The 57671-nt window shown below is 69.9% G+C and carries 47 protein-coding genes and 4 pseudogenes; 34 read left to right on the top strand and 17 right to left on the bottom strand.

Annotated features, from left to right (window positions below; translation table 11 throughout):
* Positions 1-145: 145 nt before the first annotated feature.
* Positions 146-1180 carry a class II fructose-bisphosphatase gene (gene glpX / locus VXC91_RS03705; protein WP_329505045.1) on the bottom strand — a complete coding sequence of 345 codons (1035 nt, stop codon included), beginning with the start codon at positions 1178-1180 and terminating at the stop codon, positions 146-148.
* A gap of 127 nt (positions 1181-1307) precedes the next feature.
* On the opposite strand from glpX, the gene VXC91_RS03700 reads away from it, so the two are divergent.
* Positions 1308-1829, top strand: coding sequence for a DUF4245 domain-containing protein (locus tag VXC91_RS03700; RefSeq protein ID WP_329505044.1), 522 nt, complete (start codon positions 1308-1310; stop codon positions 1827-1829).
* A gap of 87 nt (positions 1830-1916) precedes the next feature.
* Here VXC91_RS03700 and VXC91_RS03695 read toward each other — a convergent pair whose 3' ends face one another.
* Both VXC91_RS03695 and xseA read right to left on the bottom strand, forming a co-directional pair.
* Entirely contained in the window at positions 1917-2159 is a 243-nt protein-coding gene (locus VXC91_RS03695) for an exodeoxyribonuclease VII small subunit (RefSeq protein ID WP_329505042.1), read from the bottom strand.
* Positions 2160-2168: 9 nt separating this feature from the next.
* Positions 2169-3377 carry an exodeoxyribonuclease VII large subunit gene (gene xseA, locus VXC91_RS03690; protein WP_329505040.1) on the bottom strand — a complete coding sequence of 403 codons (1209 nt, stop codon included), beginning with the start codon at positions 3375-3377 and terminating at the stop codon, positions 2169-2171.
* 89 nt (positions 3378-3466) lie between these two features.
* Here xseA and VXC91_RS03685 point away from each other — a divergent pair, with 89 nt between their 5' ends.
* Positions 3467-4471, top strand: a complete 1005-nt coding sequence (locus VXC91_RS03685) for a 4-hydroxy-3-methylbut-2-enyl diphosphate reductase (protein WP_329505039.1) — start codon at positions 3467-3469, stop codon at positions 4469-4471.
* A 53-nt stretch (positions 4472-4524) separates the two neighbouring features.
* Positions 4525-5271: a polyphosphate--glucose phosphotransferase gene (gene ppgK / locus VXC91_RS03680; RefSeq protein WP_329505038.1), complete on the top strand. Its 747-nt coding sequence runs from the start codon at positions 4525-4527 to the stop codon at positions 5269-5271.
* Between the two features lie 51 nt (positions 5272-5322).
* Here the strand turns inward: ppgK and VXC91_RS03675 are convergent, their stop codons facing one another.
* Complete coding sequence (locus VXC91_RS03675) at positions 5323-5811, bottom strand: DUF6542 domain-containing protein (protein ID WP_329505037.1); 489 nt, start codon at positions 5809-5811, stop codon at positions 5323-5325.
* A gap of 365 nt (positions 5812-6176) precedes the next feature.
* Between VXC91_RS03675 and ychF the strand changes: the two genes are divergently transcribed.
* The 9 genes and pseudogenes from ychF to VXC91_RS03630 all read left to right on the top strand — a co-directional run bounded on the left by ychF (position 6177) and on the right by VXC91_RS03630 (position 15731).
* Positions 6177-7265 carry a redox-regulated ATPase YchF gene (ychF, locus tag VXC91_RS03670; RefSeq protein ID WP_329505036.1) on the top strand — a complete coding sequence of 363 codons (1089 nt, stop codon included), beginning with the start codon at positions 6177-6179 and terminating at the stop codon, positions 7263-7265.
* Positions 7266-7592: 327 nt separating this feature from the next.
* A complete protein-coding gene (locus tag VXC91_RS03665; RefSeq protein WP_093721254.1) occupies positions 7593-7877 on the top strand; it encodes a hypothetical protein in 285 nt (94 codons plus the stop codon).
* Positions 7859-8272, top strand: a complete 414-nt coding sequence (locus VXC91_RS03660) for a DNA-binding protein (protein WP_329505033.1) — start codon at positions 7859-7861, stop codon at positions 8270-8272. Before VXC91_RS03665 ends, VXC91_RS03660 begins: the two co-directional genes overlap by 19 nt.
* Before the next feature lie 714 nt (positions 8273-8986).
* Positions 8987-9700 (top strand): VOC family protein, encoded by a 714-nt coding sequence (locus VXC91_RS03655; RefSeq protein WP_329505031.1) that lies wholly within the window; start codon positions 8987-8989, stop codon positions 9698-9700.
* 681 nt (positions 9701-10381) lie between these two features.
* Entirely contained in the window at positions 10382-12052 is a 1671-nt protein-coding gene (locus VXC91_RS03650) for an NAD-dependent malic enzyme (RefSeq protein ID WP_329505030.1), read from the top strand.
* Complete coding sequence (gene fumC / locus VXC91_RS03645) at positions 12052-13524, top strand: class II fumarate hydratase (RefSeq protein WP_329505028.1); 1473 nt, start codon at positions 12052-12054, stop codon at positions 13522-13524. Before VXC91_RS03650 ends, fumC begins: the two co-directional genes overlap by 1 nt.
* Before the next feature lie 296 nt (positions 13525-13820).
* A complete protein-coding gene (locus VXC91_RS03635; protein WP_329505027.1) occupies positions 13821-14765 on the top strand; it encodes a DMT family transporter in 945 nt (314 codons plus the stop codon).
* A 32-nt stretch (positions 14766-14797) separates the two neighbouring features.
* Positions 14798-15337 (top strand): annotated as a pseudogene (locus VXC91_RS46920) (threonine aldolase family protein); the annotation flags it as partial.
* Between the two features lie 13 nt (positions 15338-15350).
* On the top strand, positions 15351-15731 hold the full coding sequence (locus tag VXC91_RS03630) for a LysR substrate-binding domain-containing protein (RefSeq protein ID WP_329505025.1): 381 nt from the start codon (positions 15351-15353) through the stop codon (positions 15729-15731).
* Between the two features lie 124 nt (positions 15732-15855).
* On the opposite strand, the gene VXC91_RS03625 is transcribed toward VXC91_RS03630, so the two are convergent.
* On the bottom strand, positions 15856-18492 hold the full coding sequence (locus VXC91_RS03625; RefSeq protein WP_408057325.1) for an amino acid permease: 2637 nt from the start codon (positions 18490-18492) through the stop codon (positions 15856-15858).
* A gap of 414 nt (positions 18493-18906) precedes the next feature.
* Between VXC91_RS03625 and VXC91_RS03620 the strand changes: the two genes are divergently transcribed.
* From VXC91_RS03620 to VXC91_RS03600, 5 genes and pseudogenes are all read left to right on the top strand, one after another.
* Positions 18907-19203: a hypothetical protein gene (locus tag VXC91_RS03620; RefSeq protein WP_329505024.1), complete on the top strand. Its 297-nt coding sequence runs from the start codon at positions 18907-18909 to the stop codon at positions 19201-19203.
* A 43-nt stretch (positions 19204-19246) separates the two neighbouring features.
* Positions 19247-19663, top strand: coding sequence for an archease (locus tag VXC91_RS03615; RefSeq protein ID WP_329505023.1), 417 nt, complete (start codon positions 19247-19249; stop codon positions 19661-19663).
* Between the two features lie 285 nt (positions 19664-19948).
* On the top strand, positions 19949-20377 hold the full coding sequence (locus VXC91_RS03610) for a DUF2267 domain-containing protein (RefSeq protein WP_329505022.1): 429 nt from the start codon (positions 19949-19951) through the stop codon (positions 20375-20377).
* Positions 20378-20452: 75 nt separating this feature from the next.
* Positions 20453-21877 (top strand): RtcB family protein, encoded by a 1425-nt coding sequence (locus VXC91_RS03605; protein ID WP_329505021.1) that lies wholly within the window; start codon positions 20453-20455, stop codon positions 21875-21877.
* A gap of 658 nt (positions 21878-22535) precedes the next feature.
* Positions 22536-23417: pseudogene (locus VXC91_RS03600) on the top strand (helicase-related protein); the annotation flags it as partial.
* Positions 23418-23494: 77 nt separating this feature from the next.
* On the opposite strand, the gene VXC91_RS03595 reads toward VXC91_RS03600, so the two are convergent.
* Both VXC91_RS03595 and VXC91_RS03590 read right to left on the bottom strand, forming a co-directional pair.
* Positions 23495-24619, bottom strand: coding sequence for a threonine synthase (locus tag VXC91_RS03595; RefSeq protein WP_329505020.1), 1125 nt, complete (start codon positions 24617-24619; stop codon positions 23495-23497).
* Positions 24620-24656: 37 nt separating this feature from the next.
* Positions 24657-25913 carry a serpin family protein gene (locus VXC91_RS03590; RefSeq protein ID WP_329505018.1) on the bottom strand — a complete coding sequence of 419 codons (1257 nt, stop codon included), beginning with the start codon at positions 25911-25913 and terminating at the stop codon, positions 24657-24659.
* A gap of 76 nt (positions 25914-25989) precedes the next feature.
* Between VXC91_RS03590 and VXC91_RS03585 the strand changes: the two genes are divergently transcribed.
* The 4 genes and pseudogenes from VXC91_RS03585 to VXC91_RS03570 all read left to right on the top strand — a co-directional run.
* Entirely contained in the window at positions 25990-27177 is a 1188-nt protein-coding gene (locus VXC91_RS03585; protein ID WP_329505017.1) for a DUF4190 domain-containing protein, read from the top strand.
* A 146-nt stretch (positions 27178-27323) separates the two neighbouring features.
* Entirely contained in the window at positions 27324-28076 is a 753-nt protein-coding gene (locus tag VXC91_RS03580; RefSeq protein ID WP_329505015.1) for a GntR family transcriptional regulator, read from the top strand.
* 326 nt (positions 28077-28402) lie between these two features.
* The gene (locus tag VXC91_RS03575) at positions 28403-28585 is read left to right on the top strand and encodes an SPOR domain-containing protein (RefSeq protein WP_329505013.1); all 183 of its coding nucleotides are present in this window, start codon (positions 28403-28405) and stop codon (positions 28583-28585) included.
* A gap of 54 nt (positions 28586-28639) precedes the next feature.
* A pseudogene (locus tag VXC91_RS03570) lies at positions 28640-28750 on the top strand (DNA mismatch repair protein MutT); the annotation flags it as partial.
* Positions 28751-28755: 5 nt separating this feature from the next.
* On the opposite strand, the gene VXC91_RS03565 reads toward VXC91_RS03570, so the two are convergent.
* Positions 28756-30144, bottom strand: coding sequence for an MATE family efflux transporter (locus VXC91_RS03565; protein ID WP_329505012.1), 1389 nt, complete (start codon positions 30142-30144; stop codon positions 28756-28758).
* A 112-nt stretch (positions 30145-30256) separates the two neighbouring features.
* Here VXC91_RS03565 and VXC91_RS03560 point away from each other — a divergent pair, with 112 nt between their 5' ends.
* Positions 30257-30781, top strand: coding sequence for a PadR family transcriptional regulator (locus tag VXC91_RS03560; RefSeq protein WP_329505011.1), 525 nt, complete (start codon positions 30257-30259; stop codon positions 30779-30781).
* Between the two features lie 75 nt (positions 30782-30856).
* The gene (locus VXC91_RS03555; protein ID WP_329505010.1) at positions 30857-31258 is read left to right on the top strand and encodes an NUDIX hydrolase; all 402 of its coding nucleotides are present in this window, start codon (positions 30857-30859) and stop codon (positions 31256-31258) included.
* 71 nt (positions 31259-31329) lie between these two features.
* Here VXC91_RS03555 and VXC91_RS03550 read toward each other — a convergent pair whose 3' ends face one another.
* The 4 genes from VXC91_RS03550 to VXC91_RS03535 form a co-directional block, all read right to left on the bottom strand.
* The gene (locus VXC91_RS03550) at positions 31330-31761 is read right to left on the bottom strand and encodes a hypothetical protein (protein WP_329505009.1); all 432 of its coding nucleotides are present in this window, start codon (positions 31759-31761) and stop codon (positions 31330-31332) included.
* Positions 31758-33881 (bottom strand): integrase, encoded by a 2124-nt coding sequence (locus tag VXC91_RS03545; protein WP_329505008.1) that lies wholly within the window; start codon positions 33879-33881, stop codon positions 31758-31760. The genes VXC91_RS03550 and VXC91_RS03545 overlap by 4 nt, the downstream gene beginning before the upstream one ends.
* Positions 33878-35650, bottom strand: a complete 1773-nt coding sequence (locus tag VXC91_RS03540; protein WP_329505007.1) for a hypothetical protein — start codon at positions 35648-35650, stop codon at positions 33878-33880. The genes VXC91_RS03545 and VXC91_RS03540 overlap by 4 nt, the downstream gene beginning before the upstream one ends.
* A 77-nt stretch (positions 35651-35727) precedes the next feature.
* The gene (locus VXC91_RS03535; RefSeq protein ID WP_329505006.1) at positions 35728-37326 is read right to left on the bottom strand and encodes a site-specific integrase; all 1599 of its coding nucleotides are present in this window, start codon (positions 37324-37326) and stop codon (positions 35728-35730) included.
* 59 nt (positions 37327-37385) lie between these two features.
* Here VXC91_RS03535 and VXC91_RS03530 point away from each other — a divergent pair.
* The 3 genes and pseudogenes from VXC91_RS03530 to VXC91_RS03520 all read left to right on the top strand — a co-directional run.
* Positions 37386-37664: pseudogene (locus tag VXC91_RS03530) on the top strand (NUDIX domain-containing protein); the annotation flags it as partial.
* A 334-nt stretch (positions 37665-37998) separates the two neighbouring features.
* A complete protein-coding gene (locus tag VXC91_RS03525) occupies positions 37999-38406 on the top strand; it encodes an ATP-binding protein (RefSeq protein ID WP_329505004.1) in 408 nt (135 codons plus the stop codon).
* A 277-nt stretch (positions 38407-38683) separates the two neighbouring features.
* Positions 38684-41293: a SpoIIE family protein phosphatase gene (locus VXC91_RS03520; RefSeq protein ID WP_329505002.1), complete on the top strand. Its 2610-nt coding sequence runs from the start codon at positions 38684-38686 to the stop codon at positions 41291-41293.
* A gap of 166 nt (positions 41294-41459) precedes the next feature.
* Here the strand turns inward: VXC91_RS03520 and VXC91_RS03515 are convergent, their stop codons facing one another.
* A complete protein-coding gene (locus VXC91_RS03515) occupies positions 41460-43061 on the bottom strand; it encodes a TPM domain-containing protein (protein WP_329505000.1) in 1602 nt (533 codons plus the stop codon).
* A 161-nt stretch (positions 43062-43222) separates the two neighbouring features.
* Between VXC91_RS03515 and VXC91_RS03510 the strand changes: the two genes are divergently transcribed.
* Positions 43223-43399: a hypothetical protein gene (locus VXC91_RS03510; RefSeq protein WP_329504998.1), complete on the top strand. Its 177-nt coding sequence runs from the start codon at positions 43223-43225 to the stop codon at positions 43397-43399.
* Positions 43400-43407: 8 nt separating this feature from the next.
* On the opposite strand, the gene VXC91_RS03505 is transcribed toward VXC91_RS03510, so the two are convergent.
* From VXC91_RS03505 to VXC91_RS03490, 4 genes are all read right to left on the bottom strand, one after another.
* Positions 43408-44178, bottom strand: coding sequence for a succinate dehydrogenase/fumarate reductase iron-sulfur subunit (locus VXC91_RS03505; protein WP_329504996.1), 771 nt, complete (start codon positions 44176-44178; stop codon positions 43408-43410).
* Positions 44175-46124, bottom strand: coding sequence for a fumarate reductase/succinate dehydrogenase flavoprotein subunit (locus VXC91_RS03500; RefSeq protein ID WP_329504994.1), 1950 nt, complete (start codon positions 46122-46124; stop codon positions 44175-44177). The genes VXC91_RS03505 and VXC91_RS03500 overlap by 4 nt, the downstream gene beginning before the upstream one ends.
* A complete protein-coding gene (locus tag VXC91_RS03495; RefSeq protein ID WP_329504992.1) occupies positions 46124-46957 on the bottom strand; it encodes a hypothetical protein in 834 nt (277 codons plus the stop codon). The genes VXC91_RS03500 and VXC91_RS03495 overlap by 1 nt, the downstream gene beginning before the upstream one ends.
* A gap of 63 nt (positions 46958-47020) precedes the next feature.
* A complete protein-coding gene (locus VXC91_RS03490; protein WP_329504990.1) occupies positions 47021-47308 on the bottom strand; it encodes a hypothetical protein in 288 nt (95 codons plus the stop codon).
* A 375-nt stretch (positions 47309-47683) separates the two neighbouring features.
* On the opposite strand from VXC91_RS03490, the gene VXC91_RS03485 reads away from it, so the two are divergent.
* The 7 genes from VXC91_RS03485 to VXC91_RS03455 all read left to right on the top strand — a co-directional run.
* Complete coding sequence (locus VXC91_RS03485; RefSeq protein ID WP_329504988.1) at positions 47684-49726, top strand: ABC transporter family substrate-binding protein; 2043 nt, start codon at positions 47684-47686, stop codon at positions 49724-49726.
* 171 nt (positions 49727-49897) lie between these two features.
* On the top strand, positions 49898-51805 hold the full coding sequence (gene typA, locus VXC91_RS03480) for a translational GTPase TypA (RefSeq protein ID WP_329504986.1): 1908 nt from the start codon (positions 49898-49900) through the stop codon (positions 51803-51805).
* A 602-nt stretch (positions 51806-52407) separates the two neighbouring features.
* Entirely contained in the window at positions 52408-54033 is a 1626-nt protein-coding gene (locus VXC91_RS03475) for a peptide ABC transporter substrate-binding protein (RefSeq protein ID WP_329504984.1), read from the top strand.
* Positions 54034-54178: 145 nt separating this feature from the next.
* Positions 54179-55111 carry an ABC transporter permease gene (locus VXC91_RS03470; protein WP_329504982.1) on the top strand — a complete coding sequence of 311 codons (933 nt, stop codon included), beginning with the start codon at positions 54179-54181 and terminating at the stop codon, positions 55109-55111.
* Positions 55104-56054: an ABC transporter permease gene (locus VXC91_RS03465; protein ID WP_329504980.1), complete on the top strand. Its 951-nt coding sequence runs from the start codon at positions 55104-55106 to the stop codon at positions 56052-56054. Before VXC91_RS03470 ends, VXC91_RS03465 begins: the two co-directional genes overlap by 8 nt.
* 11 nt (positions 56055-56065) lie before the next feature.
* Entirely contained in the window at positions 56066-57124 is a 1059-nt protein-coding gene (locus tag VXC91_RS03460) for an ABC transporter ATP-binding protein (RefSeq protein WP_329504978.1), read from the top strand.
* The coding region (locus VXC91_RS03455; protein ID WP_329504977.1) for an ATP-binding cassette domain-containing protein at positions 57117-57671 on the top strand (555 nt) is incomplete at its 3' end. The genes VXC91_RS03460 and VXC91_RS03455, both read left to right, overlap by 8 nt.

The following is a 57671-nucleotide window of genomic DNA, read 5'->3' as shown; positions in this document are numbered from 1 at the left end:
CGGAGGCCGGACGACGGAGGGCCGAGGACGGGCGGGCACTCGCCACCTGCGTCTGCGCCTCGGAGGCGAATCGGGCCCCGATGAGGGAAGGGCGCCCTCTCCGCACAGAGGACGCCCCTGACCTGCCCGGTGATCCGGGCCCTGATCACTTCGCGCGGTCGAAGTCGATCGTGCTGTATGCACGCAGCTTGCTCAGCCGGTGCACGGAGTCGATCCGGCGGACGGTGCCGGACTTCGAGCGCATCACGATCGAATCGGTGGTGGCGGTCTCGGAGCGGTAACGCACTCCGCGCAGCAGTTCGCCGTCGGTGATGCCGGTGGCGACGAAGAAGACGTTCTCGCCGGAGACCAGGTCGTTCGTGGTCAGCACCCGGTCGAGGTCGTGCCCTGCGTCGATGGCCCGCTGCCGTTCCTCGTCGTCCTTGGGCCACAGCTTGCCCTGGATGGTGCCGCCCAGGCACTTCACCGCGCAGGCGGAGATGATGCCCTCGGGCGTGCCGCCGATGCCGAGCAGCAGATCGATGCCGGTGCCCTCGCGCAGCGCCAGGATCGAGCCGGCCACATCGCCGTCCGAGATCAGCTTGATGCGCGCGCCGGTCTCCCGGACCTCCTTGATGAGGCTCTCGTGCCGCGGCCGGTCGAGGATGACGACGGTGACGTCCTCGGGTGCCGACCGCTTGGCCTTGGCGACACGGCGGATGTTCACCGAGACAGGGGCGTCGATGTCGACGAAGTCGGCCGCCTCGGGGCCGGTGACCAGCTTGTCCATGTAGAAGACGGCGGACGGGTCGAACATCGTGCCGCGGTCGGCGGCGGCCAGAACCGCGATCGCGTTCGGCATGCCCTTCGCGGTGAGCGTGGTGCCGTCGATCGGGTCGACGGCGATATCGCACTCCGGGCCCGTTCCGTCACCGATCCGCTCTCCGTTGAAGAGCATCGGGGCCTCGTCCTTCTCCCCTTCGCCGATGACGACGACGCCGTTCATCGACACGGTGTGGACGAGGTTGCGCATGGCGCGCACCGCGGCGCCGTCGGCACCGTTCTTGTCCCCGCGGCCGACCCAGCGGCCCGCGGCCATTGCGGCGGCCTCGGTGACCCGGACGAGCTCGAGGGCAAGGTTGCGGTCGGGTGCCTCGGAGGGAACTTCGAGTTCAGACGGCAGATGATGATTCTCGGTCATCGGAGCGCACCTTTCTGATACGACGACGGCCGGATGAGGGTGATCCCCACGACTCTATCGTCGGACAGACAAAATGAGCAGGGGGGCCCACGGATGAGCGGACCGCTGTACCTGCGACGATAGGGGCGTGGCAGGTACGAACGGCAAGCAGAAGACGGTCCGGGACATGCTTCTTTCCCTGGGCCTGATCGGGCTGATGGCGGGTGTCATCTACCTCTTCATCCCGCACGACGACCGCGCTCCCGATCTCAAGCGGGTCGACTACCGAGTCGAGCTGCTCACGGCGCGTCGCTCGGCGGCCTACCCGGTGGCGGCGCCCGAAGGTCTGCCCGGCGGCTGGAAGGCCACTTCGGTGCGCTTCCAGGGCGACCGGTTCGACGCCTGGCACCTCGGCTTCCAGGACCCCACCGGTCAGTACGTGGCGATCGAGCAGTCCACTCAGAAGCCGTCCGCCTTCATCGGCGAGGCCAGCCAGGGCGCACACGGCACCGAGGTCACCCAGAGCATCGGCGGCCGGACCTGGCAGCGCTACACGGGTGACCGCTACGACGCGCTTGTGCTGAAGGACAAGGGCTCCACGACCGTGGTGGCCGGGACGGCGTCGTTCGCGCAGCTGACGAAGATGGCGCAAGCGCTCAGGACCGAGTGAGGCGGCGGAGCCGCACTCCGAGGAGGCCCCGTGCTGACCAGTCCATGAGGGCGGCGATCCGCCGGCGGTGCGGCCCCGCCGCCCGGATCACCCGGATTCCCCGGCGCCCCCCTCGTCCTCGCCCTCCCGCTCCTCGGCGAGCGCGGCGTCGAGCCGCTTCCGGGCGCCCTCCAGCCATGTCCGGCACACCTTGGCCAGCTCCTCGCCCCGCTCCCACAGCGCCAGGGACTCCTCGAGCGTCGTACCCCCGGCCTCCAGCCGCCGTACGACCTCGATCAGCTCGTCCCGCGCCTGCTCGTACCCGAGTGCCTCGTCCGTCTTGCCGGTCATGCGCCCACCCTAGATCTCTGCCCGTACCGTGAACTCGCCCTCGGCCACCCGCGCCCGCAGCGCCTCGCCCGCCGACACCTCGTCCGGTGCCCGGACTGCGTGCCCGTCCGCCCTTTGCAGCACCGCGTAGCCCCGCTGCAGCGTCGCGGCCGGTGACAGGGCCACCACGCGGGCGTGTGTGTGCGTGAGCTCCGACTCGGCCCGGTCGAGCAGATGCCTCAGCGTGCGCCGGCTGCGGTCGACCAGCGAGGCGACCTGGTCGGCCCGCTCGTCGACCATGCGGTGCGGATCCTCTATGCAGGGCCGTGCCAGCGCATGGGCGAGTCCGCGCTCCTCGCGCTCGACCAACGAAAGCACGCACCGCCGCGCCCGGTCCCGCAGCGCCTGCACACGCTGCAGCTCCTCGCCGACGTCCGGCACGACCTTCTTGGCGGCGTCCGTCGGCGTGGAGGCGCGCAGATCGGCGACATGGTCGAGCAGCGGATTGTCCGGCTCGTGCCCGATGGCCGACACGACGGGGGTACGACAGGCCGCCACCGCTCGCACGAGCTGTTCGTCGGAGAACGGCAGCAGGTCCTCCACGCTGCCGCCGCCGCGTGCAACGATGATCACGTCCACCTCTTCCAGCGCGTCCAGCTCCTTCACGGCCTGGACGACCTGGGGCACGGCGTGCACGCCCTGAACGGCGACGTTGCGCACCTCGAAGCGGACGGCGGGCCAGCGGTGCCGCGCGTTCTCCAGCACGTCCCGCTCGGCCGCCGAGGCCCGGCCGCATACGAGCCCGATGAGCTGCGGCAGAAAGGGCAGCGGCTTCTTGCGCTCGGCCGCGAACAGCCCCTCGGCGGCGAGCGACTTCTTCAGCTGCTCGAGCCGCGCCAGCAGCTCGCCGACCCCCACGGGCCGTATCTGCGCAGCACGCAGCGAGAGCTGTCCCCTCGGGGCGTACCACTCGGGCTTGGCGTGGACGACCACACGGGCGCCCTCGCTCACGACGTCGGCGACCTCGTCGAACACCTGGCGATAACAGGTGACACCGACGGAGATGTCGTACGACGGATCGCGCAACGTCAGAAAGACGACACCGGCGCCGGGGCGCCGCGACAGCTGTGTGATCTGCCCCTCGACCCATACGGCTCCGAGCCGGTCGATCCACCCGCCGATGAGCCGCGACACCTCACCGACCGGCAGCGGTGACTCCGCGGACGTGTTGACAGCCATGGGCCGAGCGTAACGGCCGGGACCGACAACGCAGGTCGGCGCAACCTCTCCTCAGCCAGGCGATCTACAGCCCCGGGTGCGGCCTTACGATGGTGCGCATGACCGCTTCGCCTGGCCGCCGTGTTCTGCTCGCCGCCCCCCGGGGCTACTGCGCGGGTGTCGACCGTGCCGTGATCGCCGTCGAGAAGGCCCTGGAGCAGTACGGGGCCCCCGTGTACGTCCGCCACGAGATCGTCCACAACAAGTACGTCGTGCAGACCCTGGAGAAGAAGGGCGCGATCTTCGTCGAACGGACGGAGGAGGTGCCGGCGGGCAACATCGTCATGTTCTCCGCGCACGGCGTCGCGCCCACGGTCCACGAAGAGGCCAAGCGCGGCCGGCTCGCCACCATCGACGCGACCTGCCCCCTGGTCACCAAGGTCCACAAGGAAGCAGTCCGCTTCGCCAAGGAGGACTTCGACATCCTCCTGATCGGCCACGAGGGCCACGAAGAGGTCATCGGCACCTCCGGCGAGGCCCCGGACCACATCCAGCTCGTCGACGGCCCCGAGGACGTCGCCCGCGTCGAGGTGCGCGACCCCTCGAAGATCGTCTGGCTCTCCCAGACCACCCTCTCCGTCGACGAGACCATGGAGACGGTCGACGCCCTCAAGGAGCGTTTCCCGCAGCTGATCTCCCCGCCCAGCGACGACATCTGCTACGCCACGCAGAACCGCCAGCTCGCCGTGAAGCAGATGGGCGCCGAGGCGGACCTGGTGATCGTGGTCGGCTCCCGGAACTCCTCGAACTCCAAGCGGCTGGTCGAGGTCGCCAAGCTCGCGGGCGCGCGGGAGGCGTACCTGGTGGACTTCGCCGACGAGATCGACGAGGCGTGGCTGGAGGGCGTGTCGACGGTCGGCGTGACCTCGGGCGCCTCGGTTCCGGAGATCCTGGTCGAGCAGGTCCTGGAGTGGCTGTCCCAGCGTGGCTTCGAGGACGTCGAGATCGTCAAGGCGGCCGAGGAGTCCATCACCTTCTCGCTGCCCAAGGAGCTCCGGCGCGATCTGCGCGCGGAGGCCGCGGAACTCGCCTCGGAGCCCGACGGCGACAACTGACGGCCGGGATGATCGGGAAGAGGGCGTAGCCCATACGCCGTACCGTGGTGCCCATGCAGATCTTCGGCGTGGACATCGGTGGATCCGGAATCAAGGGCGCTCCCGTGGACCTGGACCGGGGCGTCCTGGTGGACGAGCGCTTCAAGGTGCTCACCCCGCACCCGGCAACGCCCGACCTCGTGGCCGACGGAGTGAAAGAGGTCGTCAGCCACTTCGGCTGGACGGGGCCGGTCGGCGTCACCTTCCCCGGAGTCGTCGCCTTCGGCTCGACGATCCGTACGGCGGCGAATGTCGACAAGAGCTGGATCGGCGAGGACGCACGCGCATTGTTCAGCGAGCGACTGGGCGGGCTCAGGGTGACCCTGCTCAACGACGCGGACGCGGCGGGTGTGGCCGAGATGCAGTTCGGCGCCGGCCGCGACCGCCGGGGCACGGTCATCGTGCTGACGCTGGGCACGGGCATCGGCAGTGCCGTGTTCATCGACGGCGTGCTCCTCCCGAACACGGAGCTGGGCCATCTGGAACTGAACGGTCACGACGCCGAGAAGCGCGCGTCCTCGAAGGCCAAGGAGGACCACGAGCTGACGTGGGAGCAGTGGGCCCGCCGTGTGCAGAAGTACCTCGCGCACGTGGAGATGCTGTTCTCCCCGGAGCTGTTCGTCGTCGGCGGGGGCGTCAGCCGCAAGTCCGAGAAGTTCCTGCCGCTGATCGAGGGCATCAAGGCGGAGATCGTCCCGGCCCAGCTCCAGAACAACGCGGGGATCGTGGGCGCGGCGATGAGGGCGGCCACTCAGGAGTGAGCGACGCGGCGGCGTGACGCCGGGACCGTCCGACGGTGCGGGGCCGGGCGGTCACACCGTCCGCCGGCGCTGTGCCGTCCGGCGGCGCATCATCCGCACCCTGCGTACGGTCGCGATGACACCCGCGACGAGCGTGCCGCCGTACAGCCAGCCCGCCTGGGTGGCGAGCGCGGTGACCAGCCCCACCACGTGCCCGCCGAGCCCGCCGCCCCCGTCGGCCACGGTCAGCAGGCCGATGGCGAAGGCGATCGGCACCGCCACGGGCGCGGCCACCAGGTCTCCGGGCCGCACCCACAGCGCGGTCAGCGCGGCCACCGGCAGGAACAGCACGCCGTAGACCGTGAGGGACGAGTCGAACAGCAGCCGGTCGAGACAGCCGATCGCCGGCATCACGGCAGCGCAGAACAGCCCGCCGCCCAGTCCGGTGAGCCGGGGGCCCGGCACGCGGCGCACCGTCTGCACCAGCGGTGCGGCATTCCGTCGCGCGGGCACCGGCCGCCGCTGCATGTCGCCGTTGCCGTGGTTGGCCTGACGCGCCACGGAGGGTCCGGATCCCGGTTCGGGCCGGCCGGGGCCGCCGGGCCGGGCCGGCCGGGCAGCCGAACCGGACCGCACGGGCGCGGTCGCGTCCCGTCGGCCCTGCGGGGGAAGGGGCGCACCGCGTCGCGGTCCGTTGTGAGGGGGTCGCGTCCTGTGTTGCTCCACTGGACCAACTTAGGTCGGTTTATGTGCGAAATGACCGCTCAGACACGCCGATGGCGAGACCTTGGCCAAGCGTTCGATACGCCGCCGGGGTGGGGCCCGGCACGCCGTAGACTGGGTGATCGGCCCACACACGCTCCTGACGGACCCGGGCCCACACCGCCCCAGTCCAGCCCTCCACCTGACGTACGGGAAGTCGCAACGTGTCGCTCACGATCGGAATCGTCGGTCTGCCCAATGTCGGCAAGTCGACCCTGTTCAACGCCCTGACCAAGAACGACGTGCTGGCGGCCAACTACCCGTTCGCCACGATCGAGCCGAACGTCGGTGTCGTGGGCGTCCCCGACGCCCGTCTCACCGAGCTGGCCGCGATCTTCAAGTCGGAGCGGCTCCTCCCGGCGACGGTGGACTTCGTCGACATCGCGGGCATCGTGCGCGGTGCGAGCGAGGGCGAGGGCCTGGGCAACAAGTTCCTGGCGAACATCCGCGAGTCGGACGCCATCTGCCAGGTCATCCGCGCCTTCAAGGACGAGAACGTCGTGCACGTGGACGGCAAGGTCTCGCCCAAGGGCGACATCGAGACGATCAACACCGAGCTGATCCTCGCGGACCTGCAGACGATCGAGAAGGTCCTCCCGAGGCTGCAGAAGGAATCGCGGATCAAGAAGGACGTCGCCCCGAAGGCCAAGGCCGTCGAGGAGGCCAAGGAGATCCTGGAGAAGGGCGACACGCTGTTCGCCCACGGCATCGTCCAGGGCGGCGAGCGCGCCGAGCTGCTCCACGATCTGCACCTGCTCACCGCCAAGCCCTTCCTCTACGTCTTCAACGTCGACGAGGACGAGCTGATGGACGACGCCTTCAAGGACGAGCAGCGCGCACTGGTCGCCCCCGCCGAGGCGATCTTCCTCAACGCCAAGTTGGAGGCGGACCTCGCCGAGCTCGACGAGGAGGACGCCCTCGAACTCCTCGAGTCGGTCGGCCAGCACGAACCTGGTCTCGCGACCCTGGCACGGGTCGGCTTCGACACCCTGGGCCTGCAGACCTACCTCACGGCCGGCCCCAAGGAGGCCCGCGCCTGGACGATCAAGAAGGGCGCCACCGCCCCCGAGGCGGCCGGCGTCATCCACACCGACTTCCAGAAGGGCTTCATCAAGGCGGAGGTCATCTCCTTCCACGACCTGGTGGCCACCGGTTCGGTCGCGGACGCCCGCGCCGCCGGCAAGGCCCGCATGGAGGGCAAGGACTATGTGATGCATGACGGCGACGTGGTGGAGTTCCGCTTCAACGTGTAGCGGCTGACATATCACCACGTCGCTGATCTGGCAAACATGCAGGTCAGAGAGGGTCCGACTCTTCGGGGTCGGGCCCTTGGTTTTTCCCGTGCTGGGATGGTGCTGGGATGGCTGACCCCTCGTCACCTGTCGTCATCCCTGGTCATCCGTACCGTGCTGGGATCGCGCCGGGATGGGATGAGAAGCCCGTGCTGGGTTTCGGGCAGTGATCTGCTCGATACGAGGGTGGGCGGGAGGGGCTTCATCCACACGTCTTCTTCACGCCCCTGGAGAGCCGTGCGGATTCGGGCCGTAGCGCTTTTCCTACTCGTTTGACACACTCGGGGTATGGGTGAGACGACGTACAGCATCGGGGAAGGGCCGGCGACGCGCGTGAGCCTGTCGCTGCCGGAGGGGACCGCGGAGGCGATCCGGGCGCGGGTGGGCAAGCGGGAGTTCTCCGCGTTCATCGCCGAGGCGGTCGAGCGTGAGCTGCGCGGGCAGGTCCTGGACGAGTACCTGGCGGACTACGAGAGCCGCAAGGGGCCGGTCTCCGAGCCGGCTCGTCAGCGGGCGCGGCAGGTCTTCGACGAGGTGTTCGCCGAGGAGGCCGAGTGGCCCGCCGCAGGTTGAGTCACGAGGGGACGCTGGTCCTCGACAGCGAGGGACTCTCGAAGCTGCTCGCCGACGACGAGCAGGTCGTGGCTCTGATCGCTGAGGCGCGCTCGCGCGGCATGGAGGTCGTGATCAGTGCGCTCACCATCATCGAAGCCGTCCACGCTCGTACGAACAAGCCCCGCCTGAACTGGGTGCTTTCCGGGCTGCGGGTCGTCCCGGTCGGTGACGAGGAGGCGAGGGCGGCCTCGACGTTGCTGATGAATGCCGGGTTGCACGGACACAAGTACGCGATCGATGCGGCCGTCGCCGAGGCCGCGCTGCGACAGCACCGCCCCGTGGCCATGCTGACTTCCGATATTGACGACATGGCCAAGCTGTGCGGCGAGCGGGTCCGGCTCGTGGCGGTGTGATTTCCCCTGGTCCGCTTTCTGCTCGGCGGCACCTACTTCACCCAACGCGACCCCGAACGCGCCGCCCGCCGGGCCATCAACCAGCTCAACCAGCTCGGCTACACCGTCACCCTCAATCCGAGAGAGGCCGCCGCCTGACCGACAGCCCAGACACCCGGCGGCCCACCGCGACCACCGGGCGCCCAGCCCTGCCCACACCCACTCTGACCAGGCTCTATTTACGCGTCAGAGCCTTGTGGTGGAGTTCCGCTTCAACGTCTAGGCGCAATTCCACCACGTCGCTTCTGCCGAATGTGCTGTTCAGAGTGGGCTCGACTCGTCGGAGTCGAGCCCTGGCCCCTTCCCGTGCCGGGATGGTGCCGGCATGTCCGACGCACCGTCACCTCTCGTCCCTGTTCGCACCCCGCTCTCTGGCTTCTCCGTGATGGATGCCCTGGCGGTGTGTCAGCGCCCTCGACAGCCGCGCTTCACGCATGTTGCTGACATTGTTGTCAGTGTCATGCGCTGCGGATGCGTGGAGGTCGGCGGGCGTGGTGGATTTCGCAGTCCTCGCAAGCCGGGACGAGCGACTGACACATGACAGCGAAGTCGGCACGCGGGCCGCGGAATACTCGGGTGCAACAAGCCCGGCCCGGCCGTAGGGTCCTCATTCGAGGCGCCTACATGGCGCCCTGTCGACTGTCGGCACTCAACGGACCGAGGATGCGTGGCGCAATGAGCAGCGGATTCTTCGCAATCTCCTTCGACGCGCACCAGCCGGAGCGCCTGGCGCATTTCTGGTCCGGGGTCCTGGGCTTGGAGAGAGCCGACGACTCTTACGCTGGCCTTGCGCTGCTGTCCGGGAATGACGCCGGCTACCGCCTCGCCTTCCGTCCCAGCCAGGCGCAGAAGATCGCCCAGAACCGGCTGCACTTCGATCTGACCAGCTCCTCCCTGGAGGACCAGCAGGAGACCGTGGCCAGGGCGCTCGGCCTCGGCGCACAGCGCGCCGACGTCGGCCAGGGGCCGGACGCGTCCCATGTGGTGCTTGCCGACCCCGAGGGCAACGAGTTCTGTGTCCTCGAGCCGGGCAACAATTTCCTCGCCGGCTGCGGCTTCATCGGAGCGCTCGCCTGCGACGGTTCGCAGGCCGTGGGCTGCTTCTGGAGCGAGGCGCTGGGCTGGCCGCTGGTGTGGGACCAGGACGAGGAGACCGCCATCCAGTCGCCGCACGGCGGTACGAAGATTACGTGGGGTGGTCCGCCGCTGATGCCGGACCCCGGCAAGGACCTGCACTTCGACCTCGCGCCGGACGGCGATCAGCAGGCGGAGGTCGAGCGCCTGCTCTCCCTCGGGGCGAAGCGTCTCGACTCCGCCCACGGCGAGGACGGCGCGGTGCTGCTGGCCGACCCCGACGGCAACGAGTTCCGCGTGCTCACGCGCCGGTGAAGCCGGAACCGACGGGGAGCCGCGTAGTCGGTTGCTGCTGCGGGGCGCGCGGCAGAGATTCGGGCGGGCTCCTCCGATCGCCCGGCGGGCTTTTTCCCCTGACGACCACGTCGCCGACGCAGTGGCCGTCCTGGAACATCGGGGACTCACCGTTCCGCTTCGACGTGTGAGCGGGTGGGGCAACACCGTGTCACCGAGCCGGTGAACCGTTCACGCTCCTCGACGGGGGAGCGTGTCCGGACGTCGTCCGTGCCGAGGGGGCGACGAGCGAAGTCGCGCAGCCCGCCGGCTGGTGGGTAGCCTGAATTCACGCTGTGGCACCGATGAGGCGCCCCCGGCGATGCGGGTGGCGGACTCGCTGGTGTCGCGGGCGACGGCCTCCATCGGGAGTGCCGACGTCACACCTTCATACTCCGCCGGGCTCTTGGGCCGCCCGTGGCGACCTTCACCCCTTCCGGTCGAGGTCGCGCTCCGCGCCTGGCCGGCGTGTGGTTTCCGGTTCCGGCTCGACGAGGACAACGCCGACCTGTGCGGCGATGTCCGTGGCCGTACATCTGCTTCGTGTGGGTATGGCGAGGTCCATCCCCGCCCCTTCGATCCGCCGGGGGCCGTGGCAGGGGGCGTGTCCGCGTGGTCACCCCGGTCCGAGCCGCCACGGCATTCGTACAGAGGGAGAATCCCATGACCGAGAGGCATGCGCGGACCCCGGCCACCCCCGGCGTTCTGACAGATCCGCTGCGTAACCGCGGCGTGGCCTTCGCACCGGAGGAACGGGAGGCCCTCGGACTCACCGGGCGCCTTCCTTCCGGAGTGCTCACGCTCGAGCAGCAGGCTCAGCGTGCCTACCGGCAGATGCAGGTGCAGGGCAGTGACCTGGCCAAGAACGTCTACCTGGAACAGCTGCACGACCGCAACGAGACCCTGTACTTCAAGATTCTCGCCGAGCACCTGCCCGAGCTGCTGCCGATCGTCTACGACCCCACCGTGGGCGAGGCGATCGAAAAGTACTCCCATGAGTACCGGCGCCCGCGTGGCATCTTCTTGTCCATCGACCGGCCCGACGACATGGAGAAGGCGTTCGCCACGCTTCAACTCGGGCCCGAGGACGTCGACCTGATCGTGTGCACGGACGCGGAGGAGATCCTGGGCATCGGCGACTGGGGTGTGGGCGGGATCCAGATCTCGGTCGGCAAGCTCGCGGTGTACACGGCGGCCGCGGGCATCGACCCGAGCCGTGTCGTGGCCGTGTCGCTGGACGTGGGCACGGACCGGACGTCGTTGCTGGAGGACCCGCTGTATCTGGGCAACCGGCATCCCCGCGTCCGCGGCGCCGACTACGACGCGTTCATCGAGAAGTACCTCGAGACGGCCTCGTCCACCTTCCCGGACGCCCTCCTGCACTTCGAGGACTTCGGGCCCAGCAACGCGCGGCGGATCCTGGAGCAGTACGGCGGCCGTTACCGGATCTTCAACGACGACATGCAGGGCACCGGAGCCATCACGCTGGCCGCCGCACTGGCCGCCGTCAAGGTGAGCGGTGTGCGGATGCGGGACCAGAAGCTGGTCGTCTTCGGTGCCGGGACCGCGGGGGTGGGCATCGCCGACCAGCTGCGCGACGCGATGGTCCGCGACGGCGCGGATCCGGAGCAGGCCGCCGGCCAGGTATGGCTGATCGACAAGCAGGGGCTGCTCACCCGGGACATGACCGATCTGCGTGACTTCCAGCAGACGTACGCGCGCGATCCGGCCGAGGTCGCGGACTGGGTGAGGGACGGCGGCGCGATCTCACTGCTGGAGACGGTCCGGCGGGTCAAGCCGACGATCCTGCTGGGCACGTCCACCGTGCACGGTGCGTTCACACGCGAGGTCGTGGAGGCCATGTCCAAGGGGACCGAGCGGCCGATCATCTTCCCGATCTCCAACCCGACCTCCCGGATCGAGGCCATGCCTGCGGACGTCATCGCCTGGTCCAAGGGGAAGGCGCTCGTCGCGACCGGCATCCCCGTCCCGCCCGTGGCCCACGGCGGCGTGACCTACCGGATCGGGCAGGCCAACAACGCGCTGCTGTATCCGGGGCTGGGTCTGGGCACGATCGTCTCCGGGGCGTCCCAGGTGACCGCGGGCATGCTGCTCGCGGCCGCGCGGTCGGTCGCGGACCAGGTCGACGTGTCGGGGCCGGGTGCCTCGCTGCTGCCGTCGGTGGAGAACCTTCGGGAGTCCTCGGCGATCACCGCGACAGCGGTGGTCGAGGCGGCGCTGGAGGACGGCGTGGCCACCTGCAAGCCGACGGACATCGGGGAGGCAGTCCGGGAGGCCATGTGGCAGCCGGTCTACACCGATGGAGCGGCCTGATGAGCAGGCAGCACTCCACCGCTGGGCCGGACGGTCGGAACCGAGCCCCGAGGATCCTGGACATTCCCATCGGACTGCACGCGATCGGCACGCGGCGGGAGACGGACTCCATGGGCGCCGTCGACGTCCCCGCGGACCGCTACTGGGGCGCCCAGACACAACGGTCCCTGATTCACTTCTCGATCGGGGACGACCGGATGCCCAAAGCGGTCTACCACGCCTACGGCTACGTCAAGAAGGCCGCAGCCACCGTCAACGGGCGCGCCGGGCGGCTCCCGGCATGGAAGGCCGACCTGATCCAGCGCGTGGCCGACGAAGTCATCGCCGGCAGACTGGACGAGCACTTCCCGCTGTACGTGTGGCAGACGGGCTCCGGGACGCAGTCCAACATGAACACCAACGAGGTGATCAGCAACCGCGCCATCCAGCTGGTCGGCGGGGAACTGGGCAGCAAGTCGCCGATTCATCCCAACGATCACGTCAACATGGGGCAGTCCTCCAACGACACCTTCCCCACCGCCATGCACATCGCCGCGGTCAAGGAGATCCACGAGCACCTGCTGCCCAGTGTGCAGGCACTGCAGCGAGCCATCGAGACCAAGGCGCAGCAGTGGCACGACGTGGTGAAGATCGGCCGCACCCACCTGGAGGACGCCGTCCCGCTCACCGTCGGACAGGAATGGTCCGGCTACGCCCACCAACTGGGACAGGCGATCGACCGGGTCGCCAGGTCCGCAGAGGGTCTGTACGAACTCGCCATGGGCGGCACCGCGGTGGGCACCGGCCTCAACGCCCCGCCCGGATTCGGCGAGGAGGTCGCCGCCGACATCGCCACCGCGACCGGCTACCCGTTCACCACCGCGCAGAACAAATTCGCCGCCCAGGGCGGCCTGGACGCGATGGTCGGCGCCTCCGCCGGGTTGCGGGCGCTGGCCGTGCCGTTGATGAAGACCGCCAACGACATCCGCTGGCTGGCCTCGGGACCCCGCTGCGGCCTCGACGAACTCATCCTCCCGGCGAACGAGCCGGGCTCGTCGATCATGCCGGGCAAGGTCAATCCGACCCAGTGCGAAGCGATGGTCATGGTCTGTATCCAGGTGCTGTCCGAAGACGCGGCCGTCGCCTTCGCCGGCACCCAGGGCAACTTCGAACTCAACGCCATGCGCCCCGTCATCATCGACAACTTCCTGCACTCGGCGACGATCCTGGCCGACGCCTGCACCAAGATGCGCCAGTTCTGCATCGAGGGCACCGAGCTCCACCGCGACCGGATCGACGACTACGTCGACCGGTCCCTCATGCTGGTCACCGCGCTCTCGCCCGTGATCGGCTACGACAAGGCCTCCGCGATCGCCCACAAGGCCAACGACGAGGACACCACCCTGCGCGAGGCCGCCCTGGCCTCCGGCTACATCACCGGCGAGGACTTCGACCGCATCGTCAAACCCGCCGCCATGGTCGGCCGGACGTAGGACAAGCTTCCGGGCGGTTCGGGCCGACGGCTGTCCCGCTCCGTGGGACAGCCGTCGGCCCGGTCAATGAGTGCTCGGCGTCGGCAGTTCGAACCACACGGTCTTCCCGCGGCCGCTCGGTGAGTTGCCCCAGGCCGAAGCCGGTGCGGACACGATGACCAGCCCTCGTCCGCCCTCGGCCTGGTCCCACGCGTCGGCGACCCTGGGGCGGTCACTGATTTTATTCGGACGCTCTTCACGATCAACCAAGAACAACTAACTGGTTCTTTTGCTTTCGGCGGTGCACCGTAAGGGATGTGAACGCACGTATCGGATCCCGCAGCTTCCTCGCTCTGGCGGGCGTCGTAGTGCTCTGGGCCTCGGCCTTTCCGGCCGTCCGGGTTGGCGTCGACGGCCTGGGCGTGGCGGCGCTGTCCTTTCTGCGACTGGCCGTCGCTGCCGTCGCCTTGGCGGTGGTCGCGCCGTTCCTAGGGGTCCGGCGCCCCCGCCCGCGCGATCTGCCGTTGATCGCGCTCGCCGGTTCAACGGGCATGACCGCCTACCAGATCCTGCTCAACTGGGGTGAGGTGCATGTCTCCGCGGGCACCGCGAGCATGCTGATCGCCGTCGCCCCCGTCTTCAGTGTCGTGCTGGGAAGGGCGTTCCTCTTCGAACCGGTGACGCGCCATGTGGTCGTCGGCAGCGGCATCGCCATCGGCGGTTCGGTGATCGTCGCACTCGGAGGGGGCTCCACGGGGTTCTCCGTCGGTGCGCCGGTGGTCCTTGCGGCCGCCGTCGTGCAGGGCGTGTACCACGTCGTCTCCAAGCCCCTCCTGCGCCGCTACAGCGGCCTGGAGGTCACGACGTACGCGATGGTGGCGGGGACCGTCCTCGCCCTGCCGTTGGCCCCCGCGGCCCTGCGGGCCGTCGCCGGTGCTCCGCCGGAGGCCCTGGTCTCGGCGGCGTACCTCGGTCTTCTGCCCTCCGCCGTGGGGTTCGTCCTCTGGGGCTACGCCGTGGCCCGGCTGCCGTTGACGGTCTCCACGGCCGCCTTGTACCTGGTGCCGCCTGTAGCACTCATCGTTTCGTTCGTGTGGTTGTCCGAGGTTCCTCACGCCCTTGAGGTGGTCGGCGGTGTCGTCATCATCGCCGGCGTCGTGTTGATCAACCGACGTTCCCCCGCGTCCACCCGTGAAGGGCGCACCTCGGGCCCGCAGCCGCTTCCGCTTCGCGTTCCCGAGCGCACCCCCGCCTGCGACTGACCGCACGTGCCGCCTGCCCAAGGAAAGAGATCATGATCGACCTTCGTAGCGACACCTGCAGCCGCCCCACTCCCGCCATGCGTCACGCCATGGCACAGGCGGAGGTGGGTGACGACGTGTACGGCGACGACCCCACGGTGAAGGCGCTGGAGGAGAGGACGGCACACCTGCTGGGCAAGGAGGACGCCGTCTACATGCCCACGGGCACGATGACCAACCAGGTCGGCATCCGTGTGCACACCGAGCCCGGAGACGCGGTGCTGTTCGAGCAGAGCGCACACGTCTACCTGCTGGAAGGCGGCGCCCCCTCGGCCTACTCCGGAGTACTGCCCCGCCTTCTGCCGGGGACGCGCGGAGTCTTCACCGCCGAGGCCGTTCGGGCCGCCGTGGGTTCACCGCACCCGTTCTTCCCCTCGACCGTCCCCGCACCGGTGCGCCTGTTGTGCGTGGAGAACACGCACAACAACGGCGGTGGCACGGTCTGGCCGCTGGAGGCCCTCGGCGCCGTCGCCGCCGTGGGCCGTGAGCGGGCGCTCGCCCTGCATCTGGACGGGGCTCGGCTCTGGCACGCGAGCGTTGCCTCCGGTGTCAGCGAGGCCGAATACGCCGCCCCCTTCGACACCGTCAGCGTGTGGGCTGACCACCTTCACCACCGAGCTCTTCCACAGCCAGGACCTGGCGCTGCGCCCCTACCCGGGCGAGGCCTCCAGCTTCCGGGCGGTGGACGAGTGGGCGGCGATGGGCCTGGGCGCGGCACTTCTGCCCCGCTCCAAGATCACACACGAGCACTCCAGCTGCCGCGCCCTCCTTCAGGGCGGGGTACCCGTCGAGATCGCCTACGAGGCCGTCTGGGACTGCGACACCCCCCTCGGGGCCGACCTGGACGAGTTCGTCACGGCGCTCATCGAGGCCGGGCAGGCCCCACCGGCTGCGCACGCGACGGCAGGTCGGGGCGAGAGGGATTGACAGAGGTCACGGGTGCGCGCCCCCGCCGCCGAGCCAATCCAGGCGTGAGCCGCCCCGACCGCCGTTCGCACGCGAGGGCGACCGTGCAGGCCGCACCAGGACGGCTCCGTGAACACCCGCGGATCTAGGCGGAGTCCCCCGGTGGCAGGATTTGCTCCGCCCAGATGATCTTGCCGTCGGGGATGTAGCGGGTACCCCAGTGCTGGGTCATCTGGGCGATGATGAACAGGCCCCGGCCCCCTTCGTCGTCGCTGGCGGCGTGGCGCAGATTGGGCGCGGTGTGCCCGGTGTCGGAGACCTCGCAGATCAGGGTCAGGTCGCGGATCAGACGTACCTGGATCGGGCCGCCGACATAGCGGATGGCATTGGTGACCAGTTCGCTGACGATGAGCTCGGTGGTGAACACCAGGTCGTCCAGTTCCCAGTCGGCCAGTTGCTTGCTGATCGTGGTGCGGAGCGTGGCCACCGCCGCCGGGTCCGCGGGCAGTTCCCACTGGGCGACCTGGTTGCGGTCGAGCAGACGGGTGCGGGCCAGGAGCAGCGTCGCGTCCTCGTCCACGGGGCCGGGCAGCAGGGTGGCCACCGCACGGTCGCACAGCGTCCCCAGCGGCCGCCGGTGATCAGCCAGGGTGTGGGCCAGCTGACGGAGCCCGGCATCGTAGCTGTCGGCCGCCTGGAGGAGGCCGTACGTGAAGACGGCGAGGAGACTGCCCGGCCGGAGGTCCAGTTCGGTGCTCTCGTAGGGCGGGCCGCCGACCCCCAGGGGTGGGCCGGGCGGCAGTTCCGGAAAGCCGACGGCATCCGTGTCCGGCTCGACGACCGCCAGTGGCGACTGGCCGGCCCGTGCGAGGCTGCAGCGTCCCGAGACGGGGTCGTAGACCGCGTAGAGGCAGGTCACCCCCCTGGCCTCGTCGTCGTGCGATCGCCCATGGCCCGGGGGGTGGCCGGCTCCGTTCTCGTGCACGGTCTGCTCGACCAGGTCGTCCAGGCGGGAGAGCAACTCGTCCGGGGCCAGGTCCAGCCGGGCCAGGACCCGTACGCCCGTGCGCAGGCGCCCCATGGTGGCGGCGGCGCGCAGGCCGTGACCGAGGACGTCGCCGACGACCAGGCCGACCCGCGCGCCGGACAGCGGGATGACGTCGAACCAGTCACCACCCACACCGGACCCGCTGTCGGCGGGCAGGTAGCGGCTCGCCGCATCGACGGCGGTGTGCGGCGGCAGGCTGTGCGGCAGCAGACTCCGCTGCAGCTTGAGAGCCGCCGAGTGCCCGCGGGTGATCCCCAGCATCAGCACGAAGCCCAGCAGCAGGGCGCCCAGGCCGATGACCGTGACGCCGCCCGTCGGTCCGATCAGCGGCAGGTCGACCGTGGTCTGGCCGAACCCGGGGTTCGCGTAGACGTCGAAGGTGGCGTAGAGGAACAGGCAGAGCATCGTCAGCCCGCCCAGCCCCGGCAGAATGCCCTTGAACACCAGGTCCTTGGTGCTGCGGGTGAGCACCTTGCGGTGGTACCAGAGGCAGGCGAAGCCGGTCAGTCCGTAGTAGAACGTGATCGCGAGACCGACCGAGTTGAGTGAGTCGGTCAGGATGTCCCGGCTGAACGAGGCGAGCAGGATCAGGACGCCGATCGAGACCGCTCCCATACCGACGGTCGACCAGGTCGGGGTGAGGAACCTGCGGTGGACGCGGGCGAAGCGGGCGGGGACGGCCTTGTGGACCGCCATGGAGAAAACGGTTCTGGCCAGGGGCAGGATGGTGGTCTGGGTGGAGGCCAGCGCCGAGGTCAGCACCATCAGGACCAGCAGTCTGGACAGGAGCACCCCGAGGTCGCTGCTCCCGAACACGGCGTCGCCCAGCCCGGAGAGCACATCGCCCGAGTGGTCGGCGTTGCCCAGCCCGGTGCCCGAGGTGCCGACTCCGGCGAACGACTGCGCCGAGGTGGACACCAGCCCGTAGGTGAAGAGCAGCAGCACGGTGGAGACGAGCGCGGCGCGCCCGGGGACGCGCCGGCTGTCGACGGTTTCCTCGTTGACGGTCACGGCGGTGTCCCAGCCCCAGTAGAGGAAGACCGCCGCGAGGACGCCCGAGGTCAGCGCCTGCGTCGAGGACACCTCGAAGGGGTTGAACCAGGAAGCGGAGACGTGCAGCGACGTTACCGGGCCACCGTTGTACACCCTGACCAGAGCGGTGACGGCGAAGAGGAGCAGCACCCCCACCTCCACGCACAGCAGCCAGCGCTGGACCGCGGCGGAGATTTCGATGCCGACATAGCAGATCGCGGTCATCACGGCGATCCACATGATGCCGGCGACGGTGGTCCACAGCCGGTCCGCCGCCAGCGCGTCGTAGCCCACCAGCCGGAAGCCGTAGATGCCGGCGATCTCGGCGAGGTTCGCCATCACAAGGATGTCGGCGACGATGATGCCCCAGCCGCCCATCCAGCCGGTGCGCGGGCCGAAGGCGCGGGTCGCCCAGGTGAAGGTCGTGCCGCAGTCGGCGTTGCTCGCGTTGAGCTCCCGGTAGGCGTACGCGATCAGCAGCATCGGGACGAACGCCAGCATGGTGACGATCGGGGCCCGCAGTCCGACCGCCGCCACGATGAGGCCCAACGTGGCGGCGAGGCTGTAGGCGGGGGCGGTGGAGGCCAGCCCGATGACCACCGAGGAGAACATGCCCAGGGCGCCGTTCTTGAGCCCCTTCCGGCCGGCCCCCGACCCGGGAGCGGGGCGGCCGGCGGACACGGCGCCGCCGAAGAGCCTCACGCCTGATTTCAACTCCCGGCCTCGCCCGTTCGCAACACCACCGGGCAGCCGGGGAGGCGGACGCCCTGTGCGGCGTCCGGCGCCGGGCAGCCACCGCAAGTGGCCGCAAGGGCCTGGTCCCGGCGGGTCCGGCCACGCGTTCGTGCGTCGGGCATGATCCCTCCTGCCGTGACCGTTACCCGAGATTCGGGACGAGTCGGGTGTATGGCACTGCCACTACCCTGCCCCGTACATCCTGGATTAACAACAAGTGCACCTTTTCCGCGGTGCGTCAGGCCGCCGGGCGGAGGGGGCGCACCGCGACGGCCGCGGTCCCCGCTGTCGTTCCGGGTGCGTCAGGCGGACCATACCGAGTAGCGGGTGTCGCAACGCTGCAGGAGAGTGCGCCTGCGGTCATGAGGAAGGGCTGAGGTCATGCTCTGGGCATCGTGGACGACGACGGGGGTGTTCGCCGGGCGTGGGGGCGCCCGCACCGACGAGGACGAAATCATCACCGGCGACCTGACCGTGCACACCACCTGGGACGGCAGCCAGGCCGATGTGGCCGTCCAGTACAGCGGTGGGTCACAGTGGTTCACCCTCGCCGGAAGTCCGGTGCCCTGCCTCTCCGAGCAGGAAAGCCGGTACCTGCACCAGGAAGTGGTTGAAGCCGTGAGGGCCGGCGGCGGTGCCACCGTTCCGCAGCACCAAGGGGACGGCGGACCGTCCTGATCACCGTCGGCGGCCCGTCCGGGCACGGTGCCGGAGGCCCGTGATGCGGCGCGGCGCTCACCGCAGCGTTCCGCACACCGCGGACCTGCGGGTCGAGGCGTGGGGCCCGACCCGTGAGGAATGCCTGGCGCAGGCCGTCCGGGGTGTGTGCGAGTCCTTCCTGGACCTGACGGGAGCGGCCGGCGTGCGTACGCGGAAGGTGCCGGTGCGGGCCGACAGCGACGCGGACGCTCTGGTGGCCCTGCTGGAAGAGGTCGTGTACTGGCTCGACACCGAGGACGAGGTCCCGGTCGACATGGAACTGACCCCGATCGCCGGCGGCCTGCATGCCGTTCTGCGCATGGCCGACGGCGCCTCGCTCCCGGTGACGGGCGCCGCCCCGAAGGCGGTCACTCTGCACGGTCTGGAAGTCGCCGGTGGGCCGCAGGGCTGGACCTGCTCGGTGACGGTCGACGTGTGAAAGGGCGGCCGTACATCCTTCCGCGCCGCCCGATCCACGGGCGCGGCTGCCGACCGGATTGCCGCGCAATACCATGGAGTCAGAGGACAGGGACGAAGAGAAGCAGCCGCGCGCAACGCCTTCCGCCCCTGGGGCACCGGTGACGGGCCGCCACCGGCGGGCGCCGCCGGTCCACCTGCCGAATTCTCCATCACCTGGTCGTCGCGGTGCCGCACACCGCCAGGGTCACGGCGCCGCATTCCGTCAGGCGCAGGGACGCCACCGACAGACCGGAAGGGAAGATTCATGTCCGTCACACACCCGCCCGACTTCGAGCGCACCATCCACACGGCGAACATCTGGTTGAAATCGGTGTGCGAGGGGCTTGGGACCGAGGACCGCCACCTTGCCCACCGGGTACTGCGCACCTGGATGCACACGCTCCGGGACCGGCTCACCGTCGATGTCGCCGCGCACTTCGCCGCGCAGCTCCCCGAGTTGATGCGAGGCGCCTACTACGACGGCTGGGACCCCAGCATCGTGCCGATCAAGTACGACCGCGCGGGCTATCTGAGCCGCTTCTCGCACGAGGCCAGGGTCTCCACCGAGGAGGTCCCCCGGATCGCGGCCGCGGTCACCTCGGTCGTACGCGAGCATGTCTCGCCCGGGACACTGGAGTCGGCGCTGGAACAGATCCCGCACGACATCCGGGACCTCCTCCTTCAGCCGGCCTGACGGCCGGTGGGCCGGGGCGGGGCAGACGGCGGCTCCGTCACCGGGACGGCGGCCGCCCGACGGACGGTGACGGCGATGGACATCACGCTGGTGCCGGAGGGTCCGTACCGGTTCCGCATGGACCGGTGCGACCCGATGAGGGTGCCCGGAGTGGTCTTCGCGACACGGGACCTGCTGCCCCGGTCGGCCGGTGACAAGACGCTGGAGCAGGTGGCGAACGTGGCGACGCTGCCCGGCATCGTGCGCGCCTCGTTCGCCATGCCCGACATGCACTGGGGGTACGGCTTCCCCATCGGCGGGGTCGCCGCCACGGACATCGACGCCGGCGGGGTGGTCTCGCCCGGCGGCGTGGGATTCGACATCTCCTGCGGCGTGCGGCTGCTGGCTGCCGACATCGACCGTGAGCCGCTGGCCCCGCGGATGCGCAGGCTGATGGACCTGCTCGGCGACACGGTCCCGCGCGGGGTGGGACGGGGCGGGCTGTGGAAGCTGTCCGGCCGGGCACAGATGGAGAAGCTCCTGGTCGCGGGTGCCGGGTACGCGGTCGAACAGGGACATGGCGTACCGCGCGACCTGGAGCGTTGCGAGGACCACGGAGCGCTTGAGGGCGCCGATCCGTCTCAGGTCGGGCAGCGGGCCGTGGACCGCGGGCTCCAGCAGGTGGGCAGCCTGGGCTCGGGCAATCACTTCCTGGAGGTACAGGCCGTGGATCGCGTCTACGACGCCGGGGCCGCGGGCGCCTTCGGACTGCACACCGGCCAGGTGTGCGTCATGATCCACTGCGGCTCACGCGGTCTGGGCCACCAGGTGTGCAGCGACCACGTCCGCGTCATGGACCAGTCCCTGCGCGCGTTCGGCATCCGCATCCCCGACCGGCAGCTGGCCTGCGCCCCCGTCGTCTCCGCACCGGGCCGCGCCTACCTCGGGGCGATGGCGGCTGCCGCCAACTACGGGCGCGCCAACCGGCAGTTGCTCACCCAGGCCGCGCGCCGTGCCTTCGCCACCGCCGCGCAGGCGGGTCTCGACCTGGTCTACGACGTCTCCCACAACACCGCCAAGATCGAGACCCATGACGTGGACGGGGTGGCGCGCCCGCTGTGTGTCCACCGCAAGGGTGCCACCCTGGCGCTCCCGTCCGGCCACCCCGACCTGCCCGCGGACCTCGCCGCGTTCGGGCATCCCGTGCTGGTTCCGGGCACGATGGGAACGGCGTCGTACGTGATGGTCGGCGCCGCCGGCAACGACGCGTTCTCCTCCGCCGCCCATGGTGCGGGGCGCGTATGGAGCCGCCACCAGGCACTGCACCGGGTCCGCGGCGAGCAACTGCGCGACGAGCTGGAGTCCCGGGGCATCTCCGTCAGGCCGTCCTCCTGGCGCGGGCTGGCCGAAGAGGCCCCCGACGCCTACAAGGACGTCGACGTGGTGGTGCGCGCCGCCGAAGGCGCGGGGCTCGCCCGGCCGGTCGCCCGCCTGGTCCCGCTCGGCGTCGTCAAGGGCTAGCTAGGGGGCGCGCGGAAGACGGCCCGGCGGGGGAATCGAGCACGCCGCCGGACCGCCGCGGGGTCGGCCTTGTGACCGGGAACCCGGCGCGCCGGCGGGCTGCCTGGCGACTGCTTCCGGCATCCGCCCGGAAAGCGGTCCGGCCGTGTGCACCCGTCGGTGCGGCATGCGGCATGCGGCATGCCTCGGCCGTCCCCAGGGCAACCGCCGTTGTCGGTCCTGCGTGGAAGGATGTGCGCACACCGGGGCGGGACCGTACGCGTGGGGAGGGACGGCGTGGGGACGGCGGGGAGCGGGGCGGCGTCGGCCGGGCGGAGGGCGCGGACGCTGTGCGCCGAGGGCGCGCGGCTGTACGACGCCGCGCATGCCCTGCTCGGCGACCACGGCCGTGCGCTGGACGCGGTGCGGGCGGCCCTCGCACCGCTGCGGGCCGAACTCGTCGCGCAGGAGCTGGCGGAGATCCCTGTCGCCCGGCTGAAGGGCGTCACCGAGGGCCGGCTCAGGATCGCGGCGATCGAGGCGGCCGGGTTCACCTCCGTCGGGGACGTCCACCGGGCGACTCGCTACGAACTGCGGCAGCTGCCCGGGGTGGGCGAGCAGACCGCCGATCGGGCGCTCGCCGCCGCCCGGCAGATCGCGGCGGCCGTCGAGGAGACCGTGCGAGCGCGTCCTGTTCCTCACCGGCACGCCGATGGAGAACCGCGTCGACGAGTTCCGCTCACTGGTCCGCCACCTCCGCCCCGAACTGCTGCCCGCGATCCACCAGGGCACGGCAGCCGCCGGACCGCAGGCGTTCCGTGCCTCGGTCGCCCCCGCCTATCTGCGCCGCAACCAGGAGGACGTCCTCACCGAACTGCCCGCGCTGGTGCAGACCGACGAATGGGAGGAGCTGAGCTCCGCCGACCGGGACGCCTACCGCGAGGCGGTGGCCGAGGGGAACTTCATGGCCATGCGCCGGGCCGCTTACGCCGATCCCAGGCATTCCGCCAAGCTGCACCGGCTGCGCGAACTCGTGAGGGAGGCCGCCGAGACCGGGCTGAAGGTGGTGGTGTTCTCGTACTTCCGCGAGGTGCTCGCCGCCGTGCGGGACGCCCTCGGCGACGGGGTGGTGGGGACGGTCTCCGGCGGTGTTCCCGCCGCCCGCAGGCAGCGCCTGGTCGACGAGTTCGCGGCGGTCGACGGACACGCGGTGCTGCTCGCCCAGACGGAGGCGGGCGGCACCGGCCTCAACCTTCAGGCGGCTTCCGTGGTCATCCTGTGCGAGCCGCAGGTCAAACCGACGCTGGAGCACCAGGCCGTGGCCCGCGCTCATCGCATGGGGCAGATACGCACGGTCCAGGTGCACCGGCTGCTGGCGCCGGACAGCGTGGACGAACGGCTGCTGAGCATCCTGAAGAACAAGGACCGTCTCTTCGACGCCTACGCGCGGCGCAGCGACGTCGCCGAGGCCACCCCCGACGCCGTGGACATCTCGGACGCGGCTCTGGCCCGCCGCATCGTCGAGGAGGAGCAGCGCAGGCTGGCGGGCGCACCGGCCTGACTCCCGGGCCCGGGCGCGCCAGGCCGCCTCGGCCGTGCGGCGGGCGTCGAAGCACGGGCCGGGAGTGCGCACTCGGCTCAGCCGCCGGACGGACCGGTGCCTGCGGCCAGCCCCGTCTTCAGACCCGCCCCGCACAGCGGCACCACCGCGCCGCGTGCCCCGAGCTCTCCTTCCCGCACCGCCGCCCAGGACACCACTCCCGTCGACTCCACGTACAGCCCGCGGGACGCCAGATCCAGTTGGGCCTCGCGGATCTGATCCTCCGTCACCGTGAGGAACCTGCCGCCCGAGTCACGCACCGCGCGCAGGATCTGCCGGGCCCGAGGCGGCCGGGGGATCGCGATGCCTTCGGCGAACGTGGGTGCCGTGGCAGTGGCGTCCACCAGGTCGCCGGCGCCCTCCTGCCAGGCGTGCGCCAGCGGTGCGACCGCCTCCGCCTGCACCGCGTACAGCGCCGGCCGCCGTTCGATCAGACCCGCCGTGTACAACTCGGCGACGGCCAGGGCGGCGCCCAGCAGCAGCGTGCCGTTGCCGACGGGCAGTACGAGCACGTCCGGGAGCCGGCCGCCGAGGTCCTCCCACAGTTCGTGGACGTAGGTCTTCGTGCCGTGCAGGAAGAACGGGTTGAAGACGTGCGAGGCGTAGAACACCTCCGGCTCGTCCGCCTTCTCGCGTGCCGCCCGCGCCGCCGCCTCGCGGTCGCCGTCGACCACGTGCACCCGTGCCCCGTGCGCCCCGATCTGCTCCAGCTTCTTGGGCGAAGTGCCCGCGGGAACGTACACCGTGCAGGGCAGTCCGGCCCGGGCGCAGTACGCGGCGATCGAAGTGCCCGCGTTTCCACTGCTGTCGGCGACCACCTCCCGCGGCTTCAGCCGCAGCGCCAGTTCGGTCAGCAGCACCGCGCCCCGGTCCTTGAAGGACAGTGTCGGCATCAGGAAGTCGAGTTTGGCCGCGACGCCGTCCTCCAGCTCCACGAGCGGCGTACGGCCCTCACCGAGGCTGATCGAGGGCGTCGGCAGCGGCAGCACCTCCGTGTACCGCCACAGCGAGTTCACCCGTCCGCCGAGGGATTTGAGCGGGGCGGGGGTCGGCGCGAAGTCCAGATCCAGTGGACCCCGGCAGACGGGGCAGCACCAGGCGAAGGACTCGGCGGCGACGCGTGTGCCGTCCACCGGGCAGTAACAGTCCGGCAAGGGTGTCATATGAGCAGGGTAGATGCCCGTTGCCCATGACACTGCGTTAGGTGTGCGTGGCGTCCGTGCCGGGCGCGTACTCCTCCTCGTGGTCCTCGTGGTCCTCGTATTCCTCCTCGTACTCGGGGAAGGGCAGAGGATCGGTGACCCAGCCCGCCGCCAGGACGAGGCGGGAGGTGCGGTGCACCGCGAGGAAGCCGAAGGGGCGGTCGAAGACGGCCTCGACGGTGGTCGTCACATGGCGGCGCTCGGGCATGGCCCCGCCGGGAACGGCGCCGAACGCGGTCACCGCGGCGGCGCGGAAGCCCAGCGCGCCGAACCGCGCTGTCACCGACTGCCCGGCGGAGCCGATCGCCAGAGGGAAGCCGCTGATGCCGGGGAAGTGCCCGCGTGTGGAGTCCGACGCGGCCGTGAGGCCGAACAACCGGTGCCGATCCAGCAGATCGTGATGCGCCGTCATGTCGTAGGCCACGGTCGTCACGTCGAGACGGGGCGGCTGCGGTGTCTCGCAGCGCCTCCGCCGCACGCGCAGACCCGGCCCCACCTCTCCGAACGGCAGCCGGGTCCCGGGCACGGACGGATACCGGCCGAGGAGGACGTCCACTCCGGCCCTCAGCACCCCGGCAGGCGTCATCCGCTCCTCGCCGAGCAGCAGATGGACGTCGATGCCGTTGGTGCCCAGCACCTTCAGCTCGGTGACGGGCCCCTCGGGTGTGTCCGCCAGGGCGACCCGGTCCAGCAGGACGCTCTGCCGTCTCAGCCCGAGCAGCGTCCGGTGCCGCCACGGTCCGTGCTCCGGCGTGAGGGGCCACTCCTCGAAGGGGCGCAACCACTCGGTCCGCAGGGCGAGCGCGCTCGCCAGGACGAGTTCGGTGTCCTCTTCCAGGGCGACCGGCACGCGGTCCACCAGGCCTCCGGTCTGCTTCCGCGCCCAGGCGTCGAGCGCGCCACGATCGGTGTCCAGGTCGTCCGTGAGCACCCCGTGCGTCTCCGCCGGCAGCTCCTCCTCCCACTCGGCACGCAGTTCCAGGGTCCGCTTGGTCCACAGCCCGAGTGCCGCGTCGAGCCCGCGCATCGCGCCCAGGGCGCCGAGCAGTTCCCGTGCGGCGGGTGCCGCCCGGTCCGCGGAGAGCCCGACCGCGTCGGCCAGTTCGGCCCGAGCGTCACCTGCGGCTCCGTCCGCGAGGAAGGCGAGCAGAGGCCAGACTCCGACGGCCGACAGGACGGTGCCGCCCTCGACCACCCCGGCCCATCGGGCCGTCAGTCCGTTGACCGCCTCCGCCGTCGCCCTGGTCACCCGCATTCCGTCCCCACCCTCGCCGCGCCTACCATGCGCCCGTACATCTGTTCTGCGCACTCCGACGAGGAGCACGGTACCCGTGTCCATACCCCCGCCACCGGGACCCCAGCAGCCCGGGGGCCCCCACCCGCAGGGTCCCTACCAGCAGCCCTACGGACCCGGGTCTCCGTACCAGCCCTGGGGACAGGGGTACTCCCCCTACAACCGTCCGGCACCGGTCAACGGGCTCGCGGTCGCCGCGCTCGTGCTCGGCATCCTGTGCTTCCTGCCCGCCGTCGGCCTGGTCCTCGGCCTGATCGCGCTGGCGCAGATCAGGCGGCGCGGAGAGCGCGGCCGGGGGCTCGCGATCGGCGGCATGGTGGTGTCCTCGCTCGGACTCGCCCTGTTCGTCCTGGTCTTCGCGACGGGCGGCGCGCACCAGTTCTGGGAGGGCTTCAAGGACGGGGCGCGCGGCGCACGCGGCAACGGCGTGCCCTTCTCCGTACAGAAGGGCGAGTGCTTCAACGCGCCGGGCGGCGCGCTCGAGGGCGAGGCCTACGACATCGACAAAGTGGCCTGCTCCGGCAAGCACCAGGCCGAGGTCTTCGCGAACTTCACCCTGCCGGACGGCAGTTATCCGGGGGACGCCGCGCTCGGCGAGAAGGCCGACACCAAGTGCTACACGCTCCATGCCGCGTACGCCATGGACTCCTGGGCGATCCCCGACGACGTGGACGTCTATTACTTCACGCCCACCCGCGAGAGCTGGGCCTACGGCGACCGCGAGGTCACCTGCATGTTCGGCAACACCGACGAGAAGGCCTCCCTGACCGGCACTCTGCGCCGCGACGCGACGACCCTGTCCGCCGATCAGCTCGCCTACCTGCGGGCGGACGCGATCCTGTACGACGCGTTGGAGACCGCTCCCGACGCCGAGTACGTGGAGGACGATCTGCCGGGCCACAAGCAGTGGGCGGCGCGGGTGGCCGCGGCACTGGCCGACCAGACCCGCGAACTGCACGGCCACGCCTGGCGGGACGGTGCGGGAGGGCCCGTCACCGGCCAGGCTGCGGCCCTGGACCGGGCCCGCACGGAGTGGGGGAAGGCGGCGGAGGCGACCGATGCCGACACCTTCTACATCCATTACGACCGGGGAAGCTCACTTCTGGAGGGCCGTGCGGCGGTCACCGCCCGCAAAGCTCTGGGCCTCGCCACGACTCCGCCGTCGCGCGCCGAGGACGGCGACGGGGGTGGCGACAGTGGGTCGGACGGTGGAAAGAAGGTGTGACGGCGGCCAAAGCGGGGAGAAAGTGCCTGTGCAGGGCCCCGGCGCGCCCAAGTAATCACATCGAGTGATTCTCTGGCCTGTGCTTGCACAGTACAACCCACGGTTGCCACGCTGTTGCTGTCTGTACAAGCTGATGGGAGCGGCCAGTGACTTTCGGTGAGCAGCCGGCGTATCTGCGTGTCGCGGGTGATCTCCGCAAGAAGATCGTCGACGGTCTGCTGCCACCGCACACCCGCCTCCCCTCCCAGGCCCGTATCCGCGAGGAGTACGGCGTCTCGGACACGGTCGCCCTGGAGGCGCGCAAGGTCCTGATGGCCGAGGGGCTGGTCGAGGGCCGTTCCGGGTCGGGCACCTATGTCCGGGAGCGGCCGGTGCCGCGCCGCGTGGCCCGCTCCGGGTTCCGGCCGGAGAGCGGTGCCACCCCGTTCCGCCAGGAGCAGGCGGACGCCTCCGCGCGCGGCACCTGGGAGTCCCACAGCGAGGGGACGGAGGCGAGCGGTGTCATCGCCGAGCGGCTGGCCATTCAGCCGGGCGACCGCGTGATGTGCACGAAGTACGCGTACCGGGACGCGGGCGAGGTGATGATGCTCTCCACATCGTGGGAGCCGCTCGCCGTCACCGGCCGTACTCCCGTGATGCTCCCCGAGGAGGGGCCGCTCGGCGGCATGGGCGTCGTCGAGCGCATGGCGGCCATCGACGTGATCGTGGACAACGTCACGGAGGAGGTCGGTGCCCGCCCCGGACTCGCGGAGGAACTGCTGGCGCTGGGCGGCGTCCCCGGGCATGTGGTGCTGGTCATCCAGCGGACGTACTACGCGTCGGGCCGCCCGGTGGAGACGGCGGACGTGGTCGTGCCGGCGGACCGCTACCGGGTGGCGTACCACCTGCCCGTGAAGTAGCGGGGCGAGCACCCGGCCCTCCTCCTCAAGTCCCGCTCGACCGCCCCGAGTCGGCTCTCCGCTCCCCCAACAGGGCTGCGCTCTCACGCGGTTGCGATCCGGTCGTTCTCCCCGCCGTGACTCGGTCTGCCGTGTGCACGCCCGGGGCGTATTGAGCGGCGCATTCGACGGTGCGCGCCCGCTCCGGTGTGGCTGGTTGCGTATCTCTTTGTGAAAAGCCGTATTCGCTGAGTAAAGGTTAGGCGTAGGCTCGGGCATATGCGCAGTGCGGTTTCCTTGGTGGGCGGGTTGCGGCGAGAGCCGGGGACGGGAAGTGGGGGGACGCGATGAACGACAGCACGGTCGCTCTTCCCTGGCTCGTCATCCGGCAGGACGACAGCGGCAACCGCTATCGCGTGGGCAGGTACGCGACCCGTGCCGAGGCCCAGAAGATCGTGGACAGCCTCGAGGACCGCGGACACAAACAGCTCTACTGGGTCGAGCGCATCGGGCAGAACGGAGGCAGGTGAGGCGGGTCCGTCCCGGGCGTGTGCCGCGGCGCCCGCTCCCGTAGGCTCCGGCGCATGACGCAACCGATCGTGGTGGTCGGAGCCGCCCTGGTGAGTGACGGCCGCCTCCTGGCCGCCCGCCGCAGTGCACCTGCCGACCTCGCCGGGCACTGGGAGCTGCCCGGCGTTCATTAGGCAAGTCGGTTGTCGGGTGCGGAGTCGTCGGATGCGGCGGCGGAGATTTTCGGTCGACTGCTGTCGCGGTCGGCGATCGTCGGGAGTGCCGTGCGCCGGTACATCCTGGCAACGGCCGCGCACTGCAGGGCCATGGAGGCTGCCATGGCCAAGCAGATGCCGGGCAGTCCTGAACCCGACAGGCCGTACGCAAGCGCCAGTTGAAGCATCACCCCCCACGTGGTGATCCGCGCAAGGGCGGGGCTGCCCCCGCTGCCTTCGAACACCCCGCCCAGCGCGATGAAACAGGCGAGCAGTACCAGGTACGGCCCCAGGCATCGCAGGTAGAGCGTGCCGGCCTCGGCTACCGCGCCTTCACTGCCGAACGCCCGCATGATCCACGGCCCGGCAGTGAGCAGCGCCAGCGTGGCCGCGAGCCCCAGCGCCCCGGCGAGAAGCAGCGCCTGCCGCCCGATGGCCCGTCGCTCGTCGTGTCCGGTGCCGAGCAGGTGGGAGGTGCGGATGGCAGCGGCTTGACGTACCGAGTAGAAGGCCATGGTCGCGACGTACATGGCCTTGGTCGCGATTCCGTAGGCGGCGACTTCGGTGACACCGATCCGGGCGACGATGGCTACGAGGGCGAGCGCACCCGTCATCCGCACGACGAAATCGGCTGACATGGGCAAACCCGTCGCGGCGACCCTACGGGCATCGGAACCGAGTGGCCTGGTCCGGTCCAAGGGCGCCCTGGCTGCCTGCCGTAGGAGGGCGTTGCGGCGCAGCGCGATGAATCCGCAGGCAAGCGCAACCGTCCGGCCCAGCATCGTGGCGATCGCGGCCCCACGGACCCCGAGCCCGAACCCGAGGATGAGCAGGGGATCCAGCGCGAGGATCAGTCCGTTGGCGAGCATGGCGAGTCTCATCGGGGTACGGGTGTCGCCCGTGCCCTTGAGGATGCCGTCGATGACGTTGGTCGCGAAGAACACCGCGATTCCCGGCAGCGCGATCGAGAAGTAGCCGGTGGCGAGGGGCAGCGAGCTGTCTTCGCCGCCTCCGAGCACGAGTCGGGCGAGTGGCTCGCGGCACAGGAACCCGCCTACGGCGACGACGGGCGTGACGATCGCCCACAGTGTCCAGCCGCCGCGCACGGCGGAGCGCATCGCTACCGGATCCTCCGCGCCTCTGGCCCGTGCGACCAGCACGGTCATGCCCGACCCGGCGACGAGGATGACGCCGAGCAGCAGGTTCTCCAGGTTGGTGGCGACGGCCACCGCGGCGACCGCCTCTCCGCCGAGCCTCGCCACCCAGATCATGTTGATGATCCCGGCGGTGACGCCCGCGAGCAGTTCGAAGTAGACCGGATACGCCAGCGACACCAGCTTGCGCCGGTTCTCTGTTGCCCTCATGACCGCACACCCTCTTTTCGCTGTACCTCGAATAGAGGTACAGCGAAAAGAGGTAGCATGACCGCACGAGACGGGCAAGTGTCCGGATAGCCGCAGGAAGGGGTTCGGCCGCGTGCTGGAGCTGTCGATTCTGGGTTTCCTCTGCGAGGAGCCCTTGCACGGATACGAGCTGAAGACCCGCATCCAGGGCCTCAGCGGCCACATTCGCCCCGTCAGTGACGGCGCGCTCTACCCGGCCATCACCAGGCTGGTGAAAGCGGGCCTGGTCAAGCAGCGCACCGAGCCCGGAAGCGGTGCGGCACCCCGGCGGATCCTTTCCCTCACCGAGGCGGGCCGCGTTGACCTGCAGGCCCGGCTCCGGGACCCCAAGGACGCCGAAATCACCGATGGGCAGCGCTTTTTCACGCTGCTGGCGTTCCTGCGGTACCTCCCCGACCGGGCAGAGCAGGCCGCCGTCCTCCGCCGTCGACAGGCCTTTCTCGACACTCCGGCGAGCTTCTTCTACCGCGACGGCGAGCCGGTGCGGGCCGAGGAGGCGCCGGATCTCTTCCGGCAGGGCATGCTGCGCATCGCCCGCGCGACGGGTGCCGAGGAGAAACAGTGGCTGGCCGAGGCGATCGCGACCCTGGAGGGCTGACACCGGCCCGGCGGACGCGTACCGGTCTCGTTAAGGTCCTGCCTGACGCGGGTTCCGGAAAGCGAAGGCGGAGTGATGACGGTCCTGATCGACACGGTGGCGTGGGTGCGTGTGGAGAACGGCAGGATTCTCTGCGCCAGGCCCAGGGGAAAGGACGTCTTCTACATCCCCGGTGGCAAGCGGGAGGGCGCGGAGAGCGACCTGGAGACCCTGCTCCGTGAGATCAAGGAGGAGCTGACCGTGCTCCTCAATCCGGACAGTGCGCTGCACGTGGGCACGTACGAGGCCGAGGTGCCCGATCTGCCGGGAGGCGCTGTGGTGCGTATGAGCTGCTACACCGCGGATTACCAGGGGAGCTTGGCGGTGAGCAGTGAGATCGAGGAGATGGCCTGGTTCTCGTACGCGGACCGCCCGTTGGTGCCACCGGTCGATCAGCTGCTCTTCGACGACCTCAAGGCCGGCGGCGAATTGAGGTGAGACGGCGCTTGGGGCAGGTTCTCCTGCTGGGCAGACCGTGTCCGGATCCAAGGTGCTCGCGGTGCTGGTGTTCACTTGCGGGGAGGCTGGCGGCGTGCGGGCAGACTCGTGACTCGGGCGGGCCCGCTGCCCTCGCGGGCGGCATGCAGCTCCAGGTCGAGCTCGGCGACGAGCCGGCGAAGGGTCGCGGTGACCTCCCGTTCCTTGGCCAGCGCGGACATGGCATCTGTCAGCTTCTGCTTCAACTGCGTGTTCTCGTCGGCCAGGGACTGGGCGAGGACCGGCGTGTGCTGCTGTGCGCGTGCCCTGGCCTGGAACTCCTCGACAAGGTCCTTGTGGGTGCTGTAGACGACGTCTCGGCGCAGGCCGGACTCACGCAGTAGCTCGGTGACGGTGAGACGGCCGGACTCCGAGCGCAGGGGGGCGCCTTCCAGGAGGCGGTCGGCCGCGGCTCGGAGTGCTGAGCGCTCGGCGCCGAGGTCGCGGGGGCGGCGGGTGGTCATGCCGGAGCTCCTTCGGTGTGGCTCTGCTCGTGACGGTGGATGAGCGAGGTGATGCGTTCGGCCTGTGCCGTGGCCCGGTCACGCAGGGGCTGGGGTGCCAGCGGGTCGGATGCTGCCGCCTCCCAGTCGCGGAGGTCCTGTTTGCGGTGGGCGATGTCCCGGTCGGTGAAGGCCAGATTGGTGCAGGTGGACCGGCACTCGCTCTCGTCGGGGCCGGCCGGTTCGGGCAGGCCCTGGGCGAGGCGGGCGGCGCGGCAGGCGGCTGTTTCGGGGCGCCAGACGCAGGTCATGCCCTCTCCGTGGTGCACCCGGGGATCCGCGTCGGCGAGGAGTCGCGCGGCGCTGCGGGGGCTGATGACTGTACGGCCGGGGAAGTCGGCCGAGCCGGCGACCCGGCGGCGGTATTCGTCGGCGGACGGTCCGCTTACTTGCTCGCCCGCCGCGAGCCGCTGGGCGTCGTCGCTGATCTGCTCCAGGACGAGTTCGAGCTTCTCGACCGCGATGTCCTGCAGCCACTCGGTGTCTGGTGCGCCCGCGTAGTTGAGCGTCACCTTGGTGTCGACGTGGCCGTACTGGAGGGCTGCTGCGATGAGGCCGCGCGGGCGGCGGACGATGAAGCGGGCCAGAGTGCGCCGGAAGCGGCTGGCGTTGAGATTCCCTGACGGGTCCGTGGGGATGGGGTCGGTTCCGTCGACGCGGCGAAAGGTCTCGTTCACCCAGCTCGCGAAGTCTGTGATGTCGCGGTTGATGGAGTTGCAGGTACGTGCGTGCACGTCCGAAGCGCGGTGGGTGCCGCGGTGGAGCTGGGCAGGAAACAGGTACGGCTTGTCGTGCAGGGATTCGAGCAGGGCGATGGCGTCGTGCACGGGTGCGACCACGACCCAGGGGCGCAGGGGTTCGGCGGTCTCCGGGGCGTCGGGGGCACGGTCGTAGCCCTTGCCCCGTCGGCCGTTGACCAGGAGCTGTCCGGTCGCCTCGTCCGTGCTCCGGCAGCCGCGGCGCAGGGAGAGCACTTCTCCGGGGCGCATGCCGGACAGATAGCACACCACGATGAACAGAGCGCCGCTCAGGAGCCGCCACAGTCGGGGGAGTTCGTGGATGGCGAGGGGAGCGTTCCGCCAAGGACGTCCCTGGATCTGACCGGTGATCGTACCCACGGCGCTGTCGGGCGCGACAGGCAGCTGCTGCCCGGAGATCAGGCGCTGCTGTGCGGTACTCAGACCGCCGTTGCCCGGCAGCCCGACGAGCCGTTGGACGTGGCGGTAGTTGACCTGGTGAGGGTCCGTTCCAGGGAGCCCGGGGAGGGGCGTTCCCGTGCGGCGGCAGTGATCCACGTACGCGATCAGGCGGTCACTCACGGGGCCGGAGTAGGCGGTCTGGGAAGGATGCTCGCCCAGCTTCAGCTCGGTGTACTCGCGCCACGCGGCGCAGATGTCCGGACCGATCTGGTCGACCATCAGCAGAGCCCAGGCCAGGAGCGGCTCCATCGTTTCGTCCTGGATGCGGGGCCTCCTGTTCTCCCCGTTCGTGGCCCTCAGTCCGACGAGGGAATTGGCGGTCAGGTCCTGCCAGGGGTACGCGGTGCCCAGGCGACAGGGACCCGGCACCAAATCGCGGAACAGCCACAGGGTGCGTACCGCGCACACGGCGTCCGCCTTGCGCGCGGGCGACTTGGCGAGGCGCAGCACATGGCTGAGGTACTCGGCGAGGTCCTGCTCGGTCACCTCGGCGATATGGGCGAGTGAGTGCTCCGACATCCAGTGGGCGAACAGCTGGAGGTCTGCGGTGAGGACGGGCAGCGAACCGATGCCGATCAGCGAGGCCGCTGATTGGCGGCCGCTGGGCTCGACCGGCTGGGGATGGTCAAGGGCGGCCAGGAGTACTGCACGGAACTGGCGTCGCAGTGGCTCCGGAAACGGAAGGAAGCTGATGTTGCCGACCTTGGTGTGCGGGTCGGGATGAGCAGGGCGGATGTGCCAGATGTCGTCGCCGAAGCGGGAGAGGCCGGCGGTGTCCGTGCCGAGCCGGACGGGCCGGTTGCGAAGAACGGCCACATGGTCGGCCGGCCAGGGCACCGATACGGCCGCAGGGATGGGGGAGGAGTGCGCGAGGGTGGTCATCGCAGGTCGGTCCGTCCACTCAGGAGCGTGTCGATCAGAGCAGCGTGCCGGGCTGTGACGGCGACGCGCGCGGCAGTCTGCTCGGCGGCGCTGTAGTGGTCGAGGATGCTCTGCAACCTCGCCAGGGGCAGCGCGTACCGGGCCTGCCAGGTCTGGGGATCAAGGTTCGGCCGGAGTGCTGCCAGCCGGTCGTGCAACGCGATCTGTACGGGCAGCTGGTGCGGCAGAGCACGGGCGTTGGCGCAGTTCAGGCAGCCGTTCAGGAACGAGGCAGGGCAGGCCTCGCCGATCGGGGCATGAGGGCTCTCACGGTGGTCGCGGCAGGCGACGACGCCGGTGTCCCGTTCCCCGGAGGCCATGCTCTTCAGCACCTCCAGAGCCAGCCGGGCCTCGGCGGCCGCCGCCTCCGGGTCCCGGGCAGCGAGCGAGAGGAGCCGAGGAGAGAGCACCGCGACATCAGCAGCGGTACGGGCCTTCGCCACCTGTTCCTCCAGCGCCTCGGCCACCACCTTCTGGCTCTGCTCGCGCACCGTCTCGCTGCGCCGGAGGTAGTGGTCGCGCAGGGTGTTCCGGCTGTTCGACGCCGGGCGGCGCTGGATCTCCAGTGCCGTCTGGCGGATGCGGCGCACGTCGATTCCTGGCAGTCCGTTCTCGCCGTCACGGGTGACCGGCGGGAAACCTCGGGACCTGGCCCACCGCTCGATACGGATCTCGTCCGACCAGCAGGACCCCTGCCCACCCCGATCGCTGGCGCGACGGTTGACGAACGCCCCGGTGCTGCCCGTGATCCACCGGGCGGGAGCGGTCAGTTCGAGCAACAGGTCGTAGATCCGCAACGGGGAGTGGAACAGCGGCTCGTCACTGGATGCCTGCTCAAGGACGGAGCTGAGGGACGCGGGGAGGTCCTCGACGGCGGCCACCCGGTGTTCCGACTCAGGGCCACGGCGAGGTTTGCGCTGTTCCACCAGCGCAACGGACGAGGCTCCCGTCCCCCCGTCCGCCCGTCGGTACACGGCGGGCCATTTCGCCACCGTGCCGAGGTTCTCGGCGGTCAGCGCGGCCAGGAGCAGGGCGAAGGCGCCGGCCTCCTGCTGGGACAACGACAGCCTGCGCATCACCGACACCACGCCGCCGTGCCGTTTGACCTCGGCAGTTCCTTCTCCGTCACGAGCGCGTGGCACATCGCCGCTGGTAGCGAAGATGTCCAGCAGACCGCCGAGTTCGGCCTCGGCACTGCCCGCCTCCAGTTCGCCCGCGCGGAACTGTTCCAGGAGCCGCAGGCCGCCCCGGATCCGGTCCCGGCACAGCCGGACATCCCGCCGCAATGCGGTCATGATCTGCTGCCATTCGGCCTCGGAGTACGCTGTGATCTGCTCGGACACCCTCAGGACGGGCAACCGTGTCTGGAACAACTCACGCCGCGCCGGTTCCGGGAGCTCCGCGCAGCCGCGCAGCGCGATCCGCAGACGGGCCACGCAGGTCCGACGGGTCTGCGGATCCTCGTACCGGGACTTGAAGGCCCGGATGTGCTCGGCCGTGATGTCCGACGGATGCCCCGGCGACGGTTCGCACTCCGCGAGGGACCGAGCGAAGTCCCGTACGACCTGGTACCCGGTGCGGAAGGACTTCGCGCGCTTCACTCCGCTGCGGGCACCCGCGCGCTCGGCCAGCCGCCGGACCAGCCAGTTCCGTACCGGCTCCGACACCGGCAGGTCGGAACAGTCGAACCGGACGGTCCGCCCGGTGCTCTCCTCGTGAAACAGCACCACCGCACCCGACACCCCGCCCGGCAGCCGCTCGGGCGGAGCCCAGCCGGACGGCGGAAGCGCCGCCCTGCGCCCGCCCCTCACCGCGACGCCCCAACCGCGACGACCGGCCCCACGACCGACCCGCCGTGACGCGCGAAGATCCGCACCAGCGTGTCCACCCCCGACCGCTCGTCGTCGTCCAGGAGCGCCATCAGGTACGAGACCTGTAGGCCGGTGAAGGGCTCCAGGTAGTACTCCCGGGTGGTGTCGGGATGCCGGTGCCCGAGCAGCACGGCCAACTGCAGCCAGATGTCGCCGAGCTGGTCACGGAAGTCCTCGATCTCGTCGGGGGAGAAGCCCTCCAAACGGCGCTCCTCCAGGAGCGAGAGGATCGAGAACCACTTCAGGGCGAAGGAATGCCGGCACATGTGGGGCGTCACCCACAAGGGACACTCGCGCCGCACCTGCTCCCGCTGCTCCTCGCCCAGCCGCCCGCCGGGATCGGTCTTGCGCAGCCACGTCTCGGCCACCCGCCGGTTCGCGGCGTCGAAGGTGTCCTCCCAGCTGTGCGGCTTCTTCGGCAGGCCGTTCACCGACAGCCACACCCACAGCGGCTCCAGGCCCTGCGGCGTCCGGCGGAACAGCAGGCGACGGTCGTCCGGTGCCAGCTCGTCCAGGGCCACCGTTGCCGGACCGTCCACAGTGACCACGCGCAGCTTGCGGGCGCGGGGATCGTGGCCGGTGACGATGCGTACGCCACTGAGCCGGTCGTACCGCCCCTCCCGCTGTGCCCTGCTGATCGCCTCGGCCCGAGAGCCCTCCAGCGGGTCCAGATATCCCTCGACCGACCGCAGCACCTGCCGGGGAATCCAGTACGTCCGGCCCTCGCGCCCGCCCTTGACACACTTGGCCGCGAGCCACGCCGTCCCCATCCGCTCGCCGCCCGATCCGGGGAGCTCGATGTCGAGGATGCTCGCCCACTCGCGCAGCCGCAGCCCGGTCCCGTACAGACCGTCGACGAAGGCCGTGTCCCGGTCCTCGTTGAACCCGCCGGTCTGACGCCCCGCGCGTCGCAGCCCGTCGAAGCCGTATCCGCGCAACCCGATGTCCCGCCACTGTTCCAGGGCGTCCCGCAGCAGCCACTTCACCTGACGGCTGGTCGAACCTGCCGGGCGCAGTGGATCACGACGCCCTCGGCCGTACGCCTGCCGAGTTGTCGCCTCGTCGTCGGCGCGCACAGTGGCGACCGGGTTCGTGATGCCGAACCGCGAACTCGCCCAGCTGTAAAAGCTGTTGAGTCCCGCCCGGTCGGTGTCGAACGAGCTGGCCCGCACCCGTTCCGCATTCCGGGTGTCGGTGATGCGCCAGTCCTTGAACGCCTCGACGTCCCGGACCGTGGCCCTGTCCCAGGAGGTGCCGATGGCGTCCAGGAAGTCCAGCCACACCACGAGCGTGTACGCGTAGCGCCGCCAGGTCCCGGGCTGGGACGTCGCCATGCGGCCCTCCCGGAAGAACAGGTTGATCCGGGAGTCCGGCCTGCCGGACGGCGAGAGGAGTACGGGGGTGCCATGACGGGCTCCGTTACGGATGGCCCGGCTGTGTAAGTCTCCGAAGGTAGAAATTCCCAGGGCTTCCGTGTCGGGAGGCGGGGAGTGGAAGTCGTAGAAGTCGACGGTCCAGCGTTCCAGGACGTTCACGTGCGCGGCTCCGGTATGGAAGAGTAGCGAAGCGACAACTTACAGTAGCCTAGAGAACCGGCGGCAAGGTCGAACCAGGTGAGAGCCCCGAGCGTGCTCTGGTGCGTGAGCTGCGCGAGGAACTGGGCGTCACGGCCGAGACCGCCGAGCGCGTACCGGGGGAGTGGTCTCTGAAGCCGGGGTACGTTCTGTGGGTCTGGATCGCGCGCCTCCTCGCCGGAGCCCCCGAGCCCCTCCAGGACCACGACGAACTGCGCTGGCTGACCCCCGACGAGGTCTGGGACGTGCACTGGCTCGATCAAGGATGTGGCGGCCGTCAAGGCGGTGCTCGCCGTCTGGCAGCGGTACTGATCCCGCCCGGCCGCACGAGGCTCGTGCGGTGCTCGGTGGTGATGCAGGGAATTCGTAAAACCCGTGCCGTTGCCGTGTATGGGCTCCGAGGCCGCGCAGGCCGGAATTCGTGCTTCCGGCGTGCTGGAAAGGCGCGACCGGGATCCCGGCCCGCCGCCCGTCGTCCCGGTGGGGCCTGGGGCTGCCGAGGCGTGTGGTGCTCCAGGGGCCGGCGCCCCGTACGCCGATCGCGCCACAGCGCGCGGTAAGGCGTGAGTGATATCGGGTATGTGCCCATTAACCCCACGAAACCGGACATGGGTAGGCTTCTGGGCCTGGGAAGTGATCGGCGTGCTCGACACTCAAGACGACAGCGCCGAGTGGACGTTCCCCGCTGACCCCGGTGCGGTACGGACTGCTCGCGCCGTAGTCCGGGGGCAGCTGCGCACGTGGGGGCTCGACGAGCTCGGGGATGTCGCCGCGCTGCTGGTCAGTGAGCTGGTGACCAACTCCCTGCGGCATGCCGCAGGGCCCATCGGGGTGCGCATGGTGCGCAACGACGGTTCGGCCCCCCGTCTGCTCGTCGAGGTCTCGGACCCGCTTCCCGATCCGCCCCGGCGGCGCGAGGCCGCCCACGACGACGAGGACGGGCGAGGGTTGCAGTTGGTCGCGCACTCCTCGCGCCGCTGGGGCACCCGGCCGGCGAACTCCGGCAAGACGGTCTGGTTCGAACTCGCCGTTCCCGGCTGACCGCGGCCCCCTTCCGGCGGAGCCCCTGGTGCCGGCGCGATGGGTGGGTGTGCGGGCGGGCCGAAAGGATCGCGCCACCGATGGTGAGGGAACTCTGTGGTTCGAGGGGGCACCACCTGGTTAGAAGACTGGGAGTATGACCCGGCCGGTCCAAAAACCATCGGGACCGGGCTGTGATCGTGAACACCGTGTTGTGCGGCACCGTAGTGCTGGATACTGCGGGCAGCCGCCCCCGGTGACCGGTGCCGGACGCGGTGAGCTGGAGGGGACGGTTCGCGTGAGCGAGATACCAGCGAAGGCCACGGAGTCCGAGGACCCGTCGGGCGGCGCGATGGACGGGGACGCGGTCGATACCGCCGTTGCCGCCGGAGTGCATGACGCGGCGGGCGGCGCGATGTGGCAGAGCAGTCCGCCCGGCTCCATCTACGACTACATCAAGGTCGCCTCGTTCTCCATCGGCCCCGACGGGCGCGTGGACCAGTGGAGCCTGCGGGCGGAGAACTTGTTCGGCATCCCGGCCCAGCGGGCCGTCGGCATGGACCCCATCGAGGCGTTCATCACGCCTCGGCTGCGCGCGCGCGGCCAGCGCAAGATGGCCGAGATCCTCGACGGCCGCGAGTGGACCGGTGTCATCCCCTTCCGTGCGCCCGACGGGCAGGGGACCGAAGGCCTGGCCGAGGTCTATGTGATGCCCACCACAACGGAGCACGGCGAACGGGCCGCCGTGTGCATCATCGTCGACGTCCGCACGCTGCGCAGCATCGAGACCGACCTCGCCGCCTCGCAGTCGATTTTCGGTCAATCTCCCTTCGGATTCCTGCTGATCGACCCCGACCTGCGGGTACGGCGCGCCAACCAGCGGTTCGCGTCCACGTTCGGCGGCAGCCCGGACGACCACCGCGGCCGCTCCGTCCACGACTACCTGCAGTCCCCGGAGGCCGAACGCGTCGCCGCGACCCTGCGGCGGGTGCTGGAGACCGGCGAGTCGATCACGGACATGCACGTCACCGGCTTCATCCCCGGTTCCGACGAGCGCAAGCACTGGTCCGTCAACCTCTACCGCGTGCGCAGTGGCAGCGGCCGTCCCATCGGTATCGCGTGGCTCGGAACGGACATCACCGCCCGCCGCGCGGCCGCCCGCGAGGCCGCCGCCGCCCGCCGCAACCTCGCCCTGCTGAACGAGGCCGGCGCACGCATAGGCAACTCCCTCGACCTGGAGACCACCGCGCGGGAACTCCTCGACGTGGTCGTCCCCGGCTTCTGCGACCTCGCCACCGTCGACCTCTACCAGGGGCTCCTGGTCGGCGACGAGACCCCTGCCGGACTGGCCGACGGCAGTGCGGAGTTGCGCCGTGTCGCGTTCTCCAGCGCGGTCTCGGACGCTCCCTTCAGCGGCGGAGCCACGCCCGTCGCCGTCGGAGCCGTGTTCCACTACGCCTTCAACTCGCCGTGCGCGGACGCCCTGCGCACCGCCCGCCCCCGGTACGTCCCCCCCGAGGACGGCGGTCTGATCCAGTCCACGCTCGCGGTCCCGATGGTCGCGCACGACACGGTGGTCGGCCTCGCGCAGTTCTCGCGTACGAAGGGAAGCGAGCCGTTCGGGGAACGCGACCGTGCACTCGCGGTGGAACTGGCCGCGCGCGCCGCGGTCTGCATCGACAACGCCCGCCTCTACCGCCGAGAGCACGAACGGGCGTTGATACTGCAACGGTCCCTGCTGCCGCCGGGCGACCCGGAGGCGTCCGGCCTCGACATCGCCTGCCGCTATCTGCCGGGCAACGCGGCCACCGGGCGGCCCAGCGAGGTGGGCGGCGACTGGTTCGACGTCATCGAACTGCCCGGCCACCGCACGGCGCTGGTCGTCGGCGACGTCATGGGCCGTGGCCTGCGTGCCGCCGTCGCCATGGGAGAACTCCGCACGGCCGTACGGACCTTGGCGCAGCTGGACCTCGAACCCGCCGAGGTCCTCGCCCAGTTGGACGAGATCGCACGCGGTCTCGGCGCCCCCGGCGGTGTCCAGCAGGCCACTCGCGCCGCCCGCCGGCCCCGCGAGGCGGACCTGTCCGAGGTGTACCTGGCGACCTGTGTCTACGCGGTCTACGACTCCGTCACCCGCCGCTGCACCTTCGCCAACGCGGGCCATCTGCCACCGGTGCTCGTCGAACCCGGCGAGGCGGCGCTGATGCTGGACGTGCCGCCCGGCATGCCGCTGGGCGTGGGCGGAGAGCCGTTCGAGGAGGTGGAGGTCGAACTGCCGGAGGGCGCACTGCTCGCGCTCTACACCGACGGCCTGGTCGAATCCCGTGACCACCCGCTGGACGAGGGTCTGCAGGCGTTCGTGGGGGCACTCACCGACCCTGCGCAGCCGCTGGAGGACGTCTGCGACCACGTCCTCAACACCCTCGACACCCATCACGGCGAGGACGACATCGCGTTGTTGATGGCACGTGTCCAGGGGCTGCCGGCCGAGTCCGTCGGCGACTGGACGCTGCCGCGCGAGCCGCGCAGTGTGGGGCGGGCCCGGGAGTACGCCCGCGGCCAGTTGCTCGCCTGGGATCTGGAGCCGCTGGTGGACACGACGGAGCTGCTGGTCAGCGAGCTGGTCACCAATGCGCTGCGATACGGCGAGGGGGAGATCAGACTGCGGCTGCTGCTCGACCGGACGCTGGTGTGCGAGGTGTGGGACGCGGGCCTGGTCCAGCCGCGTCGCCGCCGCGCCCGGGACACCGACGAGGGCGGTCGCGGGCTGCAACTGGTCGGGCTGCTCTCCGCGGCGTGGGGCTCGCGCCGCACGCCGCGCGGCAAGACGGTGTGGTTCGAACTCCCGCTGCCGGACGGCGAGCACGGGCTCACGGATCCTGCGGAGGCGTTGCTGAGCCTGTTCTGAGCGGGTCCGTCGCGGCGAACAGGACCGGTCGCGGGAAGGCACTTCACCCGTCCCGCGCTACCGGTGCGGCACGGCACGGGGCCTCGCGTCCACCGCGATTCGTCGTCTCCGCCATGGTCGAGATCGCGCGCGGCCCCCGCACCTCCCGGCGAGCGTCCTGCCGAGCCTAGGGAGCTCCCGGCCCGTCCGGGGGCGGGTTCTCCGGTCGCGTCGACCGGAACAGTTCACCCCCGGCGCGCCGCCCCCGGGTGCGCGGTCCGCCGTAGCTCGCGGGACCGCCGTCGCCCGGGTGGCCGGGTCGGTCGCCGCGCCGGTGAGGGGCGTCGAGCAGGATGCCGCCGAGCACGGCGCCTCCCGTCCACAGGCCCTCTGCGTACGGGGTCCCGTACGCCCGCACGTCCCGCTCCGCGAGCTGCCGGGCCCGCCGGGCGAGCGTGGCGGCCTCGCGGGCGTCGGCGAGGGCGTCGGCGGGTGCCGGGACGGGCGGGGTCTCGGTGTTCTCCGCCGCGCGCAACCGCCGCTCCGCCTCTGCGAGCCGCGTCCTCGCCTCGCAGCCGACGGCCCCGCGATGGGCCGTCACCTGGTCCGACGCGGCACCGACGGTGCCGCGGGCGACGAGCAGGGCCCGCTGGAGGCGCGCCAGGGCGCGTGATCCCTCCGGCACCCGATGCTGCGCCCGGTCCAGCCCGGCCGCCATCTGCTCGATCCGGCGCAGGGCATCGACCGGGTCGTACGGCTCACGGGCATCCTGTGCGCCCTCCACACCGGCCCCCTCGCCCGTCTCCTCCCGTACCGCCGCCACCACCGACTCCCCGTGCGTGATCCGGCCCCGCAGATCCGCCCGGACGGTCTCGGTGTCCAGTCGTCCGCGGGCCTCCGCCAGATCGGCCTCCGCGGCGTTCAGGGCGGCGGGCAGTTCCGCCGCCGCGGCGGCCAGGACCGAGGCGAGCCGGGTGACACCGTCCAGGAGCAAGGTCGCCTGGTCGACGGAGGTCTCGGCGGCCCGCAGGGGAACCACCGCGTCTCCCGTCCCCTCCCCGTCCAGGGCCTGGCGCGTCCGGTTCAGGCAGACCATGGCGAAGACGAGCCGGTCCTTCGCCTCTTCGTCGTGGCCCGCCACCGGCAGATACGCGGAGAGCGCATATCGCTCGCGGAGCCCGGAGAGCATGCCGTCCGCCTCCCCGACCCGTGCCGTCAGCTCCCGAAACCGTGTCTCGGAGTGCTCCAGCGCCTCGGGCGCGGTGCGTTCCAGCGCGCGTATCTGGTCGAACCCGGCGGCCTCCGCGTCCAGCCGCCGCCCGGCCGCGTCGCACCGCGTGAGGACCTCCTCCAGCAGCACCCGTACCTCGCCCTCCCCGTCGTCGAGCCGCTGCCGTATCAGGAACGCCTGAGCCAGTTCCGCCGCGGCGAACTCCACTGCCTCGGCGTACATCCGCACCGTCTCGCCCCCCGACAGCGCCGCGGCGCACCCGAGTTCCTCCCGGCTCGTGCGCACACAGTCGTCGGTCTCGACGAGCATCCGCCGGGACCGCCGGTCGAGTTCGTCCAGCGGTACGACGTCGGCCGTGCCCCCGCCCGGTGTCGTGCGGGTCGCCGCGCGCCGTATGCGCCGCACCGACGCGTACGCAGCCACCGCGACGGCGACGACCACGGCGACCAGCGGGAGCACCAGGTCGGCGTCGGAGGTGGGGTTCCGCACGATCCCGGTCACCGCGGCCACGACCGCCGGCACCAGCACGATCGCGCACACGACGGGCACCCTCCGCATGGCACGGTACGCGGCGGCCCTACGCGGCCGGCGTCGACGGTGGGTCGGCGTCACATTCCGGAGCGTATGGCCGATGGCGCGGCACCGCGAGCGGGGTGCGCCCGATGCGGAGTGCCCGAATCCCCACGGGGCGGATCCGGTCCTCCGCAACGGTCGGTGCCATGATCGGGAGGACACCTCACGCGGGCTCGAGGCTGCGCGTCATCTCGTTGATCACCGTCTCGGTGGTCCTGGTCCTCCACGGCGTCGCTGAGGTTCTGGCCGTCACGACCGGCCGGGTGGTGCCGTGGCAGCGGAAGTACGTCCGGCGGCCGCGGCTGTCCGGCCGCACCCCCTGACGGCCGCGTTACGAGGACCGCCTTCTGATCTTCGACCCCAGCCACACCAGCGGGTCGTACTTGCGGTCCACCGCGTGTTCCTTGAGTGGGATCAACGCGTTGTCCGTGATGTGGATGCCCTCGGGGCACACTTCCGTGCAGCACTTGGTGATGTTGCAGTAGCCGAGGCCGTGTTCGTCCTGCGCCGCGCGCTTGCGGTCCAGGCCTGTCTCCTGAGCCGCGTCGAGCGGGTGCATGTCCAGCTCCGCCATCCGCATCAGGAACCGCGGGCCGGCGAAGACCTGCTTGTTCTCCTCGTGGTCGCGCACCACATGGCAGGTGTCCTGGCACAGAAAGCACTCGATGCACTTGCGGAACTCCTGGGAGCGGTCCACGTCCTCCTGCATCATGCGGTACTCGCCCGGACCGAGGCCGGCGGGCGGCACGAAGGACGGGATCTCGCGCGCCTTGCGGTAGTTGAATCCCACGTCCGTCACCAGGTCGCGGATCACCGGGAAGGCGCGCATCGGGGTCACCGTGATCGTCTCGTCCCGGTCGAACACCGACATCCGCGTCATGCACATCAGCCGCGGCCGTCCGTTGATCTCCGCCGAGCACGAACCGCACGTGCCTGCCTTGCAGTTCCAGCGCACGGCGAGGTCGGGCGCCTGAGTGGCCTGGAGGCGGTGGATGATGTCCAGCACCACCTCGCCGTCGTTGACCTCGACCTTGAAGTCCTCCAGGCCGCCGCCCTGTACATCGCCCCGCCACACCTTGAAACGGGCCTTGTAGCTGCTCACTCGTACAGCTCCTCTTCGGCGAGGTACTTGACCAGCTCCTCCTTCTCGAAGAGGGCGAGCAGGTCGGGGCGAATGGGTTCGGTGGTCTCCCGGGTGAGGGTGATCTGGCCGCGGACCGGGTCGGTCGCCGCCAGGCCGCCCGTGGGGTCGGCGAGCCGGCACAGCAGGATGAGCCGGCGCCAGGCGCGCTCCATCGTGGGGCAGTCCTCGCGCGTGTGCCCGCCGCGCGACTCCGTGCGCTCCAGGGCAGCCCGCGCCACGCACTCGCTGACCAGCAGCATGTTGCGCAGGTCCAGGGCGAGGTGCCAGCCCGGATTGAACTGCCGGTGTCCCTCGACACCCGCCCTGCGTGCCCGTACCCGCAGCTCCGCCAGCTTCTTCATCGCCTGCTGCATCTCCGACTCGCGGCGGATGATGCCGACCAGGTCGTTCATGGTCTGCTGGAGCTCCTGGTGGAGGGTGTACGGGTTCTCCGGCGGCCGGCTCCGCTCCTCGATGTCCTCGCCGGGCACGGGTCCCTCGGCCGAGAACGGGCGCAGGGCCTCCGCCGCCGCCGCGTCCACCTGGACGTCGTCCACCGAGGGCCGGTCGGCCAGTCCCGTCGTGTACTCGGCCGCGTGCAGGCCCGCGCGCCGCCCGAAGACCAGGAGGTCGGAGAGCGAGTTGCCGCCCAGCCGGTTGGAACCGTGCATACCGCCGGCCACCTCGCCGGCCGCGTACAGGCCCGGGACCCCGCGGGCCGCGGCCGTGTCCGAGTCGACGGCGATGCCGCCCATCACGTAGTGGCAGGTCGGGCCGACCTCCATCGCTTCGGCGGTGATGTCGACGTCGGCCAGCTCCTTGAACTGGTGGTACATGGACGGCAGCCGGCGACGGATGACCTCGGCGGGCATCCGCGTCGACACGTCCAGGAAGACGCCGCCGTGCGGGGAGCCGCGGCCCGCCTTCACCTCGGCGTTGATGGCACGCGCGACCTCGTCACGGGGGAGCAGCTCGGGGGGACGCCGGTTGTTGTCCGGGTCCTCGTACCAGCGGTCGCCCTCCTCCTCCGACTCCGCGTACTTCTCCTTGAAGATGTCGGGGATGTAGTCGAACATGAACCGCTTGCCGTCGGAGTTCCTGAGGACCCCGCCGTCGCCGCGCACCGACTCGGTGACGAGGATCCCCTTCACCGAGGGCGGCCAGACCATGCCCGTGGGATGGAACTGCACGAACTCCATGTTCAGCAGCGGAGCCCCGGCGAGCAGGGCCAGAGCGTGCCCGTCCCCGGTGTACTCCCACGAGTTCGACGTCACCTTGAAGGACTTGCCGATGCCGCCCGTCGCGATCACGACGGCGGGCGCCTCGAGGACGAAGAAGCGGCCGGACTCGCGCTCGTACGCGAAAACCCCCGACACCCGGTCCCCGTCCTTGAGGATCCTGGTGACCGTGCACTCCTGGAAGACCTTCAGCCGGGACTCGTGGTCCCCGGTCTCCTTCTCGTCCTCCTGCTGGAGCGCCACGATCTTCTGCTGGAGCGTGCGGATGAGCTCCAGGCCCGTACGGTCGCCGACGTGCGCGAGGCGCGGGTATTCGTGGCCGCCGAAGTTGCGCTGCGAGATGCGCCCGTCCTTCGTACGGTCGAAGAGGGCGCCCCAGGTCTCCAGCTCCCAGACCCGGTCGGGCGCCTCCCGCGCGTGCAGTTCGGACATCCGCCACTGGTTGAGGAACTTCCCGCCCCGCATGGTGTCGCGGAAGTGCACCTGCCAGTTGTCGTGCGGGTTGGCGTTGCCCATCGCCGCCGCGATGCCGCCCTCCGCCATCACCGTGTGCGCCTTGCCGAACAGCGACTTGCAGATGACGGCGGTACGGGCACCGCGTTCCCGTGCCTCGATGGCGGCCCTGAGGCCGGCGCCGCCGGCCCCGACCACGACTACGTCCCACTCCTGCCGGTCGACCACGGACATCAGAAGAACCTCGGATCGTCGAAGGCGCCGGACGCCACCAGGTACACGTAGAAGTCGGCGAGTGCCACGCTGACCAGGGACGCCCACGCGAGAAGCATGTGGCGGGCGTTCAGTCGGCTGACGAACTGCCATGCCCCGTAACGCACAGGGTGCTTGGAGAAATGCTTGAGCTTGCCGCCGACGATGTGCCGGCAGGAGTGGCACGAGAGGGTGTAGGCCCAGATCAGCACGATGTTCACCAGGAAGACCAGGGTGCCAAGGCCCATGTGGCCCCAGCGGTAGTGCTCGTCGCGGAAGGCGAGCACGGTGTCGTACGTGAGCACACCCGCCACGAGGAGTGCCGCGTAGAAGAAGTACCGGTGGATGTTCTGCAGGATCAGCGGGAAGCGGGTCTCACCGGTGTAGGTGCGGTGCGGTTCCGCCACCGCACAGGCCGGGGGCGACAGCCAGAAGCCGCGGTAGTAGGCCTTGCGGTAGTAGTAGCAGGTCAGGCGGAAGCCGAGCGGGAAGATCAGGATGATGATCGCCGGCGAGATGGCCCACCAGCTGCCGAAGATGTCGGCGTTGGGGCCCGCGTGCATGGTCCGGCAGCGCTCCGCCAGACACGGTGAGTAGAACGGCGACACATACGGTGCCGCGTAGTAGTCCGCGTCGGCGAAGGCGCGCCAGGTCGAGTACACGACGAAGGCCAGCAGCCCGGCCGCGGTGGCGGCCGGCGCCAGCCACCAGCGGTCGGTGCGCAGATGCGGGGCGGTGATCGCGGCGCGCGTCCCGGTCCGCACGCCGCCGGGCGGATGGTCTTCCGTTCCGGGTGGTTCCGTATCAGTGGCCAACGCACCTTCTCCTCTGTCGGGGCTCGGCTCGCCTACTCCTTCAGGGCAGGATTCGGCACGGGCTCAGGGGGCGTGCCGGTCACGGGCGCCGAGACCCTCGTCGTCGGAGTCCGTCCACAGCGTGTTGTCGTACGGCGTGTCGGGGATGGTGATGAGATCGGGCCGCCGGGCCGGGGCGGTGGAGGCCGTCTCGCGCAGCAGTGCCACGCTCTCGCGCAGATGGTCGACGTCGATGCGGACGCGGCGGATGTCGAGCCCACCGCCGCCGATCTGCTGCTCCAGCCGCCCCACCGACCGGTACAGCTCGTCGAGGCAGCGCTGGACCGATGTCAGTTCGTCGTGCACGGACATGACGTGACCTCGCTTCCACTGGTCCTGGGGTCCAGGGTGGTAACGCTCATGCGCCTGCGAGTGTTGCGCGTCACACCGGTCGGTGTGAAGGGACGTGCAGCGATTGGCCGAGGCGCGTCGGTGTGTACGAGTGCCAATTCGAATCCCCGGCCCATGGGGGCCCGTTCGGGGAGAGCGTGCAGCCGGGGTTTGGTGACCTGGCCGGGGTGTGTGTGTGGGCCAGTCGGGTGACGTTCCCGGCCCATGTCGTCGTGTTGCCGCATAGTGCTGAACTCCTTCCTCTTCAGTGGGTTCATAACATCTGATCAGCTCCAAATACCCCAAACCGGATCATAACCCCGCTCATCGAGCGAGCGGCTCCCGGAGGTGGACGTGATGTCCCACGACGTCGTCGGACCGCGCGCGGTGCTGCGCTCGGCCGCATTCCTCACCGCGGGAGCCCTCGCGGTGTCCGTGCTCGCCGCCTGCAGCTCCGACGAGGAGAGGAGCAAGCCGGTCGCCGCGCAGGACATCGCCCCGGCCTCCCGCACGCTCGTCGCGGACGGTGGCGTGCTGCGCTGGGCCGTCGACGCGCTGCCCCCCACCCTGAACACCTTCCAGGCGGACACCGGCCCCGCGACCGCCCGTGTCGCCGGAGCCGTGCTGCCCTCGATGTTCCGCCTCGACGCGAACGGCCGCCCCCAAGCCAACCCGGACTTCCTGGAGTCCGCCAAGGTCGTGTCCACCGAGCCCAAGCAGGTCGTCCTCTACCGCCTCAACCAGCGGGCCGTCTGGAGCGACGGCCGGGAGATCGGCGCCGACGACTTCGCCGCCCAGTGGCGTGCCCTCTCGGGGAAGGACAGCGCGTACTGGACCGCCCGCAACGCGGGCTACGACCGCATCGAGAAGGTCGAGCGGGGTGCGAACAACCTCGAGGTCAAGGTCACCTTCAACAAGGCGTACGCCGACTGGAAGTCCCTCTTCTCGCCGCTGTACCCGAAGGACGTCATGGGCACCCCGGGCGGCTTCAACGACGGGGCGAGGAAGACGCTGAAGGTCACCGCCGGCCCGTTCTCCCTCCAGAAGATCGACCAGAAGGCGGGAGAGGTCACCCTCAGCCGCAATCCGCGCTGGTGGGGTAGTCCCGCCAAACTCTCCGAAATCGTGCTCGTGGCCGTCCCGCGCGACAAGAGGGCCGCCGCGGTCGCCGCCGGCACGGTCGACATCGCGGACGTCGACCCGGAGGAGGCCGGGCGGGTCAAGGCCGCCGCCGGCGACAAGGGCTCCGCGCAGGGCGCTGCCGCGGGGGGCCAGCGGTATGTGGTCCGCAAGTCCCTGGAACCCGCCTACACCCAGCTCGCCCTGAACGGATCCCGTGGGCCGCTCGCCGACGAACGCGTGCGCCGGGCCGTGGCCCGCGCCATCAACCGGACCGAGCTGGCCGGACTGGTCCTCAAGCCGCTCGGGCTGCCGGCCGTGCCGGTGGGCAGCCACCTCGCCCTCTCGGGGCAGGACGCGTACGCCGACAACAGCGGCGCCCTGGGCGACCAGGACACCGACCAGGCGAAGGCGCTGCTGAGCGAGGCGGGCTGGGTGTCCGGCGGGCCCGTCAAGGAGAAGAAGGCGGCCGGGCCGGAGCCCAAGAAGGCGGGCGGCTCGGGCGAGCCCAAGAAGGCGGGCGGCTCGGGCGAGCCCAAGAAGGCCGACGGAACGGGCCAGGGCAAGAACGCGGACCGTCCGGGCGGGAGCGCCCGCGAGGACGGCAAGGGGTACCCGGGCAAGGACCCCGGGGACCACTCCAAGAAACAGGGCGGGATGCCGGGGGCGTACGCGCCCGAGGGCACCGCCGCCCCCGGCGGCGCCGCGGTCAAGACGTTCGCCAAGGACGGCAAGGCCCTGGAGCTGAAGTTCGTGCTGCCGTCCGGGCCCGGCTCCCAGACCCTGCGGACGGTCGGCGACCGCATCGCGAGCATGCTGGGGAAGGTCGGGATCCGCGTGACGATCACCAAGGTCCCGGACGACAGCTACTTCAAGGACCACATCGCGTCCGGGGACTACGACCTGGCGCTGTACTCGTGGCCCGCATCCGCGTTCCCCGCGACCGACGCCCGGCCGATCTACGCCAAGCCGGTACCCGCGGCGGACGGCTCGCTGACGATCGAGCAGAACTACACGCGGGTGGGCACCGACCAGGTGAACCAGCTCTTCGACGAGGCGATCGTCACGCTGGACGAGGAGGACGAGCGGAATCTGGTGCGCAAGGCCGACGCCCGTATCTGGGCGGCCGCCGGGTCGATCCCTCTCTATCAGCGCCCCCAGCTCACGGCCACCCGCGAGAACGTGGCCAACGCTGGTGCGTTCGGGTTCCAGACCCCGATCTACGAGGACATGGGCTTCCTCAAGAAGGGGGCGAAGCCGTCGGCGAGCCCCTCGTCGTGACCGGGCGTACGGGTCGGTGCAGCGTGCCTGGTCGGGGGGTCTGACCTGTACCCGGCAAGCCCGAACGGCGGCGTCCCCTTACCATGGGACGAGGCCGAGGCGTGTTCAGCCCGGCAGGCCGGCGCAACGATCGCGCAGGCCGTCCTCACCACTCCGGGAGTACGCCACACCATGGCCACGCGCCACGACATCCGCAATGTCGCCATCGTCGCCCACGTAGACCACGGCAAGACGACCATCGTCGACGGCATGCTGAAGCAGGCCGGTGCCTTCGCCGCTCACCAGCTCGAGCAGGTCGACGACCGCGTCATGGACTCGAACGACCTGGAGCGTGAGAAGGGCATCACGATCCTCGCCAAGAACACGGCGGTGAACTACCACCCCAAGGACGGCGGGGACCCGATCACGATCAACATCATCGACACCCCCGGCCACGCCGACTTCGGCGGCGAGGTCGAGCGCGGTCTGTCGATGGTGGACGGTGTCGTCCTGCTCGTGGACGCCTCCGAGGGCCCGCTCCCGCAGACCCGCTTCGTGCTGCGCAAGGCGCTCCAGGCCCGGCTGCCCGTCATCCTGTGCATCAACAAGACGGACCGCCCCGACGCCCGTATCGACGAGGTCGTCAACGAGACGTACGACCTGTTCCTGGACGTGGACGCGGACGAGGACCAGATCGAGTTCCCGATCGTCTACGCCTGCGGCCGTGACGGCATCGCGTCCCTGACCAAGCCGGAGAACGGCACGGTCCCGGCCGACAGCGACAGCCTGGAGCCGTTCTTCTCCACGATCCTGGAGCACATCCCGGCCCCCACGTACGAGGAGGACGCGCCGCTCCAGGCCCACGTCACCAACCTCGACGCCGACAACTTCCTCGGCCGTATCGCACTGCTCCGCGTCGAGCAGGGTGAGCTGCGCAAGGGCCAGACCGTCGCCTGGATCAAGCGTGACGGCTCGGTCAGCAACGTCCGCATCAGCGAGCTGATGATGACCGAGGCCCTCACCCGCAAGCCGGCGGAGAAGGCTGGTCCGGGTGACATCTGCGCCGTCGCCGGTATCCCCGACATCATGATCGGCGAGACCCTCGCCGATCCGGAGAACCCCGTCGCGCTGCCGCTGATCACGGTCGACGAGCCCGCGATCTCGATGGTCATCGGTACCAACACCTCGCCGCTCGTCGGCCGGGGCGGCACCGGCAAGGGCGCCAACGTCAAGGCGACGGTCAAGGACCGCAAGGTCACCGCGCGCCAGGTCAAGGACCGCCTCGACCGCGAGCTGATCGGTAACGTCTCGCTGCGGGTCCTGGACACCGAGCGTCCGGACGCCTGGGAGGTGCAGGGCCGCGGTGAGCTGGCGCTGGCCATCCTGGTGGAGACCATGCGCCGCGAGGGCTACGAGCTGACCGTCGGCAAGCCGCAGGTTGTCACCAAGGACGTCGACGGCAAGGTCCACGAGCCCGTCGAGCGTCTGACCATCGACGTGCCCGAGGAGCACATGGGCGCGGTCACGCAGCTCATGGGCGTCCGCAAGGGCCGTATGGACAACATGTCCAACCATGGCTCCGGCTGGGTGCGCATGGAGTTCGTGGTGCCCTCGCGCGGTCTGATCGGTTTCCGTACGGAGTTCCTGACCGGCACGCGCGGCACGGGTATCGCCCACTCCATCCACGAGGGCCACGAGCCCTGGTTCGGCCCCCTCCAGACCCGTAACAACGGCTCGCTGGTCGCCGACCGCTCCGGCAGCGTCACCGCCTTCGCGATGACCAACCTCCAGGAGCGCGGCACGCTCTTCATCGAGCCCGGTACCGAGGTGTACGAGGGCATGATCGTCGGCGAGAACTCCCGCTCCGACGACATGGACGTCAACATCACCAAGGAGAAGAAGCTCACCAACATCCGGTCGGCCACGTCGGACATCGCCGAGTCGATCGTGCCGCCGCGCAAGCTGTCGCTGGAGCAGTCCCTGGAGTTCTGCCGCGACGACGAGTGCGTCGAGGTGACACCGGAGTCCGTCCGCATCCGCAAGGTGGTCCTCGACCAGCGGGATCGCGCCCGAGCCGCCAGCCGCGCCAAGCACGGCTGACGAAGTCCCTGGCACGGCCGGGTCCCCCGCGAGTCGCGGGACCCGGCCCTCCTTGTTTCGGAAAGGGATAGGGAAAACCCTTGATTCCGGCCGGGCACCCTTGTGAAGCGCTAGATGCGCCCTACTCTGCTTTCCGATGTGCACCCTGTGGGCCGCCGGAATGACGGATCCGACCCGGGTTCGCCCGCCGGAACGAGACGGCGCGTACACCGTGCGTGCCGGGGTGCGGACACGCCCGGCCAACCCCTGCCGGAGACCATTCTAAAAGCAACCGGATTATGACCTTCGACTGTCCGGAATGCGGACACCTGGCACCGGTAGATGTGTAACAAGTCCGTTTCGCATGGATCTTTCTGCTGGCCCTTTGTCCGGATTTTGGAAGAAGTACGCGCCAGGTGTGATCGAACCGAGACCTTAGGAATGTGGTTTGGCCACGGTTTCTGCCAGATAGTTAGGCGCGTAGAGCTCGGATCAATGGGTCATGCGCTGCTGGCGGCGCCGACTCACGAGCGCGGGGCACTTGACTATCCACAGAGCCGGTGGCAGTGGCATGTCATATGCCCCTCCATGTGGTGAACCATTGGACTCATGAGGAGGAACCCATGCGCGGTGCGAAGAGCGCCAAATGGGTCGCGATAGCCGCGGTTGTGGCGCTGGGCGTGACCGCCTGTGGTGGTGGCGGCGGAGACAAGGGCAGCGACAGCAAGGCCGCGGTCGACCCGAACGGAAAGTTCTCGGTCGAGGTGGGCGAGCCGCAGAACCCTCTGCAGCCGGCCAACACGATGGAGTCCAACGGCAGCATCGTCATCAAGTCGATCTTCTCGGGTCTGGTGGACTATGACGAGTCCGGAAAGATCGTCTACGTCAACGCCGAGTCGGTCGACTCCCAGGACAACAAGACCTTCACGGTCAAGCTGAAGCCGGGCTGGAAGTTCCACGACGGCACCCCGGTGACCGCCGATTCCTACGTCAAGGCCTGGAACTGGGCTGCGAACCCGGCGAACAAGCAGACCAACAGCTTCTGGTTCTCGGACATCCAGGGCTACGACGATGTCGCCCCGGCCAAGGGCAAGCCGAAGGCGGACACGTTGTCCGGCCTGAAGGTCGTCGACGACAACACCTTCACGATCACGCTGTCGAAGCCGATCCCGTACTTCGTGTACAAGCTCGGCTACGAGGTCTTCGACCCGCTGCCCGAGTCCTTCTACAAGGACCCGAAGGCCGCGGGCGAGCACCCGATCGGCAACGGTCCCTACAAGTTCGTCAGCTGGCAGCACAAGAAGCAGATCGAGGTTGCCAAGTTCGACGGCTACAAGGGCCCGAACGCCGCGAAGAACGGCGGTGTGCTCTTCAAGAACTACACCAACCTCGAGACGGCGTACGAGGACCTGAAGTCCGGCAACGTCGACGTGCTGCGTCAGATCGCGCCGAAGGACCTGCCCGTCTACAAGACGGACCTCGGCGACCGCGCGGTGGACAAGGCGTACTCGGCGATCCAGACCATCGCCGTCGCCTACTACACCAAGCAGTGGAAGGACATCGACCCGAAGGTCATCCAGGGTCTGTCCATGGCGATCGACCGCGACACCATCACGAAGACCGTGCTCCAGGGCACCCGTGAGCCCGCCACCGGCTGGGTCGCCAAGGGCGTCCTCGGCTACCAGCCGAACGCGGCCGGTGACGTCACCACCTACAACCCGGCCAAGGCCAAGGAACTCATCAAGGCGGGTGGCGGCGTCCCGGGCAACGCCATCTCCATCCAGTACAACGCCGACGGCGGTCACAAGGAGTGGGTGGAGGCGGTCTGCAACTCCATCACCAAGGCCACCGGCGTCAAGTGCGTCGGCGACTCCAAGGCCGACTTCCAGGCCGACCTGAACGCGCGTGACGCGCACCAGGTCAAGTCGCTGTACCGCTCTGGCTGGGTGCTGGACTACCCGTTCAACTCCAACTTCATCCGTGACCTGTTCGGCAGCAAGTCGGACGGCAACCAGGGTGGCTTCTCCAACAAGAAGATCGACGACGAGATCGCCGCCGCTGACAGCGCGAGCTCGCTGGATGAGTCGGAGAAGAAGTACCAGGAGATCGAGAAGCAGCTGCCGGGCTACATGCCGAGCATTCCGCTCTGGTACTACAAGGTCAACGCGGGCTACTCGGACAAGGTCACCGGCGTCAAGTACGCCCAGGACGGCGACCCGATCCTGACCGGCGTTCAGGTCAAGAAGTAACCGCAATCAGACCGTTTGTCCCGGGGTGCGGTGGTACCGCGCCCCGGGGGACGGCAGTGGCCGGGGGGCCCTTTCCGCGCGCATCATTCATCGGTGCGCGGGGAAAGGGCCCGCTGGCTGCCGCCGTGACTGACATGGAGGCACGATGGGGCGCTACGTCGCACGACGACTGCTCCAGATGATCCCGGTGTTCATCGGGACGACCTTGCTGATCTTCCTCATGGTCTACGCGCTGCCCGGAGACCCCGTACGAGGGCTGTTCGGTGACAAGGGCGGCAGCCCGCAGGTGGTCGCGCAACTGAGGCATCAGTACGGTCTGGACCAGCCGATCCTGGTCCAGTACTGGCACTACATGAAGAACATGGTCCTGCACTTCGACTTCGGCACGCAGATCGCCAGTGGCCGGCCCGTCACGGACGTGCTGGGTGAGGCGTTCCCCGTCACCCTGCGGCTCGCCGCGCTGGCCTTCCTCATCGAGTTCGTCCTGGGCCTCGTCCTGGGCATCGTGGCCGGCCTGCGCGCCGGACGCCTCACGGACAACGCGATCCTGCTGGTCACCCTGCTGCTGATCTCGGTCCCGGTGTTCGTCCTCGGCTACATCCTCAAGGTCGTCTTCGCGTTCAACCTGAACTGGCTGCCGCCGAACGTCAATGACTCGACGAATATCAACGAGTTGTTGATGCCGGCCATTGTGCTGGCGACCGCGTCACTGGCGTATGTGACCCGGCTCACCCGCACGTCGATCGCCGAGAACCGGCGCGCCGACTACATCCGCACGGCCGTCGCCAAGGGTCTGCCGAAGCGCCGTGTGGTGGGCGTCCACCTCATGCGCAACTCGCTGATCCCGGTGATCACCTACCTGGGTACCGACATCGGTGCGCTGATGGGCGGCGCCGTCGTCACCGAGGGACTGTTCAACATCCAGGGTGTGGGAGGCACGATCTACCAGTCGATCGCGCGCCGCGAGGGCACCACGCTCGTCGGCCTGGTGACCGTCCTGGTCATCGTGTACCTCCTCGCCAACCTGCTCGTCGACCTGCTCTACGCGGTCCTTGACCCGAGGATTCGCTATGCCTGACGTGACCAAGACCGTTCCTGAGAACGCTGCGGAAGAGGCGGCCGTCGCGGCGGTCGGCGGCGCGCTGCCCGGGCCCAAGCCGGAGAAGACCCGTAGCCTGTGGGGCGACGCCTGGCAGGACCTGCGCCGCAGCTGGATCTTCATCGTCTCGTCGGTGCTGATCGTCATACTCCTGCTGATCACCTTCTTCCCGGGGTGGTTCACCGGAGTCGACCCCACCTCGGGCGACCTGGCCAAGCACTTCCTGCAGAAGCCCAAGCTGGGCAACGTCGGCTCGGCGGACTGGCTGGGCTACGACCAGCAGGGGCGCAGCGTCTTCGCCCGTGTCATCTACGGCACCCGGGCTTCCATCGCCGTCGGCTTCGGCACCACCATCACGGTGACGCTCGTGGGCGGCCTGGTCGGCATGATCGCCGGATACTTCGGCGGCGTCGTCGACTCGGTGCTGTCACGGCTGACCGATGTGTTCTTCGGCATCCCGTTCCTGCTCGGCACCATGGTCGTGCTCAACTCCTTCCAGAACCGCACGACCTGGGTCGTCATCGGCGCGCTGAGCTTCTTCGGCTGGACGCAGATCGCCCGTGTGATGCGCGGCGCGGTGATCACCACCAAGCAGGCCGACTACGTGCACGCCGCCAAGGCCCTTGGCGCGAGTACCCCGCGCATCATGTTCCGGCACATCCTGCCGAACACGCTCGCTCCGGTGATCGTCGTCGCCACCATCTCGCTCGGCATCTACATCTCCGCCGAGGCGACCCTGTCGTACCTGGGCCTCGGCCTGAACGGCGTCTCATGGGGCAACGACATCTCGGACGGCGGCAACCAGATCCGCGTGGCGCAGTGGATCATGCTGTACCCGTCGATCATGCTCATCATCACTGTGCTGGCGTTCATCATGCTCGGTGAGGCGGTCCGCAACGCCCTCGACCCGAAGATGCGCTGAGGGAGGCGTACGTGACCACCATCGAAGAAGTCGTTCCCGTTCCCTCGCCGCGTGACGGCGACACGGGCGGCACGCCGCTCCTCGAAGTGCGTGACCTGCACGTCGAGTTCCACACCCGTGAGGGAGTGGTCAAGGCCGTCAACGGCGTCAACTACAGCGTGAACGCCGGTGAGACGCTCGCGGTGCTCGGTGAGTCGGGCTCCGGCAAGTCCGTCACCGCACAGGCGATCATGGGCATCCTCGACATGCCGCCGGCGAAGATCCCTCAGGGGGAGATCCGCTTCCGTGGCCAGGACATGCTGACCATGTCCGGCGAGGCGCGCCGCAAGATCCGCGGACAGCGGATCGCCATGATCTTCCAGGACGCGCTCAGCTCGCTCAACCCGGTGCTGAGTGTCGGGTACCAGCTCGGTGAGATGTTCCGTGTCCACCAGGGCATGTCCAAGAAGGACGCCAAGGCCAAGGCGATCGAGCTGATGGACCGGGTGAAGATCCCGGCCGCGGCGGCCCGCGTCAACGACTACCCGCACCAGTTCTCGGGCGGTATGCGTCAGCGCATCATGATCGCCATGGCGCTGGCCCTGGAGCCGGACCTGATCATCGCCGACGAGCCCACCACGGCCCTCGACGTGACGGTCCAGGCCCAGGTCATGGACCTGCTCGCGGAACTCCAGCGCGAGTACAACATGGGCCTGATCCTCATCACCCACGACTTGGGCGTCGTTGCCGACGTCGCCGACAAGATCGCGGTGATGTACGCGGGCCGGATCGTGGAGCAGGCACCGGTCCACGAGCTGTACAAGCGTCCCGCGCACCCGTACACGCGGGGTCTGCTGGACTCGATCCCGCGCCTGGACCAGAAGGGCCAGGAGCTGTACGCGATCAAGGGTCTGCCGCCCAACCTGCTGCACATCCCGACCGGCTGCGCCTTCAACCCGCGCTGCCCCAAGGCCCAGGACGTGTGCCGTACCCAGGTCCCGGACCTGCTGCCGGTCACCGAGCAGGACGGCACCGAACTGGTGGGCCGCGCCTCGGCGTGCCACTTCTGGAAGGAGACGATCCATGGCTGAGCTCAGCAAGACCGACGAGCCGCAGGACGCCACGCCGAACGTCTCCGAGGTGGACGTCGTGGACGCCCGTACGGAGGAGGATGCGGTCCACGCGATCGAAGCCCCTGTCGAACGCGGCGAGCCGATCCTGCAGGTCCGCAACCTGGTGAAGCACTTCCCGCTCACCCAGGGGATCCTGTTCAGGAAGCAGGTCGGTGCCGTCAAGGCGGTCGACGGTGTCTCCTTCGACCTGCACCAGGGCGAGACCCTGGGCATCGTGGGCGAGTCCGGTTGCGGCAAGTCGACGGTGGCCAAGGTCCTGATGCACCTGGAGCAGGCCACCGCGGGCGAGATCTTCTACAAGGGCCAGGACATCACCAAGCTGTCCGGACGCGCCCTGAAGGCCGTGCGCCGGAACATCCAGATGGTGTTCCAGGACCCGTACACCTCGCTCAACCCCCGTATGACGGTGGGTGACATCATCGGCGAGCCCTTCGACATCCACCCCGAGGTGGCGCCCAAGGGCGACCGGCGGCGCAAGGTCCAGGAGCTCCTGGACGTCGTCGGC

Source organism: Streptomyces chiangmaiensis, from assembly GCF_036281785.1.
Classification (GTDB): Bacteria; Actinomycetota; Actinomycetes; order Streptomycetales; family Streptomycetaceae; genus Streptomyces; species Streptomyces chiangmaiensis.
Note: the sequence above shows the minus strand (reverse complement) of the source record. Positions and strands in the feature narration are given on the sequence as shown.

What these genes read in the sequence shown, in the direction of transcription:
- glpX (WP_329505045.1), bottom strand. Translation starts at nt 1,180, where the DNA reads ATGACCGAGAATCATCATCTGCCGTCTGAACTCGAAGTTCCCTCCGAG.
- VXC91_RS03695 (WP_329505042.1), bottom strand. Translation starts at nt 2,159, where the DNA reads ATGACCGGCAAGACGGACGAGGCACTCGGGTACGAGCAGGCGCGGGAC.
- xseA (WP_329505040.1), bottom strand. Translation starts at nt 3,377, where the DNA reads ATGGCTGTCAACACGTCCGCGGAGTCACCGCTGCCGGTCGGTGAGGTG.
- VXC91_RS03685 (WP_329505039.1), top strand. Translation starts at nt 3,467, where the DNA reads ATGGTGCGCATGACCGCTTCGCCTGGCCGCCGTGTTCTGCTCGCCGCC.
- ppgK (WP_329505038.1), top strand. Translation starts at nt 4,525, where the DNA reads ATGCAGATCTTCGGCGTGGACATCGGTGGATCCGGAATCAAGGGCGCT.
- VXC91_RS03665 (WP_093721254.1), top strand. Translation starts at nt 7,593, where the DNA reads ATGGGTGAGACGACGTACAGCATCGGGGAAGGGCCGGCGACGCGCGTG.
- VXC91_RS03655 (WP_329505031.1), top strand. Translation starts at nt 8,987, where the DNA reads ATGAGCAGCGGATTCTTCGCAATCTCCTTCGACGCGCACCAGCCGGAG.
- VXC91_RS03650 (WP_329505030.1), top strand. Translation starts at nt 10,382, where the DNA reads ATGACCGAGAGGCATGCGCGGACCCCGGCCACCCCCGGCGTTCTGACA.
- fumC (WP_329505028.1), top strand. Translation starts at nt 12,052, where the DNA reads ATGAGCAGGCAGCACTCCACCGCTGGGCCGGACGGTCGGAACCGAGCC.
- VXC91_RS03620 (WP_329505024.1), top strand. Translation starts at nt 18,907, where the DNA reads ATGCTCTGGGCATCGTGGACGACGACGGGGGTGTTCGCCGGGCGTGGG.
- VXC91_RS03615 (WP_329505023.1), top strand. Translation starts at nt 19,247, where the DNA reads ATGCGGCGCGGCGCTCACCGCAGCGTTCCGCACACCGCGGACCTGCGG.
- VXC91_RS03610 (WP_329505022.1), top strand. Translation starts at nt 19,949, where the DNA reads ATGTCCGTCACACACCCGCCCGACTTCGAGCGCACCATCCACACGGCG.
- VXC91_RS03605 (WP_329505021.1), top strand. Translation starts at nt 20,453, where the DNA reads ATGGACATCACGCTGGTGCCGGAGGGTCCGTACCGGTTCCGCATGGAC.
- VXC91_RS03595 (WP_329505020.1), bottom strand. Translation starts at nt 24,619, where the DNA reads ATGACACCCTTGCCGGACTGTTACTGCCCGGTGGACGGCACACGCGTC.
- VXC91_RS03590 (WP_329505018.1), bottom strand. Translation starts at nt 25,913, where the DNA reads ATGCGGGTGACCAGGGCGACGGCGGAGGCGGTCAACGGACTGACGGCC.
- VXC91_RS03575 (WP_329505013.1), top strand. Translation starts at nt 28,403, where the DNA reads ATGAACGACAGCACGGTCGCTCTTCCCTGGCTCGTCATCCGGCAGGAC.
- VXC91_RS03565 (WP_329505012.1), bottom strand. Translation starts at nt 30,144, where the DNA reads ATGAGGGCAACAGAGAACCGGCGCAAGCTGGTGTCGCTGGCGTATCCG.
- VXC91_RS03555 (WP_329505010.1), top strand. Translation starts at nt 30,857, where the DNA reads ATGACGGTCCTGATCGACACGGTGGCGTGGGTGCGTGTGGAGAACGGC.
- VXC91_RS03550 (WP_329505009.1), bottom strand. Translation starts at nt 31,761, where the DNA reads ATGACCACCCGCCGCCCCCGCGACCTCGGCGCCGAGCGCTCAGCACTC.
- VXC91_RS03545 (WP_329505008.1), bottom strand. Translation starts at nt 33,881, where the DNA reads ATGACCACCCTCGCGCACTCCTCCCCCATCCCTGCGGCCGTATCGGTG.
- VXC91_RS03515 (WP_329505000.1), bottom strand. Translation starts at nt 43,061, where the DNA reads ATGCGGAGGGTGCCCGTCGTGTGCGCGATCGTGCTGGTGCCGGCGGTC.
- VXC91_RS03510 (WP_329504998.1), top strand. Translation starts at nt 43,223, where the DNA reads ATGATCGGGAGGACACCTCACGCGGGCTCGAGGCTGCGCGTCATCTCG.
- VXC91_RS03500 (WP_329504994.1), bottom strand. Translation starts at nt 46,124, where the DNA reads ATGTCCGTGGTCGACCGGCAGGAGTGGGACGTAGTCGTGGTCGGGGCC.
- VXC91_RS03490 (WP_329504990.1), bottom strand. Translation starts at nt 47,308, where the DNA reads ATGTCCGTGCACGACGAACTGACATCGGTCCAGCGCTGCCTCGACGAG.
- VXC91_RS03485 (WP_329504988.1), top strand. Translation starts at nt 47,684, where the DNA reads ATGTCCCACGACGTCGTCGGACCGCGCGCGGTGCTGCGCTCGGCCGCA.
- typA (WP_329504986.1), top strand. Translation starts at nt 49,898, where the DNA reads ATGGCCACGCGCCACGACATCCGCAATGTCGCCATCGTCGCCCACGTA.
- VXC91_RS03475 (WP_329504984.1), top strand. Translation starts at nt 52,408, where the DNA reads ATGCGCGGTGCGAAGAGCGCCAAATGGGTCGCGATAGCCGCGGTTGTG.
- VXC91_RS03470 (WP_329504982.1), top strand. Translation starts at nt 54,179, where the DNA reads ATGGGGCGCTACGTCGCACGACGACTGCTCCAGATGATCCCGGTGTTC.
- VXC91_RS03465 (WP_329504980.1), top strand. Translation starts at nt 55,104, where the DNA reads ATGCCTGACGTGACCAAGACCGTTCCTGAGAACGCTGCGGAAGAGGCG.